Consider the following 57,671-nt stretch of genomic DNA (forward strand, 5'->3'; position numbering starts at 1 on the left):
ATATCGATTTATTGCAATTGACGCCACGTGAGCGACGTAAGCTGGTCGGCCATAACGTATCGATGATTTTCCAGGAGCCGCAATCCTGTCTCGACCCTTCCGAAAACATTGGCCGTCAATTGGCTCAGGCCATTCCGGGTTGGACCTACAAAGGCCGTTGGTGGCAACGTTTTAACTGGCGAAAACGCCGTGCCATCGAGCTGTTACACCGCGTTGGAATTAAAGATCACGTCGATATCATGGGCAGTTTTCCGTATGAGTTAACCGACGGTGAATGCCAGAAAGTGATGATTGCCATCGCACTCGCTAATCAGCCACGTTTGTTGATCGCCGATGAGCCGACTAACGCTATGGAGCCGACAACACAAGCGCAGATTTTCCGTCTGCTTTCGCGGCTAAACCAGAACAACAACACCACTATCTTGTTGATCAGCCACGATTTGCAGATGATGAGCAAATGGGCCGATCGGGTGAACGTGCTGTATTGTGGCCAGACGGTGGAAAGCGCGCAGTGTGAAGACCTGCTGACGACGCCGCACCACCCTTATACCCAAGCGTTGATCCGCTCAATGCCTGATTTTGGCCGGTCGTTACCACACAAGAGCCGTCTCAATACCTTGCCGGGCGCGATCCCTTCATTGGAACACTTGCCGATCGGCTGCCGGTTGGGACCACGTTGCCCGTATGCCCAACGCGAATGTATCGAAACCCCACGCCTGCGTCCGGTGAAAAACCACCTGTTCGCCTGCCACTTCCCGTTGAATATGGAGGAGCAATAACATGGAAACGTTGTTGGAAGTGCGCAACCTCACCAAAACTTATCGCTATCGCACTGGCCTGTTCCGTCGTCAACATGTGGAAGCGGTTAAATCGGTGAGCTTCACCCTGCGTGAAGGCCAAACGCTGGCCGTGATTGGCGAAAACGGTTCAGGCAAATCGACGCTGGCGAAAATGCTGTCCGGTATGGTTGAACCTTCTTCGGGTGAATTACTGATCGACGATCATCCACTGGAGTTTGGTGATTATCGCTACCGTAGCCAGCGTATTCGTATGATTTTCCAAGATCCCAGTACCTCGCTGAATCCGCGCCAACGTATCGGTCAACTCCTCGACGCGCCACTGCGTTTGAACACTGATTTGGAAGCACCAGAACGCGAAATGCGTATTTACCAGACGCTACGTCAGGTTGGGATGCTACCGGATCACGCCAATTACTATCCACATATGCTGGCCTCTGGGCAGAAACAGCGCGTGGCGCTGGCTCGCGCCTTGATTCTGCAACCGAAAGTGATTGTCGCCGATGAAGCCCTAGCTTCGCTAGATATGTCGATGCGTTCGCAAATCATCAACTTGATGCTTGAATTGCAAGAAAAACATGGCATTGCTTATATCTACGTCACCCAACATTTGGGCATGATGAAGCATATTAGCGATCAAGTGATGGTGATGCATGAAGGTGAAATCGTTGAGCGCGGCAGTACCGCCGAGGTGTTGGCCTCCCCGCTGCACGAATTGACCAAACGTTTGATTACCAGTCACTTTGGTGAAGCACTCACCGCCGATGCCTGGCGGCGTGATGGGGGCAAATTCTAAAGCAATTCCCCGTGGTCGGTTACGGTCGCGGGTTTTCCCTTTCCTCAGCCGCGTTATCCAATCCGCGCAAATACAAATTACATTTTTGTATTATCTAATTATATTTTATGCCGTTTGGTTATTAATTAGTACGTAACATTATTTTGTTCCGTTGATGCCATCGGTGAGTATATCCACATAGTTAAAATCCGTTAAACCACAGGATTTATCTCTGTATGGAATTACGTCGACATCATGCTCAGTGGTATCACGAAACTCAAGGCAGCGGGCGTAGTACAGCACCATTGATGCCTAAACTTGCCAGCGTTGGCGATAGTTTTTTATTTGGCCTAGACAACGTTACCGATCACGCCTTGAAGCAGGCCATCAATGCTCGCAGTCCGGTTTTTAGCGCTTCACGAAACAGTTATCACCAGCTATTTCCTGAGCGGCTAACACTTTCGCGATTTGTGACATTGTCACTCTACGAGCGTCTCAGTACCGCACTCACCGTGGCGCAAGTGACGGGCGTACAATCACTTTGTAGCCACTACGCCGCCCGCCTCGCCCCGCTAGACGGCCCTGAAGCCTCCCGCGAAAGCAATATCCGCCTGACCCAAATCACCCAGTACGCCAGACAACTCGCCAGTCAACCGACGCTCATTTGCAGCAAAGCCTTGCAACAATTGGCCGACGTTGGCCTTAGCCCAGCGGATATTATCGCGTTTTCACAGGTGATTGGTTTTGTCAGCTATCAAGCTCGAGTGAACGCTGGGATTTCTGCGCTAGCGGGTCGCCCCTCGGTGGTTTTACCAGGCTTCCCGACGCAAACAGATGCGGATAACATCGTCTTTAATGAACAGGAATTATCATGGCAGCCCCGGTTGGCGGATACCCATGTCATATTGCACGAACGCAACGCGGTATTTACCCACATTAACGCTGAAGGTTACGGCCTGTCGCCTCGATTGAAAGCGTTGGTGCGATTAGCGGTTTCACGAATCAATGGCAGCCGCTATTGCGCCGCTGTCGCCGCCAATCAGGTGCAAAATAGCGAACTCAGTCGCGCCCTGTTCGATAGCATCGCTGCCGGATTGACCATCAGCCAACAGCCAGTGGCGCAAGCGGTGATCCGTACCGCCAGCGAACTGACTCGAGCCCCGGAGAAATTCTCGCCGCAAAGTGTACAACCGCTGTTTAATTTGGGGTTAAACCCAGCGCAGACATTAGACGTGGTGCTCACCACTGCACTTTACGCTTGGGAAAATCGCCTGCGTTCTAGTTTGGGCGATGTTGATTAGCGCAGCAGCCAGCCTTGTGCTGCATCAAAAAAATGTTGCGCCAACGGTGTCGCGCGTCCAGGCTCGGCGATCACCAACGCTGCATGACGCGACATCGGGGCAATGGCGAGTGATCGCCGCCGTAGCTCTGGTGTCATTTCAGGGAGTAAATTGCCTTGAGGGAATAGTCCACAGCCCAATCCGACGGTAATCGCCTGTAATAGCTGGAAAATCGAGGTGGTTTCCATCCGTGCATGTAATGTCAGTTCCTCCTCACGGAACTGCTGATCCAGATAGCGACGAAAATAGCGCGTCGGCTCAGCTAAACAGAGCGGTAAAGCCGCCACCTCAGTTAAGGTTAACGGTTCATCACCGAGCAACTGTGGGAAATGTTCTGGGTGAAACACCAATTCAACACCACTATCTTCCAACGCCTGAGACTGAAAATGTAATTCTTTCAGTGTGGTCAGCTCAAAGAAACCGATGCCGATATCCACCGTATGTGCCGTTAAGGCTTCCAACAATTGATCGGCACTCAGTACTGACACGCGATAATCTAACTGCGGATATTTTTCGCTGACCGCTTTCAACATCTGCGCCAACGAAATGCTGCATTGCGGCACCGCGCCAATACGCAACGTCCCATTCAATCCATGTTTTAGTGATTCAACTTCCAGCTTCAATCCCTGATAAACCGAAACAATCTCCCGCGCCCACGCCAATACCCGTTCGCCTTCGGCGGTAAAACCTTCGAAGTTATTGCCTCGGTTAATCAATGAAACACCGAGCTCTTTCTCCAAGTTTTTCAATCGCATGGAAAGCGTAGGTTGGCTAACGAAACTGGCTTCCGCCGCCCGGCCAAAATGGCGCTCGCGTTCAAGATTGCACAGGTAGATCAGCTGTTTAATGTCCATTCATAGGCTCGGGTGATGATTTTTGGTGGGAGTTTACACCAACCCCATCAAACCTTCAGCCGCACATAATCTACCAAGCGAGAGAACATGCTGCCTGCGTTGACCGGTTGCAACGCCACCAACGGCAAAGTTTTTAGCACCTTGCCCTCTTCACTGATGCGTACCTCTCCCACGGTTTGATCTTTTTGCAGCGGCGCATCGAGTCGTTTGGTATTTAACACATATTGCGCCTTCAGTTTATCGGCCTGATTTCTGGGCAAACTGAGGTATTCATTTTGCAGCACGCCTACCGATACGTCGTGTTTATCGCCGTACCAGACTTTCTCCTGCCCCAATGTTTCACCGGCTTTGAACATGTGTACGGTGGCGAAATCACGCAATCCCCAAGTCAGTAATTTACGCGCCTGATCTTCGCGTCCTTTGGAGCTTTTCCCGCCCATCACGACCGCGATTAAACGACGATCACCTTCGGTAGCTGTGGCGATAATGCTAAAACCCGCGGCGTCGGTATGACCGGTTTTCATGCCGTCGACATGCAGGGTTTTATCCCACAACAGGCCGTTACGGTTTTGCTGAGTGATGCCGTTCCAAGTCAGTGATTTCTCACTGTACATATGATATTCCGCCGGTTCGCTCATAATAATGGCGCGTGAAATCTGCGCCAGATCCGCAGCCGTAGTGAATTGCCCCGGCGCATCCAACCCGTGCACGGTTTCAAAATGAGTATTTTGCAGACCCAACTGCGCCGCTTTTTGGTTCATCAGATTGACGAAGGCGGCTTGGCTACCTGCCACATAATCTGCCATCGCGACACAAGCATCGTTGCCAGAGTCAATGATAATGCCCCGGCTAAGATCGCGAACAGTGACCCTGTCACCTGGTTTTAAGAACATCAATGAAGAACCTTTAAACACCGGATTCCCAGCGCCCCACGCGTCTTTACCGACGGTCACCACATCGTCCAAACCAATCTTGTGCTGATCGAGCGCATGGTCAATCACTAATCCAGTCATCAATTTGGTTAGGCTCGCTGGGTTACGACGCTCATCGCCGTTATTTTGCGCTAACACTTGGCCGGTGGTGTAATCCATTAATACGTAAGAGGCCGCGTCTATCGTTGGCGGTGTCATGGTGGGAAAACTGAGCGGCGCATCCGCCGCTTGAGTGGACAAAGGCAGTAAAACTCCACAAATAACCGCTAATACTGAACGCTTCACGCAAAAATCCTCAAATAAAAGGCTCATATAATCCGCTAGATAGACTGCACCAAAGCCATGCTGTGCGGAACTCCGACTCTTTTGCAGTGGATGTTAGAGTGCAAGCAGTTGTTTTTTCCGTAACATAGAGTGATAGACCTGCTCTATGCCGCCATTATCCCATTCGATTAGACGCCCTCGTTACATACTCCTAAACTTGTGACATAAATACTCAAAACGCTTAAAAAGGCGTTTACCTTTTAGCTACAAACACCTGCGAAACATAAAATGAAATTCAAAACATCAATCAAGCCGTATACCGGTGCTGCGGGCGGCTGGGGCTCATTGGAAGCCACCACGCGTTATGTCCGTGACAGCAAGCAAACCCTGAAAAACCTGCGTAACCTGATGCGAGTGAACAAAGCACGTGGCTTCGACTGCCCCGGCTGTGCCTGGGGTGATGACAACCACAGCACCTTCAGCTTTTGTGAGAATGGCGCTAAAGCGGTGAGTTGGGAAGCCACACGCAGTAGGGTCACACCGGAGTTCTTCGCCGCCCATAGTGTGAGTACCCTAGCGCAACAAAGTGATTACTTTCTCGAATACCAAGGGCGACTCACCCACCCAATGCGTTACGACGCCAAAAGCGATCATTACCAACCGATCGCCTGGTCAGAGGCGCTGACACTGATCGCTCAACATATCAAGCAGATGGATAACCCGAATCAGATCGAGTTATACACTTCTGGCCGCGCTAGCAATGAGTCCTCTTACCTGTATCAATTGTTTGGCCGCATGTTAGGAACCAGCAACTTCCCAGATTGCTCCAACATGTGCCACGAAGCCAGCGGCAGCGGGCTGAAACAGAGTATCGGCGTGGGCAAAGGCACCATCCGCATGGAAGATTTTGAATATGCGGATGCTATTTTCGTCTTTGGTCAGAATCCCGGCACTAACCACCCACGCATGTTACACAGTTTGAAAAATGCAGCGGCACGTGGTGCGCGGATCGTCAGTTTTAATACGCTGCGTGAACGAGGCTTGGAGCGCTTTGCCGATCCACAAAGCCCGATTCAAATGCTGACGCCAAAATCCTCGCCTATCAGCTCTGCTTATTATCAGCCCAATTTGGGCGGTGATATGGCAGCAGTGCGCGGCATGGTGAAAGCGTTATTAGAAAGTCATCGTCAGCAATTGGCAGCCGGTCAATCTGGTGTGTTTGATCTGGCGTTTATCGAACAGCATAGCGTGGGCGTCGAAGCCTATTTGGCGCAGGTCGATGCTACCGGCTGGCAACAGATCATCCAACAATCTGGTTTGAGCGAAGAACAAATTCGTCAGGCCGCCAGCATTTATCAGGGTGCACCGCGAGTGATCTGCACTTGGGCGATGGGCGTAACGCAACATAAACACTCGATCGCCACGGTGCGGGAAATCACCAATCTGCAATTACTGTTCGGCCAGTTGGGTAAACCGGGGGCGGGCTTGTGTCCAGTGCGTGGTCACAGTAATGTGCAAGGCAATCGCACCATGGGGATTGACGAGAAGGCACCGAAAGCCCTGCTCGACAGTCTGGAACAGCACTTTGATTTCACGCCGCGTAGAGAACCTGGTCACAACACCGTCGAAGCCATCGAAGCGATGCTGCGTGGCGAAGTCAAAGTGTTAATCGCTCTGGGTGGTAACTTGGCGGCGGCAGCACCGGATAGCGAACGTACTGCACAAGCGCTGCGTCACTGTGATTTGACGGTGCATATCAGCACCAAGCTCAACCGCAGCCATTTGGTAACCGGTAAAGATGCGTTAATCTTACCGACGTTGGGGCGTACCGAGTTAGATATGCAAGCCAGCGGCCCGCAATTTATCACCGTAGAAGATTCATTCAGCATGGTGCACGCCTCGGAAGGCATCAACAAACCGTTAGCGGACAGCCAATGGTCGGAAACGGCGATCGTCTGCGCCATCGCCGACGCAGTTTTAGGTAGCCAGCAACTAGATTGGCTGGAGTTGGCCGATGACTATTCATTAATCCGCAATCATATCGCCGCGACAATTCCCGGATTTAAAGATTTCAATCCGCGCTGCGAACAACCCGGCGGCTTTTATTTAGGTAATGCCGCGGCCGAGTTCCGTTTCGCCACGCCAAGCGGTAAGGCCGAATTTAGCGCTGCCACACTACCAAGCACCCTGTTCCCACAATTGGGCGACGAAAAAGCGCCGTTTACATTGCAAACCTTACGTTCGCACGATCAATACAACACCACCATTTATGGTTTGGATGACCGCTACCGTGGCGTCTATGGGCAACGTGAAGTGTTGTTCATCAACCCAGAGGATTTAGCGGAGCTGGGGATGCAAGATGGTGAGTTGATAGAGATCGAAACCCTATGGAATGATGGTATCACCCGTAAGGTCAGCGGTTTCAAACTGGTGAGCTACGCCATTCCACGTGGCAACTTGGCCGCTTACTATCCAGAAACTAACCCATTGGTACCTTTAGCGAGTTTTGGTGACGGCACCGGCACACCGACTTCTAAGTCGATTCCGGTGGTCATTCGCCCTTGGAAAACACAAGGTGAAATACCTCTTCTTCAGCTTAAGAGCTAATCAGGAAACTTTATTCCCCCCGTTCATGATGTATGCATAGCGATTTAATAAACACCTATTAACTCTGCGTTTAAGGTGCTTAAAAATTATAATTTATAGGATATAAAAATTTGGTATGACATATGCTATATAACATATGTCATATTACACCTTCTATTACTAGGACATTAGACAGGAAAACCAAGACGTTCTAAAAAATCTTAATTTTTCTTTATGTTTTTTTCTTGCATAAGTCTGACATGTGACTACCTTTATTCAAGGTTTGTCGTATTCAGGAAAGAAACGTCATGATTTTATCTATTGTGGTACCTGTATTTAATGAAGAGTCTGCAATTCCGGTATTTTTTCAGACAATTCGCAATGTCCACCCTCTTAATGAGGATTATATTGTAGAAATTGTGTTCGTAAATGATGGTAGCACTGACAATACAAAATCAGTTATTTGTTCACTTCAGCAACTTGATAGTCACATCGTACTAATCAATTTCAGCCGGAATTTTGGCAAAGAAGCGGCTCTTTTTGCCGGGTTGAAACATGCGTCAGGGGATGCCGTTATCCCGATGGATGTTGATATGCAAGATCCTGTTAGTCTGTTACCTGAGCTGGTCTCTCAATGGAAGTTGGGGGCAGATGTCGTCCTGGCCAAACGTATTAATCGCAGTACGGATAGTTTCCTTAAACGCATTAGTGCTTCAGGTTATTATTTCATTCATAACATGCTCAGCAAGGAGCGCATTGAGCATAATGTCGGTGATTTTCGGCTGATGTCTCGTGAATTAGTCGATAAGATTATTAACTTGCCAGAAAGAACGCTATTTATGAAAGGTCTGATGGCTTGGGTGGGAGGAAAAACGGCAATTGTTGAATACCAACGTACAGAAAGAGTTACCGGAAAAACTAAGTTCAGCGGATGGAAATTGTGGAATCTCGCACTCGATGGCATAACATCCTTCTCAACCCTTCCCCTTCGAGTCTGGACTTATATTGGGTTAATTATAGCATTAGGTTCTATTTTTTATGGTTGTTGGGTGATCATTTCAAAGTTGATATGGGGAAATGCTGTACCTGGCTACGCATCTTTGATGACTGTATTACTTTTCTCCGGTGGGATACAACTTATCGGTATTGGTGTTCTCGGTGAATATATAAGTCGCATTTTTGTAGAAGCAAAAAACAGACCGAGATATATCATTGACAGTATTACACCCGATAAGGTTAATATAAATAAGGATGATGATGGAAAATAAAACAAGAGACCTGGCGTATTCTAATACACCAGAAGAGATAGGTTTTTCCCAGACGGAACGTTCTCGCCTAATAACGATTTTTTTTATCACACTGGCATTTGCTCTTCTTGTTAGCGCTCCTCTCTGGAGTAATAAGGTCTATTACGGCGATGACTTTTTACGTCTTTACACCGGAGATGCTAGCACTTGGACTTCAAATGGCCGCCCGTTAACTACCGCGTTGCAGTTCCTCCTGACATTCAGTACCACTATAAATGATATATCTCCTATTCCATTGTTTGTAGGGATTACATTTCTGAGTTTTGCTTCCGCACTGTTCGTTTCCAGTTTGCAAACGAAGTTATCACTAGTACAGATGATACTTCTATCGTTGGGTATAGTAGTTAACCCCTTCTTTGCACAACCAATGCTTTATATTTGGGATTCTGTCAGTATCCTCAGTGCATTTTCGCTGGCTATGTTAGCTGCTATTTATCATTCCTCTAGTCAACTCAAGAGTCTAGCAATAACCACTGCGCTACTTTTATGCATGTTGATGTTGTATCAAATTAGTACTAACCTTTATCTGTCTTGTGTAATTATTAGCGTCTACTGTTTTATTTGTCGGCAACAGCCTATTCTACGCTTTATACTGACTAAGGCTTGTGCCATCGTTATTGCAGTATTGATATACAAAACCTTTATTGCCTCTGCATTAATAGCCGATGACTACAGCATAGAGCAAAGCCAACTGGTTACTTTCGATACCAACTTTTTTGCGCTCCTATCAACCAATTTATTAAATTTTTTCACTCTCATGCAACTTGCTTTCCCTGGATGGAGAGTAATTTTAATCCTGTTACCCACCCTTCTTATGTTCGTGTGCACAATAATCAAAGTCATAGAGTTAAACCGGAATAAAACGCGCCCTTATCGTATTCCCGTCATCATCATTTCCTTGCTTTCTCCATTACTCATAATATTGATGATTCCAGGGGTCTCGTTGTTCCTGAATGTTCCGGTAGTGGCGCCCAGAGCTATGCCTGCTTATAGTGCCTTTACGCTCTTTTGTATGCTAGTTACGTTCTCCATTATCCCTCGGTGGTTGTGCGGCCCAGTCATTGTCGCCTTTATTATCAGCATCATGTACGCATCTGTAACAATGGTGGCAATTTTCAATACGATGATAAAAGAACAAAGTTATCTGTCATCCGTCATGTGGATGATTAAAGCCGATGTAGCACGTACGCAAACGGCAAAAAATATCACTTTCATTAATACCATTAAAACATTCCCCGATGCCGAACTCACCCGTAATGTATTTCCACTGATTAAAACAGTTGACCCCGCGGTTTCACGATATACTTATCAGTATTTTTTCATGAATAGAAACGTAGGGCTGCCTATCATTAAAACCACAGGAGAAATGCTCCATTTCAAGCCAGAAAGCTACATATCTAAAAGCTGTGATTACCGTTTGTTTATATTAAAAGAAACAGCTGTAGTGGATTTTAATACCTATTGTGATGCTAAAAATGAACGTTAGCCGTGCCGTAACACGGTAAAAGCATGAGGTTAAGCTTGCCCACAGCAGGTGATTCGCGTAAAACTGTCAGCCGCAAATCTTGCCACTCACAAACCCATTTACTGGACGATATGTTTCAAGATAACCCGCTGCTGGCGCAGCTTAAACAGCAACTTCACTCTCAGACTCCACGCGTTGAAGGCGTCGTAAAAGGTACTGAGAAAGGCTTTGGCTTTCTTGAGGCTGACGGTCAAAAAAGCTATTTCATTCCACCACCGCAGATGAAGAAAGTAATGCATGGCGATCGCATCACTGCGACCCTGCATACCGAAAAGGAACGCGAGATCGCTGAGCCTGAAGAGCTGATCGAGCCCTTCCTGTCACGCTTTGTTGGTCGCGTGCAAAAGAAAGACGATCGCCTATCCATCGTTCCCGATCATCCGTTGCTAAAAGATGCGATCCAATGCCGTCCTGCGCGCGATCTGAAGCATGATTTCCAAGCCGGTGATTGGGCAGTCGCAGAAATGCGCCGCCATCCGCTGAAAGGCGATCGCGGGTTCTATGCTGATCTCACCCACTTTATTACCGATGCAGAAGACCATTTCGCACCTTGGTGGGTCACATTGGCACGCCATAATCTGGAAAAAGAAGCCCCAGAGATGGTGGCCATCAGCGAGCCAAAGGCCACATTGCCGCGTGAAGATCTGACCGCGTTGGAGTTTGTCACTATCGACAGCGCCAGCACCGAAGATATGGACGATGCACTATACGTGCAGGACAACGGTGACGGTTCACTGCAACTGACCATCGCGATTGCCGACCCTACCGCATATGTAGAACAAGGTAGTCAGTTGGATGAAATCGCCCGCGTACGTGCTTTCACCAACTATCTGCCGGGCTTCAATATCCCAATGTTGCCGCGCGATCTGTCCGACAACCTATGCTCATTGCGTCCTAACGAACGCCGTCCAGTACTGGCTTGCCGCGTGACCATCGCCGCCGATGGCGCATTGGGTAACGATATTCAGTTCTTCACCGCCGAGATCGAATCTAAATCTAAACTGGTTTATGACGAAGTTTCCGATTGGCTGGACGGCATTACCGGTTGGCAGCCACCGAGTGAAGCTATCGCTCAACAAATCACACTGCTGAAACGCGTTTGTGATGCCCGTAACAGTTGGCGTCATCAACATGCGTTGGTGTTCAAAGACCGTCCTGATTATCGCTTCGTATTGGGTGAGAAAGGCGACGTGCTGGAAATCATCACCGAGCAACGCCGTTCCGCCAACCGCATCGTTGAAGAGTGCATGATTGCAGCTAACGTTTGTGCCGCCATCGTGCTGCGCGATCGTTTGGGCTTTGGTATCTACAACGTGCACAACGGTTTCGATCCTGCGCTCATTGAGCAAGCGGTGACCGTCTTGCAAGCCAACGGTGTAAAAGCTGAGGCAGAAAAACTGCTGACGCTGGAAGGTTTCTGCGAGCTACGTCGTCATTTGGATTCACAACCGACGCAATTCCTCGATAGCCGCATCCGTCGTTTCCAAACTTTTGCTGAGATCAGCACCACGCCGGGGCCTCATTTTGGTCTGGGGCTGGAGGCTTATGCCACTTGGACTTCGCCAATTCGTAAATACGGCGATATGGTTAACCATCGCCTGCTGAAAGCCATTATTGCTGACCAAGCCGCAGAGAAACCGCAGGACGAAATTACAGCACAATTGACAGAGCGTCGCCGTTTTAACCGCATGGCAGAGCGTGATGTCGGTGACTGGCTGTATGCCCGTTACTTGAAAGACAAGGCCGGTACCGATGAGCGTTTCAATGCAGAAATCATCGATGTGACTCGCGGTGGTCTGCGCGTGCGTTTGGTAGACAACGGTGCCGTTGCCTTCATTCCTGCGCCATTCATCCATGCGATACGTGATGAGATGGTCTGTAGCCAAGAAACTGGCACTGTGCAGGTGAAAGGTGAAGTGGTTTACCGTCAGAGCGACAGCTTGCAGGTCAACATCGCCGAAGTGCGGATGGAAACCCGTAACGTGATTGCCAAGCCGGTGGTGTAACCTTTAGCGCTAGAACGATTGAGGGGCGATAACCAAACGGTATCGCCCCTTTTCTTTGGTTTATTGCAACGAAATCCTACCGGTTTCTTGCAGCAACGGTACAACAACCAATGACACGATAGTTGCCAAAACCAGGTACCCCGCAGGAGCCAGCAGTGATCCGGTCAGTTCGATCGACTGAGTAGCAAAATATTGGGCAAAACCACCGAAGATAGCGACGCCCAAGCTATAGACCAAGGCGAACCCCACTGCTCGAATATTTTTCGGGAACAGTTCAGAAATCACCAACATCGTCGGTACTGAGCCGATAGTGGTCAGCGTGATCAATACCAAGACCACCAGCAGCAATACGACGGGATGCGGTATTGCGACCAATAACCAAAACGCAGGGAATGCGATAATCAACAGCGCCACGCGTGACCACAGGATCAATGGCAAACGCCCGATGCGATCGCACCAAGTACCGACTAATAAACTGCCGCCAAACGTGATCAATCCGGCGAGCAACATCGCGGCATAAGCATACGGCTGCGCCATACCTAGATATTTCACTGCATAAGTCCCGAGATAATACATAGAAATATAAGTGGCAACTGTCGCACCAATAGTCAACATCACACCAATAACAACCACTCGCGTATGTTGCCGCAGCGTGTGTCCGAGCGATGGCGTTTCCTCACTCTTGCCCTGAACAACCTCTGGGCGATCGTTTTCCAGATTGATACGTAACCAGCAACCCAGTGGAGCCAGTAAAATGCCAATAAAGAACGGCACTCGCCAACCCCAACTGGCCATAACCTCTGGATCGCCTGTGATCGCCGGTAGCGCGGCACTCAATGCCAATGCCGTGAGACCGCCAAAAATAGTGGCGATCCCTTGCGTTGCTAACTGCCAACTGGAATAGAAGCCACGTCGGTTAGGCGGGGCCGACTCCACCAACATCGACATCGACGCCCCCACTTCTCCTCCCGCCGCAATACCTTGAATCAAACGCGCCGCCACTAGCGTTACCGTGCCCCAATAACCGGCACTGACGTAGGTCGGTGCGAAACCGATCATCGCCGTACCCAAGGTCATGAGCGAAATAGTCAAAATCATCGCGGATTTACGACCGCAACGGTCGGCATAAGCACCAATCAGAATGCCGCCTAATGGGCGCATGAAGAAACTGACACCAAAGGTAGCAAACGCCAGCAATAACCCTAGATTCGGATCGCTAGAGGGTGGGAAAAATAACACGCTAATATAAATAACGAAGAAGTTATAAATACCAAAATCGAAAAACTCTAATGCATTACCAAAAGAGGCGGCGAAAATAACTTTCTTGCCACCAGTCACTTTCTTTTCAGCTAAATCATCTACCGATGAAAGCGTATTATCTGACATATTTCCTCCGTGAAACCATCGTCCTATTTTAAATAGGCTTCCACCAACGCTCCCCAATAATGGCTTCCCGCGACCAAACACTGATCGTTAAAGTCATAACCTGGGTTATGCACCATGCAACTTCCCTCACCATCACCGTTGCCGATGATCAGATAACAGCCTTGCGGATGTGCATCGAGCATAAAGGCAAAGTCCTCACTGCCCATCAATGGTTTGGTGCCATAGTGGCTTTTACTTTCGCCAAACTGCGTGACCGCCACATCGTGGGCAAAACGGGTCATGACCTCGTCGTTAACCAGTACTGGCGTGCCATTGACGTGTTCAACTGTCGCCGTGGCACCAAAGCTTTCCGCTTGAGCCTTCGCCAGTTCAGGAATACGTTTCAACAAAATTTCACGCGCCGCACGGCTCAGAGAGCGCACGCTGAGTTTCATTTCGGCACTATCTGGGATCACATTGGGTGCTTGCCCTGCTTGGATGCTGCCGACGGTAATCACCGCAGAATCCAGCGCATCAATATTTCGGGAAATAATACTTTGCAATGCGACGGTAATGTGGGAAGACACCAGCACCGGATCGATCGCCAAGTGTGGCATAGCACCGTGACCACCACGCCCATGCACGGTAATCGTGAACTGATCCATTGACGCCATAAATGCGCCATGTTGGAAGAAGAACTCCCCAACCGGCATCCCCGGCATATTGTGCATGGCGAAAATCGCATCACAGGGGAATTGCTCGAACAGCCCCTGTTCAACCATCACCGCACCACCGTTCAACATTTCTTCAGCCGGTTGGAAAATCAGGTTTAGTGTACCGTTGAAATTACGTGTTTGCGCTAGGTAGCGTGCGGCTCCCAATAACATGGTGGTATGACCGTCGTGACCACAAGCATGCATCTGGTTTTCGATAGTGCTAGACCAAGGTTTACCATTATTTTCTTTGATAGGTAACGCATCCATATCGGCACGAATACCGATGCGTTTATTACCATCACCGACCTTCAAGGTTCCTATTACCCCAGTTCCCGCCAACCCCCGATGAACTTCATAACCCCAAGACTTGAGATAATCGGCAACTAAATCACTGGTACGGAATTCTTTAAAACCTAACTCCGGATGCTGGTGAATATCATGTCGGATAGCAGTAAGTTGCGACGAGAAACCATTAATAATTTCATTTATCATAATTTCATCCATTTTATTAATTAACCATTCCCTTCGTGAATGTGTGGATATCTCACGAATTGAAAGATATATCACAGATAATTTTATTTAGGCAGTAGTTACAAGATGACAATAAGTATCTCGAATGAAAATTTCGCTATATACCCGTCATACTTGAAGCTGCATCTGTGTTGGCTACGTTCACGCACCCGAATCACTTACTGGCGTAAGCTCATCGGGATTTGCTCACTTGCCGCCTTGATGCAACTCCAATTATTTTGGGTATAAATGCGAGTTATCACTCAGAAAAAAGTAATCAGCGTGAAATCGAGCCTTGTTCGACGAACGTTTTCCTTGCACTTTTCCTGATTCATCATGTTGTTTTTCTTCAAAACTCTACCAGCATCACATTTCTCATCCGATCAGCTTCTCTTCGCGGCCAAAACTCCTATTTTTAACCAGTAGTTACAACTTAATAACAACATAGTTCCCTACCTCTGCACTCCAAGGAGTTTCTGATCATGAAAAACGTCAAGTCCGGGGTTATCTGGCTGGCGGTCGCAGTAGTCGGTGCATTTGCTTTTGCCATGCTGGCACTCAGCCGTGGCGAACATGTCAATGCAGTCTGGCTCGTTGTGGCTTCCGTCGCCTGCTATAGCATCGCCTATCGTTTCTACAGCCTATTTATTGCTAAAAATATTTTTGAATTGGACGATCGCCGCCTGACACCGGCAGAACGTCGCAATGATGGGCTGGACTATGTGCCCACCAATAAATGGGTGCTATTTGGTCACCACTTTGCTGCCATCGCTGGTGCGGGGCCGTTAGTCGGCCCTATTTTGGCGGCACAAATGGGCTTCCTGCCGGGCACTATCTGGATCTTGGTCGGTGTGATGATGGCCGGTGCGGTGCAGGACTTCCTGATCCTGTTCATCTCTACCCGTCGCGACGGACGTTCGCTGGGCGAGATGGCTAAGCAGGAGTTGGGCGCTTTCGCCGGGGTGATCACCATGCTTGGCGCGCTGGGGGTGATGATTATCATTCTGTCAGCCTTGGCGTTAGTGGTGGTGAAAGCCTTGGCAGACAGTCCGTGGGGGCTATTCACCATTGCGGCCACCATTCCCATCGCTCTGCTGATGGGCGTTTATATGCGCTTTATCCGCCCCGGTAAAATCGCTGAAGTTTCCGTGATCGGTTTCGTGCTGATGATGTTGGCGATTATCTATGGCGGTAACGTCGCACAACACCCGTATTGGGGTCCGTTCTTTACCTTGCACGGCACCACCCTGACCTGGGTGCTGGTTGTCTACGGTTTCATCGCTTCGGTGCTGCCGGTTTGGTTACTGCTGGCTCCACGTGACTATCTCTCTACCTTCCTAAAAATCGGCGTTATCGTCGGGCTGGCGATTGGTATCGTCTTCGCTATGCCAGAAATGAAGATGCCTGCGGTATCTCGCTTTATTGATGGTAGTGGTCCGGTATTCTCCGGGGCGATGTTCCCGTTCCTGTTTATCACCATTGCCTGTGGCGCGATCTCCGGCTTCCACGCATTGGTTTCCAGCGGTACGACGCCAAAACTGATTGAGCGTGAAAGCCATATTCGCTTTATCGGCTACGGTGCAATGTTGATGGAATCGTTCGTTGCCATCATGGCGCTGATTTGTGCTTCGGTGTTAGATCCGGGCGTGTACTTCGCCATGAACTCACCCAAAGCGTTAATTGGTGAAACAGTACAAAGTGCCGCGCAGGTCATCAATACCTGGGGCTTTATCGTGACGCCGGAAACGCTGGCGATGATCGCTAAAGACGTCGGCGAGAACTCGATTCTGTCCCGTGCGGGTGGTGCACCGACCTTCGCCGTCGGGATGGCACATATCATTACTGAGGTGTTTAACAGCCGTGCAATGATGGCGTTCTGGTATCACTTCGCCATTCTGTTTGAAGCCCTGTTCATCCTGACCGCCGTCGATGCCGGTACCCGCGCCTGCCGCTTTATGGTGCAGGATCTGGTCGGCGTGGTGATCCCTCGTTTGGCAAACAACCGCTCTTGGTTTGGTAATCTGGCAGGGACCACTGTGGCGGTCGCGGGTTGGGGCTTCTTCGTTTACCAAGGGGTGGTCGACCCACTCGGTGGGATCAACACCCTATGGCCGCTGTTCGGTATCGGTAACCAGATGCTGGCGTCAATGGCACTAATCCTCGGTACCGTGGTGTTGTTCAAAATGAAGAAACAGCGCTACGCTTGGGTGACGATCCTGCCGACCGTTTGGCTGTTTATTACGTCGATGACCGCCGGTTGGCAGAAGATCTTCCATGAGAAACCGAGTATCGGCTTCTTGGCTCAGGCGAAAAAATTCTCAACCGGTATCGAACAAGGCATCCTTATCGCTCCAGCCAAATCGCTGAAAGATATGGAAACCATCGTATTCAGCAACCAAATTAACGCCGCGCTCTGTGCGTTCTTTATGCTGGTCGCTATCACTATGTTGATTTCGGCGTTCTTCGTTATTCGTCGTGCATTGAATTCGAATAAGCCAACGACGAATGAAACTGAAATTGTTCTGCGTGAGGAAACTAGCCGTGTCTAAACTGGTTTATCAACACCAACCGCAAGGCTCACCGCGTATTTTGCGCTGCCTGCCGTTGCAACAGCGGGAAGCCAAGCCACGAACCCGCTGGCAATGGGTGAGGCTGATTGCTCGACGTTGTGCGCAAAGTTTCCGATTGATGGTCGGGGTGCATGACTACGGTAATTATGTGAACCATATGCGTTTGCATCATCCGGATAAAACGCCGATGACCGAACGTGAATTCCATCGCTACTGTTTGGAAGCCCGCTTCCCCAGTGAGGGAGGAAAAGTGGGCAAGTGTCCATGCTAAAAACACCGCGGGCGCATTAGCGCCCGCATTGTTTCAAGAACTAAGAACAAACGTGTCTCCTGTCGCCGGGGCTATCACTTCCGGTAACCACAACCGCCCCCATGCTCCGGTGCAATGGCAGCCCATTATTTTCTCTGGTTTTTGTTGGTTCAAGAACTGCCTCACCTGCCATAGCACTCTCGGTGAAGCACTGCGCAAATGGAAGCCCCCGATCAGGGCATGGATTTTGTTGATCCCAGTGATTCTTTGACAGTGGCGCACGATATTAATTAATCCGCTATGCCCACAACCGGTAATAATCACCAGCCCGCGGTCAGATTTATAAATCAACACGCCCTCGTCGATAACATAATCCAAAGTTTCTGTTTTACCGCTAATAACGCCATATGCCTTCGGTTTAGCCACGGAGATTTCCCCCGACCAGATAAAACGCTCGCTGATGTCCACTGGCACACGGCTGTATTCCATTTTGTGGCGTGAGTAGTCGATGTTTAGGGACAGTTTTTTTACTTTCTTGCTATAGCCAAGCAGCGTGACTGCCGAGTGACGTTCATCAGCGATTTGTGGATGGCAGATAATGCGGCTGTTGTCCGGTAACCAAGGTACGCCACCGCAGTGGTCATAGTGACCATGCGAGAGGACTGTCGCGGTTATCTGGGATAGGTCGATGCCCATCAATTGCGCATTATGCAGGAAACTGCCGTCAGGGCCGGCATCGAACAAAATCGAGGTCGTTTCATCCTGAACTAACAAACTTAATCCAGCCTTTGCCAGTAGCGATTTCTCTGCACTGGCAGCACGATGATTTTCTAGTAACACCTTGATGGTTAATGCCATATTTTCTCTTTACTGAGGATCGTCCATTATCGCTCAGTATACCGAGATTATTCTGAATAGAAATCCAGCAAACAACCGTTAATTGATAACTGGAAACGCAGCAATGTCTTGTGTCATATCATCCAACGCACTTTTCACTTCTGCTGCGGTGATAGGTTTATAACTGTTACTGACATCCTGACCTTTGCCTTTGCGCACCACTTCCAATACCGTTTTCCCGCTCTTCTTATCAATTAACTGCCCTTCCACATACAGTTGGGTATGCTGAGTGCGATGTCCTGCCAACGCGAATGAACCCGCCACCACCGCAGCAAACGGAACCACTTCGTAGAACTGCACATCTTTGTCTTGCGCATTCACCGCCGTAATCGCTGCTTTGAATATCAGTGGGTTCGGACAAGCACCTTGTTCGACCAAATGCACCCGTTTACCCAGAGCTGCTTTTATCCGCGAATCGGCATAAAGACGAATTTTATCCAATGCAGCCTGACTGACTCGCGCATTAGGCTTGGCTTCAGGGAAATAAATAATCGGGGTATAAATTACGCCACAGTAATGACCCAATTTGAAATTAGGATCGACCCAACGTAGGGTTTTATGCCCACTGGCAGAGGTGGTTTCGGTTAATTCGCTGTATTGCGGCAGAAAACCGGAATACTGATCGGGCTCCACGACTTTTGATGCGCATCCCGCTAATAGTAGGCTCATCGACATTGCGCCAAACAGGCTATAGGACCTTGCCTTCATTACATCTCTCACATAACAAAAAATGACACATAGATTGGGCGCATTTTGTATAGCGCACTCCCATGTCACAATGAAAAATGAGTCTCATTTCGGACTTCCAATTTCACCGAATTTTGTTTACGACGAGTATCGTAATGAACACATCAACCGACTGAATGAATAATCGATTGATGTGAGTTTCAGCTGTGTCTGCGCTTGTTTATACCACGGGTGATTTGATGCGTAACATCAACGCATCGTCGTGTTGGATCTGTTTTTGCGAAAGCAACAAATGATCAAAATCGTCATACACCGTCAAGTAACGACCGCTCAGTGCATTCAATTCGCCACTGACCAACCGTTCCAATGATTTAGCGCTCTGTTCTGCACTCACGGTGTTCCCCTTTTGGTGCTCCTCCGCCACCCACTTCATCAGCCCATCTATCGGTGTGCCCGGTTCGTGAGTCTGACGTCCGGTATCCACCGCTAACCCGACTGAATGTACTAGGCCAGGATGCCAGGCAAAGTGGGCAACCCCTTTCTTGCGTGTTTCCATCGCCAGATTTTCGGTCAGTTTAATAATTGCCGCTTTGGCCACCGAATAAGATGAACAGCACGGCCAACGGAACACGCCAGCATTGCTGGACACATTGATCACAATCCCTTGCTTACGCTCGACCATTTTCGGTAATACGGCATGAGTACAGTGCACCGTACCTTTTAGATGGATATCCAATGCGGTTAACCATTCATCAGGTTGTCCCTTATGGAAATAGTCAACCGGCCCTAATACTCCCGCATTATTGATCAGCACATCAACTGCACCGATTTCATGGAAAGCCTGCCTGACAGCAATATGGTTGGTAACATCGAAGCTATACGCCTCTACTTCACCGCCAAGTTCGCTACGGGCCTGCTCAAGCATTGCCGCATCACGTCCCGTCAATATCAGTTGATGACCTTGCTGCAACAGGTGTTGCGCAAATACTTTACCCAATCCTCGACTGCCACCGGTAATGACTATACGCTTATTTGACGACATGTGACTTCCCCCAACATACAGTGATGATGATCACAAATTAGCGTAGACCACAGTTCATTTTTTAACCACATTTATCCAGTATAATAAAAAAGGCGACCAGAGGCCGCCTTGGGGAAATGGTTAAACAGTGGTTATCAATTCAACACATTAGTGCCGAAAGCTCCCTGCCAATCTTGCTCAAATTTTTCTACCGCCGCTTGCACTGCTGGCGTGGTTAGCATCTGTTCAGCCACATCAACCGGCAGCGTCACCGACTGACAACCAGCCAGCAAACATTCCAATACTTGGCGTGGGGTTTTGAAACTAGCGGCCAACACTTTGGCATGGGGTGCGTGTAGCGTCAGCAGTTGTTGCAGTTCGTGCACCATTTCAATGCCATCACCGCCCTGGGCATCGACCCGGTTGATATAAGGCGCGACATATTCCGCTCCAGACAACGCCGCTAACAACCCTTGAGTCGCCCCATATACCGCAGTGCCCAAGGTTGGGATCGACATCTGTTTTAGCTTTTTCATCGCCGCCAAACCCTCGGCGGTGGTTGGAACCTTCACAATTAACCCTGGCACGCGTTGGTGCAGCATCACGGCCTCTGCCACCATGCGCTCGGCATCGTTAGCCATCACCTGAGCGAACAACTTACCCGTGCCACCCAAAGCATCACGCAGCGCTGGCAGAACTTCCCAAATAGGCTTGCCTTCTTTCGCCACAATGCTGGGGTTGGTGGTCACGCCATGCAATGGCAGCACGCGCGCCAGACGTTTTACAGCGATGACATCAGCGGTATCGAGATAAAGCTCCATGATGAACTCCTGAATCTGTTAGATGTGGACTGAATCAAACTCTGAACATAATACGAGATCAAACTGCATCATTCTTGACCAACATCAAATTAACTTTCATTCGAAAGTCATTTAATTTACGAAAGAAAGTTAACGCGACGAGTATGTATGATTTTTAACCTGCAGCGCTATTCCACTCATGACGGCCCCGGCATCCGCAGCGTAGTCTTTTTGAAAGGCTGCTCTCTCGGCTGCCGCTGGTGTCAGAACCCGGAAAGCCGCGCGCGCCAACAGGATCTGTTGTTCGATTCGCGTTTGTGTTTGGCGGGTTGTGAGCTGTGTAGCAACCGCTGCCCGCAGGCTCTCCAACACGTCGATGAAACGTTAATCATCCAACGTCAATTACTCACTGCCAACGATTATGACGCATTAACCGACTGTTGCCCAACCGGAGCACTGAGCGTGTGCGGTAGCGCAGTTGATCTCGACGCGATTATGGCCGAAGTGATGCGCGATCAACCTTTCTATCAACGTACTGGTGGGGGTTTAACGCTTTCGGGTGGCGAACCGTTTATGCAGCCAGAAACTGCGGCAGCCCTGTTGCAGCGCGGTAAACAAGCGGGGATTCATACCGCTGTTGAGTCCTGCCTGCATACACCTTGGTCTTATATCGAACCTTCATTGCCGTGGTTGGATCTGATGCTGGCAGATTTAAAACATGTTGATGAAGTCCGCTTCAAACAGTGGACCGACGGTTCAGCCAAACGGGTGATGGATAACTTCCGTCGCTTAGCCACCTACGGTACCGAGGTAACCATTCGTGTGCCGCTGATCCCTGAGTTCAACGCCGATCGCGATTCGATCCGCGCCATTACCGATTTCGCCGCCGATGAAGTTGGCGTGAAAGAAATTCACTTTTTGCCTTACCACACGCTGGGTATCAACAAATATCAGTTGCTCGGCGCACCCTATTTCGCTGCACAACACCCATTAGATGACCCAGAATTGCTGGCCTATGCCGAAGATTACGCCAGCGCTAAAGGTCTGACCGCCATTTTGCGAGGATAACATCATGACAACGCTGGATCTGACTACCCTGACCGAACGCACCAAAGCGCATAAAAACGCGCTGATCCATATCGTCAAACCACCCGTCTGTACCGAACGTGCTCAGCATTACACCGAGGTTTATCAGCAACATCAGGACAAACCACTGCCGGTACGTCGCGCTTTAGCGTTGGCTAATCATCTGGCGAAACGCACGGTGTGGATCAAAAACGATGAACTGATTATTGGCAACCAAGCCAGCGAACTGCGTGCGGCGCCTATTTTCCCAGAATATACCGTCGGTTGGATTGAAAGTGAGATCGACGAACTGGCTGATCGCCCCGGTGCGGGCTTCTCCGTCAGCGAAGAGAATAAAGCTATTCTGCATAGCATCTGCCCTTGGTGGCGCGGCCAAACAGTACAAGATCGCTGCTACGGTATGTTCACCGACGAGCAAAAAGCCCTGCTAGCAACCGGTATCATCAAAGCGGAAGGCAATATGACCTCCGGCGATGCGCATTTGGCGGTTAACTTCCCGCTGTTATTGGAGTTAGGGCTGGATGGCCTACGCAGCAAAGTCGATGAACGCCGTTGCCGTCTGCAACTCACCGATTGGGAAGAGTTGCACAAAGAGCAGTTCCTGAAAGCGATTGATATCTCGCTGGCGGCGTTAAGCGAGCACATTTTACGTTTCGCCCAGTTAGCACGTGAAATGGCACAGAGCGAAACCCGTGCTTGGCGTCGTGAAGAGTTGCAGACCATGGCCGTCAACTGCGAATTGATCGCCCACCAGCCACCACAAACCTTCTGGCAAGCGTTGCAACTCTGCTATTTCATTCAACTGATGTTGCAGATCGAATCCAACGGCCACTCGGTGTCCTTCGGTCGCCTCGACCAATATCTGTATCCTTGGTATCGCCGCGATGTAGAGCTAGAACAAAGTCTGCCACGTGAAAAAGCCATCGAAATGCTGCATAGCTGCTGGCTGAAGCTGCTGGAAGTGAACAAGATCCGCTCCGGCTCACACTCCAAAGCTTCAGCAGGGAGCCCGCTGTACCAGAACGTCACCATCGGCGGGCAAAAACTGGTCGACGGAAAACCCTGCGATGCAGAGAATCCCCTGTCCTACGTGATTCTCGAATCCTGCGGCCGCCTGCGTTCAACCCAACCGAACCTCAGCGTGCGTTATCACGCTGGTATCAGTAACGATTTCCTCGATGCTTGCGTACAAGTCATCCGTTGCGGCTTCGGTATGCCCGCATTTAACAACGATGAGATAGTGATTCCAGAATTTATCAAACTCGGCGTGGAACCGCAGGATGCCTACGATTACGCCGCTATCGGCTGTATTGAAACCGCCGTGGGGGGAAAATGGGGTTATCGTTGCACCGGCATGAGTTTTATCAACTTCGCCCGTGTGATGTTGGCGGCGCTAGAACAAGGCCGTGATGCAACTTCCGGTAAAGTGTTCTTACCGCAAGAGCTGGCGTTATCGCAGGGTAATTTCAGTCACTTTGATCAGGTGATGGGATCCTGGGACAGCCAAATCCGTTACTACACACGTAAATCGATCGAGATCGAATGCGTTGTCGATACGGTATTGGAAGAAAATGCCCACGATATCGTCTGTTCTGCACTGGTGGATGATTGCATCGAGCGCGGCAAAAGCATCAAGCAAGGCGGTGCAAAATACGATTGGGTTTCCGGTTTACAAGTGGGGATCGCCAACCTCGGTAATAGCTTGGCAGCGGTACGCAAACTGGTGTTTGAACAAGGTCTTATCGGTCAGCAACAACTGGCAGCAGCACTGGCTGATGACTTTGATGGCCTGAGTGGCGAACAACTGCGCCAGCGTTTGATCAACTCCGCACCGAAATACGGTAACGACGTCGATGAAGTTGACCAACTGTTGGTTCGCGCCTATCAAACTTACATTGATGAATTGAAGCAATATCACAATACCCGCTTCGGTCGTGGCCCCATTGGTGGGACTTATTACGCAGGCACCTCTTCTATCTCCGCCAACGTGCCGTTTGGTGCAGCGACGATGGCAACGCCTGATGGTCGTAAAGCGCATACCCCATTGGCAGAAGGTGCTAGCCCGGCTTCCGGTACTGATCATTTAGGGCCAACGGCGGTGTTTAATTCACTCAGCAAACTGCCCACCGAATCGATCCTCGGCGGTGTGCTACTCAATCAGAAGCTGAATCCTTCGACGTTGGAAAACCCACGCGATCGGGAAAAATTGATGCTGATGCTGCGCACCTTCTTCGAGGCGTATCACGGCTGGCACGTGCAATACAACATTGTTTCCCGTGAAACGCTATTGGCCGCGAAACAACATCCTGACCAATACCGTGATTTAGTGGTGCGTGTGGCTGGATATTCTGCTTTCTTTACCGCATTATCCCCAGACGCTCAGGATGATATTATTGCGCGAACAGAACATACTATTTAACCAATGAATAATTGCAGCTCCGCGTTTCGGGGCTGCTCATCAGGCCGATATGAATCCAAGACAACAAACCATATTGCAGTTAGTGAATGATCGTCGACGCATCAGCGTCAGCGAGCTGGCTCGCGCTTCTGGCGTTTCAGAAGTCACCATCCGGCAAGATCTCAATCTGCTGGAGAAACGCAGTTACCTCAAGCGGATACATGGCTCAGCGGTAGCGATGGAAAGTGACGACGTTGATGCTCGCATGATGTCTAACTTCACGCTCAAGCAAAAATTAGCGCAGTACGCCGCTTCGCTGGTTAACGACGGTGACACCATTTTCATCGAAAGTGGCAGTGCCAACGCCCTGCTGGCGCGTTACTTGGCTGAACGCAAACGCATCACGTTAATCACGGTTAGTCATTACATCGCTAATCTGCTGAAAGAAACCGACTGCGATGTAATTGTACTTGGCGGCATGTACCAGAAGAAAAGTGAAACCGTAGTCGGCCCATTGACGCGGATGTGCATCCAACAAGTGCATTTCAGCAAAGCCTTCATCGGGGTAGATGGTTTCCATGCGGAAACTGGCTTCACCGGCCGCGATATGATGCGCGCTGATGTGGTCAACGCGGTGCTATCAAAAGGGGTGGAAAACATCATCCTCACCGACTCTTCCAAGTTTGGACAAATCCAACCCAACCCACTGGAACCTCTCAGCCAAATCAAGCGAGTGATCACCGACTCACGTATTTCGCTGGAATATCAACACCAGCTGAAACGTCAGGGCATCCAGTTAGACTTAGTTAACGAGTAAGCCGCCTTATGAAACGGGCATAACAGAAGCGTTATGCCGTCTTCACCACGACGCAAGGATGACTGCCGTCTTAGAGGTTCAGTGATAAGTTCAGGTAGGGGTAATCAGTATAGAATTTATCCGTCCCCCCAAAGAAACCTTCTCGATGCGCATCATTCATGGGTGCATTAGTCTGAAGACGCTCCACAAAATCCGGGTTCGCCAGCACCATGGCGCCGTATGCCTCAAGATCAGCCAATCCTGATACTACATCAGCACCAATCTGTTCACGCGGGCGACTCGGGCGGTTCAGTATCAGTGTCCCTTGCCAAAGTTGGCGAATGTCCGCCAGTAAGGCTTCATCCCCTTGATGCATAATATGCAGATAGGCCAACCCCAGCTTATTAAGCTCGGAAACTAGGTAACGATACAGTTCCGCACTTTCTGGGCCTTCATCAATCCCCCACAGATTCATGCCAGGAGATAAACGCAATCCGGTGCGATCGGCGCCAATCTCTTCGGCAATCGCTTGAGCGACTGCAATAGCGAAGCGTGCACGATTTTGGATCGAGCCTCCGAATTCATCCGTACGTGTATTGGCACTCGCCGCAATAAACTGGTGAATTAAGTAGGCATTCGCGCCGTGTATCTCGACGCCATCGGCCCCCGCTTCAATCGCACGGCGAGCAGCGTAGCGAAAATCGTCTATGGTCTGATAAACCTCTTCGGTTGTTAGAGCTCGCGGTACGGGAATATCCTGCATTCCTGTCGCAGTAAACATTTGTGAACCCGGTGCAATAGCCGAAGGGGCAACGCCTAAGCGATGATGTGGTGTGTTGTCGGGGTGAGACATTCGCCCCGCATGCATGAGTTGAATAAAGAAACGGCTTCCTTTTTCATGGACGGCGGCGGTCACGGATTTCCAACCAGCAACATGCGCGTCAGTATAAATACCGGGGGTGCTCAAATAGCCTTGTCCGTCATCTGAAGGTTGGGTTCCTTCGGCGATAATCAGACCCATGCTGGCGCGTTGTGAATAATATAGAGCAGCAAGCTCACCGGGAGTACCGTCAATGTTGGCACGTGAGCGAGTCATCGGTGCCATCACCAGTCGGTTTGATAGGGTATAGCGACCTAATGTCAGCGGTTCAAACAGTTTGTTCATTCTGAATTCCTCATAATAAGTGTGAAAAGGAAACCTGATGATTCCTCTCGCCTATCTTCAGCAAATTATCATCTGTTTCAATAAAGGGATAAAGTGGGTAATATGGATTTCATTGTTCCATTATTGGCACAAATAACATGAAAAATTATCTCAACGATATGGCGTTATTCGTTGAAGTGGTGAAAGCCAAAGGGTTTCGCCGGGCGGCGGAAATAACCGGGGTTCCGAGCTCTACGTTGTCACGACGCATCAGTGAATTGGAAGGATCGATAAAGCTACGGCTACTCCATCGCACCACACGTAAAATCGAACTGACCGAAGCTGGTAGACTTTATTTCGAGCGCTGTAGCCGTATCGTGGATGAAGCCCATCTTGCCCATGAGCAATTGGGCGAGATTCTTGCTCAGCCAAGTGGTGTTTTGCGCGCGTCGTTTCCAGTAGATTTCGCCATAATTTATCTGGCGCCCTTAATTGCTGAATTTGCCGATCTCTACCCCGGTATTACTTTCGAGTTCGATTTATCACCGCGCCGGGTAGATCTTGTCAGTGATCTGACCGATGTCGCGGTTCGCATGGGAGAGTCAAAAGACTCACAACTGATAGCGCGTAAATTGGCTGAACTGACACCTCGCCTTTATGCATCGCCTGACTATCTTGAACGCTCAGGTCAGCCTATCGTTCCCTCAGATTTGGAACACCATCAATGCCTTGGTATCCAGAAAACCAATACCTGGACATTGTATAATGAGAAAAATAGTCAAACTGTTGCGGTTGGTGGACGATACACGCTCAACAGTGTGGGAATGCTCAAGCGATTGGCGGCGCTGGGCCAAGGCATTGTGCTGACACCAGAAGAGATCGTTGCCGATGAATTGGCTGACGGTAAACTACTACAGGTTCTTCCTGCGTGGCGAGGTCCCCCACAGCCCGTCTATGCCCTGACAGAAACACGGCTGCTACCCGCTAAAACGCAAAAATTCATCGAGTTTTTAAGTGAGCGACTGTCTTCATGACAGCAAATAAAATGTTTTAAGCCTGTTTCGGCCTCATAAAGCAAGCCAAGCAGGACACAGCCCCAATTTAAGATTATTTACCTACCCCAAAATTTCTAAATATATATACTCACTCCCAGCGAACAAACTCGCTGGGATTTTTAATTTTTTGGTTGTTAGCGTTTTTTATTTTAATACCGTGTGGGAGTCAACCCATAGCTAGCACCTATACTTATAGGTACTTCCATATGGCTAATGTTGAGGAGAAAATATCATGATGATTATCAATAAACGTTTCGCGACGGCTGCGTTGGCTATTACTCTGGTTGTGTCGCTGAGCGCCTGTTCTAACATGTCCAAACGTGACCGTAACACCGCCATTGGCGCGGGTGTCGGTGCGGTGGGTGGTGCAGTACTGACCGACGGTGGTACCTTGGGTACGCTGGGTGGTGCCGCTATTGGCGGGATTATCGGGAATCAGGTTGGTAAATAATTTCTGATATATAACAACGATAAAAAATAAAATTTCAGGTCGATGTTAATTTAGTCTGTAGTTTTTGCTTTATCCGTTTTACCCAGTGACAAACTAATCAGCCATGCCGCATATACCGCGGCATGGCAATCTGCTCAACCGCCCGCTAATTTCACCTTCATCCCTTTAGCTTCTAACAATTGTTTTAACAGTTCGCGTTTATCACCTTGAATTTCAATTACGCCATCTTTAACTGCACCACCACAACCACATTTTTTCTTTAATTCTGCGGCTAATTTATCCAATGCGGCGTCATCCAGATCGACTCCGGTGATCAAGCAAACACCCTTGCCTTTGCGGCCACTGGTTTGGCGTTGGATGCGGACAATACCATCACCTTTGGCGCGTTCAGGTTTGATCTCTTCCTGTTTGATGCGCCCACTGTCGGTGGAATAAACTAAACGGCTGTTATCATCTTGCATATCAAACCCCTGCTAGCAGTGAAGCACGGATCGCACGCAGCGTGGCAGCCGGATCGGCAGATTGGGTGATCGGACGCCCAATCACCATATAATCCACACCGGCAGTTTGCGCCTGTACTGGCGTCATGATGCGACGTTGATCGCCTGCGGCGCTGCCTTCTGGACGAATCCCTGGCGTCACCAGTTGGAACCGCTGCCCACAGGCCGCTTTCAAACGTTCGGCCTCATGGGCAGAACACACCACTCCATCTAATCCACAATCGCGGGTCAATCGCGCCAAACGCTCGGCATGTTCAGCCGGGCTGATGTCGATACCAATAGCGCGTAAATCTTCGGCCTCCATACTGGTCAACACCGTGACGGCAATCAATAACGGCGCATCGGCACCGTAAGGCTGCAAGGCCTCTTTGGCTGCGGTCATCATACGCGCCCCGCCGCTGGCATGGACGTTAACCATCCACACGCCCAATTCTGCTGCTGCAGCCACCGCATGAGCGGTGGTGTTCGGAATATCGTGGAATTTCAGATCCAAAAACACCTCAAAGCCCCGGTTGTGCAGATCGCGCACTAACTGTGGCCCAAACAAGGTGAACATTTCTTTGCCCACTTTTAAGCGGCAATCTTGCGGATCGATACGGTCGGTGAATGCCAACGCCGCATTTTTATCGGCGTAATCCAGCGCAACGATGATTGGAGATGATTTTAAGTCATTGTTATTAATTTTATTTTCAGACTTCATTTCTTCTACCTTCTATAAAATGGACGTGAATAAAAAACTGACCGCCGCATTCTACATGCCAACCAACGGAAATCCCAGTCACAGACAAGCGGATAGCGCTCCCCCTTGAGGTAAGAACATTTTTGTTACATTTATATTAAATTTTCATTACACACTAGACAGTTTAACCTTGCTGGCTTAGCTTGAAGTCACACTCCCGCAGAAAGGCAGCAAAATGAGCGAGATATCGACCCTAACTATTAAAATTCCTCTGGAACTCAAAGAACAGATCAAGGCCATTGCCGAAGAAAACCAACAATCGATGAGTGCAGAAGTTTGCCAACGTTTGGTAGCCAGCTTTGAAGCTCCCGTCAGTAAGGGGAAAACCGCGAAAAAACCGGTGCCACTTCACAGCGAAATCGATAATCAGAGCACAGAAGAAACTACCGAAGAACCACTTAGCCAAAAAGAATTGAAAAAGTTGCGTCAGCTGTTAAAAACTGGCGGAAGAACCGGTAAGAAAAAATAACGTTTCCGCTAATATTATTTCACCTAGTTATTGCTAGGTGAAATAAATCCCAAGGTATAACAATACCTATAAAGTGGTATTTATTCATTTTTCCTATTTACTCATTTCTAATTTTAATTCCTTTATAACCCGATATTTTTGCGTACTGTTTCGCAAAAATAACGCTTGCCCTGCGTCATTCGTACAGCCTTTGATCAAAAACAATATTTATTGTGTGGCTTTTGTTATTTATCGCCCAATAACAACGGGATGAGTGTTCATCACTTAATTCTGCAAATTAAAAGATGTTGTCTATTTGGGCAAAATAACCTCGGGTACAGTCTTATGACTAGGTCAAACACATTAATTTTAGCAATGATGTCGTTAGTTTTTTCCTGTTTATCCGCACTGTCAGGAAACGCTCTGGCAGAACCTACTCCGCAAGTGGTCAATACGCATAACCAACGTTTTGCCAAACAATATCCCGATCAATATGCCTCATGGCTCGCCACCCGCGATCAAGCCGAACGAACAGACGCACTGGCGGAAGATCCTCGTTTAGTGATTCTGTGGGCAGGCTATCCATTCGCCAAGGACTACAACAAGCCTCGCGGACATTACTACGCGCTGACTGACGTGCGCGAAACCTTACGCACTGGCGCACCGAAAGATGCGCAGGATGGGCCGCTTCCGATGGCCTGTTGGAGCTGTAAAAGCCCAGACGTCGCACGCATGATCGTGCAACAAGGTGAAGATGGCTATTTCGCCGGTAAATGGGCCAAAGGTGGCCCGGAAATCGTCAACCCACTGGGATGCGCCGATTGCCACAACACCGCTTCCGATGACTTCGCCAAAGGTAAACCGGCGTTAGCACTGTCCCGCCCTTATGCCGCTCGAGCGATGAGCGCGATCGACAAGCCTTTCGATCACGCAGGACGTTTCGACCAGCAATCGATGGTCTGCGGCCAATGTCACGTTGAATACTACTTTGATGGCAAAAACAAAGCGGTGAAATTCCCTTGGGATAAGGGCACCAGCGTCGATGCAATGGAAGAGTATTACGACAATATTGGCTTCTCCGATTGGACCAACAGCATTTCCAAAACACCGATGCTGAAAGCCCAACACCCAGAATATGAAACTTGGCGCGAAGGTATTCACGGCAAAAACAACGTGACCTGTATCGATTGCCATATGCCGAAAGTGCAAAACGCCGAAGGTAAACTCTATACCAACCATAAAATCGGCAATCCTTTCGATAACTTTGCTCAGACCTGCACCACCTGCCACACCCAAGATAAAGCGGCGTTGCAAGCCGTGGTCGCTAAACGCAAAACTGACATCAACGAGTTGAAACTGAAAGTGGAAGACCAACTGGTTCACGCCCACTTTGAAGCTAAAGCCGCTTGGGATGCTGGCGCGACCGCTGAACAGATGCAACCTATCCTGCAAGACATCCGTCATGCGCAATGGCGCTGGGATTACGCCATCGCGTCGCACGGTATTCACATGCACGCACCAGACGTCGGTTTACGTGTGCTGGGTACTGCGCTGAATAAAGCCGCCGATGCCAGAACCAAGCTGATCCGCCTGCTGGCGACCAAAGGTATTACCAACGAAATCGCTATCCCGGATATCTCCAGCAAGGCTAAGGCTCAGTTGGCGACTGGACTGGATATGGGCAAGCTCACCGCAGAAAAACAAGATTTCCTAAAAACCATGGTTCCTGAATGGGACGATCAAGCTCGCAAAGTCGGTCTACTGGATAAATAACCCCAACACCCCTGCGGGGGCATACATGGAGTGACTATGAGCGTATTACGTTCGCTTTTCATGGCTGGGATATTTGCCTGTTGTGCGGTAATAGGTAGTGCAGCGGCCAGCACCTCTGCCACCCAACCGCAAAACCCGGTCAGCCAGCAGCGCAGCCCAGACAGCGCTTGTATTGATTGCCACAAACCACAGCAACAGGGCATGAATGGCAAACATCATGGGGCCATTAACCCAAACACCCAGTTGCCGTTAACCTGCACCAACTGCCACGGCACACCATCCTATAACCACCGTGAAGGGGTAAAGGATGTGATGCGCTTTAACCAACCGATGTTCAGCGTTGAACAACAGAACGGTGTTTGCCTTTCCTGCCATCTGCCGGAAAAACTGCAACAGGCGTTTTGGCCGCACGATGTTCATATCGCCAAGGTGAGCTGCGCCAGTTGTCATCAACTCCATCCAGCCACCAACACCATGAAGGCGCTGAATGATAAAGGGCGAATAAAACTGTGCGTCGATTGTCATCGCCAACAGCAGGACAACCCGGCGTTTAACCCTGCCGCCGTCAAGTTGGGTAAGGAGTTACCATGAGTTGCTCCCGTCGCCTGTTTATTACTGGCATTGGCGCGCTGATCGCGGTTTCTGGTACTACGGGGAGAACCCTCGCTCGCACCATGCAGATTAATGGTGTACGGCTGGGGATGATCCACGATGAATCGCGCTGCATCGGCTGTACCGCCTGTATGGACGCTTGCCGTGAAGTTAACAAGGTGCCTGAAGGCGTTTCACGGTTAACCATTCTGCGCAGCGAACCGATGGGTGAATTCCCCGATGTGCATTACCGTTTTTATCGCCATTCGTGCCAGCATTGTGATAAGGCACCTTGCGTCGATGTGTGCCCAACGGGGGCGTCGTTCCACGATGCGGCTAATGGCATCGTCGACGTCAATCCCGATCTCTGCGTTGGCTGCCAATACTGCATCGCCGCTTGCCCGTATCAGGTGCGATTTATCCATCCCGTCAGCAAAACGGCGGATAAATGCGATTTCTGCCGCAAAACCAACCTGAAGCAAGGTAAGCAACCGGCCTGCGTGGAGTCCTGCCCGACCAAGGCATTGGTATTCGGTGATTTGGACGATCCAAACAGTGACGTCGCACGCATGTTGCAACAGAAACCCACTTATCGTGCCAAGGTGGCCTTGGGCACTCGTCCGAAGGTTTATCGAATTCCATCTCAATATGGGGAGATTGCGAAATGACCACCTCGCCCTTCCATTTCCCTACGCTGGTTTGGGATTGGCCGATCGCCATTTATCTGTTCCTGATTGGCATTTCTGCAGGTTTGGTTACGTTGAGCATTTTGCTACGGCGTTTCCATCCAACTACCGCGCTAACAGAAAGTACCACCCTACGCACCACATTATGGGTGGCTCCGCTGGCCGTGGCATTCGGTCTGCTGATCCTGATCCTCCATTTGGCTCGTCCGTGGACATTCTGGAAGTTGATGTTCCACTACAATTTCTCCTCCGTGATGTCGATGGGGGTGATGTTGTTCCAGGTCTACATGACGGTGTTGATCCTGTGGTTGGCGCTGCTGTTCCAAACCGATCTGCTGCGATTACAGCAACGTTGGTTGCCAGGCGTCAGTAGTTGGTTCCCACGTTTAATGGCCGTTTTACAACGCGTCTATGGCGTATTGGAATGGCTGATGCTGATTCTGGCCATTTTGCTCGGCGCTTATACCGGTTTCCTGCTTTCAGCATTGCAATCATATCCGCTGCTGAATAACCCGATTTTACCGGCACTGTTCCTGTTCTCCGGTTTGTCCTCGGCGGCAGCGTTAATCACTTTGGTGCAACTATGGTACGCGTCTTCCACTCATCACCATGAATCGCACTTCATCCATCGCTTGGAATCATTGGTGATGGGTTCTGAAATCTTCCTGTTAGCCGCATTCTTTATCGGTATGTGGTTGGGGGATGATGGTAAACAACGCGCTTTAGTGGCTGCACTAGGTGGCGGTTTTTGGACTCAATGGTTCTGGCTCGGCGTGATAGGTCTGGGATTTGTCATTCCGTTGTTGACTCGCAGTCTGGGTTGGCAACGCCGTAGAATGCTGTTGTTCTCCGCTGGATGTAGCCTGCTAGGTGTATTGTTCTTGCGCTTTTTCATCCTGTACGCGGGGCAATTAACCGTTGCCTAATAATTACAACGGTTTGGAGGACACTCGGTGCTAGCACTACTTTGGCCTGAATTAGGATATAGCGCCTTAGTGCTGGCACTCTGTGTCGCCGTAATATTGGCTGTCTTAGCTTGGCAAGGTTGTCGCTCCCGACAACCTTCTCTGTTATCCCATGGTCGCTATTGGAGCCTCGCGCTTAGCGGGCTGGTATTACTCGCTTTTTTGACATTAGTCGCCTGTTTCATTGGCGATGACTTTACCGTGCTGTATGTGGCCCAACACTCTTACCGCCAATTACCGATTGGATTAAAAATTGCTGCGGTTTGGGGCGGGCATGAAGGTTCTTTCCTTCTCTGGCTATTGGCATTAGTACTCTACGCGGGTGGGTTCGCACTACGCAGTCAACAACGCCACGCTCGGCAGACATTAGCTGCTTTGGGCATCATGGCTGTGATCAGCGCCACCTTGTTAGCGTTCATCATCTTCTATTCCAATCCATTTATTCGTTTGTTCCCGGCAGCGATTGAAGGTCGCGATCTCAACCCAATGCTGCAACACCTCGGGCTGATTTTTCATCCGCCGTTGCTGTATTTAGGTTACGCCGGATTATCAGTGACAATGTCACTCATGTTAGCCGCATTACTGACCCAGACCTTCGACCCACAAACCGCTATACGCTGCCGCAATTGGGCGGTTCCAGCTTGGGGGTGGCTAACTGCAGGAATTATTCTAGGATCGTGGTGGGCTTATCAAGAACTTGGCTGGGGCGGATGGTGGTTCTGGGACCCGGTAGAAAATGCGTCGTTGCTCCCTTGGTTAACCAGCTGCGCCCTATTGCACAGTCTACGGGCAAGCGCGGCACAAAGTAGTTTTCGTCATTGGTCGCTGCTGTTAGCGATCTCCAGTTTTATTCTGAGTTTGCTGGGTACGCTACTGGTACGTTCAGGATTGATTCTCTCGGTACATGCTTTTGCACTTGATGAGTTGCGTGCGGTTCCCCTGCTCAGTCTGTTTTGTCTTCTCAGCCTGTTGGCGTTGTTAGTTTACGCTCTACGTGGCAATCAAATTAGCAGTAACACCGGCAACCGTTGGGTTCTGGTTACTCTGTTCCTGTTTAGCGCCGTCACGTTGGTGGTGGTGTTGGGAACACTTTACCCAATGCTGTATCAATTGCTGGGTTGGGGACGTCTTTCCGTCGGTGCACCTTACTTCAACACCGTTTTACTGCCATTCGGCATTTTGATGTTGATCGTGGTGTTCTGCGTATTTTGGTTCAGTCGCAGCAAACCGTTAAAACAAACCTTCCCGATGCATTTGGCACATATTGGCGTTTTACTCAGCGCCTTGGGGATTGTTTTTTCTGCGACTCAACGCAGTGAAATCAGCCTGAATTTAAGCCAAGGTGAACAAGTCACCTTAGCCGGTTATCAGTTTCAATTTACGCAATTGACGCTATTCGCCAAAGACAACTACAGCGCGGAGCAAGCCACGATTGATGTATCGCGCCACGGCCAGCTCATAACGCAGCTCTATCCCGAACGTCGTATCTATACAGCTCGTAATCAATTAATGAGTGAGCCCGGCATTCATTGGGACTGGAGCCACGATTGGTACGTGGTGATGGGTGAAAAAAATGGTCAGCAGCGTTACGCCATGCGCTTTACCGTTCAGACTGGATTACGCTGGATTTGGATGGGCGGTGTACTGATGATCACCGGAGCGTTATTCAGTTGCCGTCGCTGGGGGCAACGACATGTTTAAATTCGCCTATTTGTGCCTTTGGTTATTGGTTTCCCCTTGGGCAAATGCCCAGATCGTTGATACTTGGACGTTTGCTAATACTGAACAACAAGAATTAGCACTCAACGTTGCCGGACAATTACGCTGCCCACAATGCCAAAACCAAAATCTATTGGAATCCAACGCCCCGGTCGCCGTCACCATGCGTCAACAGGTCTTTTCGCTGGTCGAACAAGGCAAGAGCCAACAAGAAATCATCAACGCCATGACGCAACGCTATGGCGATTTCGTGCGTTACGATCCGCCCTTTAACTGGCGCACCGTTCTGCTATGGAGCGCGCCATTGTTGGTTGTCGTGATGTTGGGATTCGTTATTTTTTCTCAACGGCAAACGCCCCAACCAACAACAGTTCATCAGCACCACATTGAACCACCGCCAACAAAATTTAATTATCAGGCGGTTGGGTTGATTTTCGTTCTGTTAGCCACGGTGATCATTTACGCCAGTAGTGGGCGCTGGCAAGCGGTACAGCAAGAATGGCAACGACAAAACTCCCCTGCAATCAGCGAAGGGAACTCGCAGTTACTGAGCCTGCAACAACGCTTGCGATCGTCACCGCAAAATGGGCAACTGTGGGCGGAATTAGGCGAATACTATCTGTATCAAGATGCCTATGCCGAAGCCTTTGTCGCCTATCAGCAGGCGATAAAATACAACGGCGAGAGTGCGGAATTACTGGCAGCACAGGCTACGGTGCTCTATTACCAAGCCGGTCAGCAGATGACGCCGAAAGTGCAAGAACTGCTCGATAACGCCTTGGTGCGGGATAAAAATGAAGTCGCAGCATTAATGATTTTAGCCAGTGATGCCTTTAGCCAACGGGATTACGCCAGAGCTATCGCTCTTTGGCAGCAGATATTGGATCTCAATTCACCCCGCAGCAATCGGGCGGCGTTGATTGAAAGCATCAACACCGCTCGTCAGCTACAGCGATAGGAATATTATTGACCGTCCAGGTTATTGACCATCTAAACTATTGACCGTCTAAGCCACGAATCGGTTTAACCGAGGCCCAAGCGCGGCACGATGGACAATGCCAATAGAGGGAATGTGCGGTAAAACCGCATTTGTGGCAGCGATAGCGCGGTTTAGTACGGATTTGTTCACCGACCATGTCGCGTAACAACACTAAACTTTCTTTAGCTCGACCATCTTCCGCTTCGGCCAAATGGTAATCCATTAACCGGTAGAACACGCGCATGGTTGGGTGACGTTGCAGTTGGCGATTAATGTAGATCTGCGCAACATCACGCCCTTCCTGCTCTTCGATAACTTCCGCCAACATCAGCTCAGCGGTCGCACCGGTATTTTCTTCAACACAGCGTTTGAGGAAATCCGCCCACTCACCCAATTGATTTGGCAAATGTTGATAGCATTCATGCAGCATCGGCAGTGTTTCACTGACTAACTCTTTATCTTGCACCAACACCGGTTTCAGCACGTCAATGGCTTTACCAAACTCTCCCTGCGCCATGTAGATACGGCCAAACATGATCGATACACGTGCGCACTGCTTATCTGCCGAAGCCGCGCGTTTCAACAGGCTAGTCGCCTTATCAAGATCGTCACTCCCCATCGCCTGCAACGCTAATTCGCAATAAAAATGGGCAATCTCAATACGCTGTTTGTCTTTGCCTAACTTGACCAGTTTCTCCGCCACTTCGATGGCTTTTTGCCAGTCACTGGTCGCTTGGTGGATCACCAGTAATTGCTGCAACGCCGGGAGGCGGAAATCTGCCTCCGCGGTCAGTTGGCTAAACATGTCTTCCGCACGGTCATATAACCCAGCGGCCATGTAGTCACGGCCTAATTGCTGGATCGCTAACAAGCGCTGCTCAAAGGTCAACGCGGAGCTTTCCATCAATGATTGGTGAATGCGGATAGCGCGATCGACTTCGCCACGCGAGCGGAACAGGTTACCGAGCGTGAGGTGGGCTTCAACGGTGTTACTGTCCTCTTTCAACATATCGAGGAACAGATCGACCGCTTTATCCTGTTGGTTAGACAGCAAGAAGTTAACCCCCGCCACGTATTCACGCGACAGGCGGTTCGCATCCTGCTGTTTATCCTGCTGAGCACTTCTGCGCCCCATGTACCAACCATATGCGGCAGCAACGGGCAGCAACAGAAACAGCAGCTCTAACATAGAAGATTATTCCTTGCTGACGACGGACGGAACCGTTGGCTCTGCGGGTGACTCAAGCTGCAACTCCAGTCGTTTGACTTTGCGTTCAGCGCGCCCCAACGCAATGCGGGTACGCAGGTAAAATAGACCACAGACGATCCAGCCCAAAACAAAACCAGTGCCAAACAAGGCTGCCAATAACGTCGAAATGCGATAATCACCTTGAGCAACTAAGTAATTAAAAGTCACAACCTGATCGTTATGCGAGCCCAACGTGACGGAAATCACGAAGATCACTAGAACCAGCAAAAAAATAAGCAAATATTTCACATTCTTTCCCGTGATGCCGAGTTAATCGGATGAACCAAGCCTAAACGTGGTGTCCCTACTCTCTAAGTTAGCATTTCACAGCATAGCAGGGAAACCCTCGAGCATGATAAAACCACACGTCTGATGGACTATTCGGCAGTAAAACGGCGCTTTCAGAACGATTAATGAGAAGACTTCTCAAAATCCCATGTTTATACCAATATGGGGCTGAAATACCGAATTACAAGAACCTAGGATCGGTGACTGTGGGCTCAGTGTAGAAATTAACAAGTGACATTGTCACGAAAATATTATTCACGCTCAGTAATTTCCTGCTGCTCTTGCGGTTGTTGAATACCGAGTGGCCCGAACCAGCGCTGCGCTAGCCAGCAAACAATTGTCACTAACAACCCACTAATAAGCGTCGCCACTATCAAATCGCGCGGCCAGTGCATTCCCAATAACAAACGACTGCCCATCACGCCTGCCGCCCAAACCATCAATACCGCCACAGTTTTATAATGACGACGGGGCCATAACAATCCAACGCCCAATAATGCCCAAGTGGCGGCAAACACCGTATGACCGGAAGGAAACGCAAAGCCCGTCTCAACTTGCCAGTGTTTTCGCAACCAATGTGGAATCAAGGGTTGATCTTGTAACTGTTCTTTCACTAGCGCACTGCGCTGTTTACGTTTTAGCGAGTAGAAATATTTCTCGTCAACGTTATGCGCTTTTTCCAACCACAAGACGAAAGGACGAGGTTCCTGCACGCGGTCCTTGATATAGGATTTCATCCCTTGCCCAATCACTAACACAGCAACCAACATCACTAACAAACCGATAGCCGGCTTTAATCGAAAGCGCAGGCACCATAGGAACCAGCCAGCAAGAATCACACTAGTAATCACGCCCCAAGGCGCAGTCACGGTCTCAGTCAGCCAATAAAACCCTTTCAGCACGGTATCGTTACCGCCCGGTTGCCATTGCCAACCGGAGATCCACACCGCTAACGGCATTAATAACAATACTAATGCTCCGCCCGCCGTGCGTTTTGCTATCTTTAACATGTCAATATCCTTTCATGTGCCCAACCGGCAGTGTAACAATCTTGTCATGGCAAGAATATGTAGAAAATGAAACAGATACCTAAAGCTATGGTAACAATAGGCAAAGTAAATCACCGGTTGCTGGTTTGCTGAGCACCTACAGACAAGAAGTTGTGGCAAAATAGACAATAATAAACAAAACGCCAACCGCCGCAGTTTCGCGTGTGAGTGGGTTAAGAAGTCTTGGTGGAGAGTAACATGCAGCTTAAACGGGTGGCAGAAGCCAAACTGCCAACACCTTGGGGCGATTTCCTGATGGTAGGATTCGAGGAACTGGCGACCGGGCACGACCATCTGGCGTTGGTTTTCGGAGATATTTCTGGTGATTTGCCGGTACTCTCACGCGTACATTCTGAGTGTCTGACCGGTGATGCGCTGTTCAGCCTGCGCTGTGATTGTGGTTTCCAGCTTGAAGCCGCGTTGGAACATATCGCCGAAGAAGGTCGCGGTATTTTGCTCTATCACCGTCAAGAAGGCCGTAACATCGGTCTGCTAAATAAAATTCGCGCCTATGCGTTACAAGACAAAGGGGCCGATACGGTAGAAGCCAACCACCAGTTGGGTTTTGCTGCTGACGAACGTGATTTCACCCTGTGCGCCGACATGTTCAAATTATTGGGCGTTAATGCGGTGCGTTTGCTGACCAATAACCCGAAGAAGGTTGAGATCCTGAGCGAAGCCGGTATCAACATCACCGAACGCGTGCCATTGATCGTCGGGCGTAATCCGAAAAATGAACACTATCTGGCGACCAAGGCCGCCAAGATGGGGCATTTGCTGGATCAGAAGTAATCTATGATAGGGCACCGAAAAGGTGCCCTATCAGTTTTACCGTATTTACCTGATCACAACATTTTCCTGATCACATAATGCAAAATACCGTCGTTTTGGTAGTAAGTCAGCTCATTGCCGGTATCAATTCGGCATCGAGTATCAACCACTTGTTTACGCCCATCGGCATAGACAATCCCCACTGGCACAGTTTGCCCCGGTTTCAGGCTTTGTAACCCGCTGACGCTGATCTGTTCTTCTCCGGTTAACCCCAAGGTCTTACGGTTAACGCCTTGCGGGAATTCCAGTGGCAAAATGCCCATCCCAATCAAGTTAGAACGGTGGATACGCTCGAAAGATTCGGCAATCACCACTCGCACACCGAGCAAACGTGGCCCCTTCGCCGCCCAGTCACGGCTGGAACCTGAACCGTACTCTTTCCCTGCGATCACCGCTAACGGCACTTTTTCCTGCTGATACTGCATCGCCGCGTCGTAAATCGGCATCTGCTGTTGCGACGGAATATGGCGCGTCATTCCGCCCTCCACACCCGGCACCATTTCGTTGCGGATGCGGATATTGGCAAAAGTACCGCGCATCATTACTTCATGGTTACCACGACGCGAACCGTAGGAGTTAAAGTCCTGCCGCTCGACGCCATGCTGCTGTAGATATTTGCCCGCTGGGCTGTCGAATTTGATGCTACCCGCCGGGGAAATATGGTCAGTTGTGACGGAATCGGCCAAAATAGCCAAGATACGGGCAGATTTGATGTCCTGCACCGGATCAGGTTTCCCCTGCATGGTGCTAAAGAACGGTGGATGACGGATATAGGTAGAATCTTCCTGCCATTGATAGGTTTCTGATTCTGCGACCTTAATCGACTGCCAATCCTCATCACCATCAAACACCGCAGCATATTCCTTGTGGAACATCTCGGTGCGCACTTCATCCACCGCTTGTGCGATCTCTTGGCTGGTCGGCCAAATGTCTTTCAGATACACCGGTTTACCGTCATCACCCTCACCCAATGGCTCTTTGGTCAAGTCAATCTTCATGTTTCCGGCCAGCGCATAAGCGACTACCAACGGCGGTGAAGCTAGCCAGTTAGTTTTTACCAAGGGATGAATACGGCCTTCGAAGTTGCGGTTACCGGAAAGCACCGCGCCAACAGTAAGATCGCCCGCTTTGATCGCATTCTCAATCGGCTCTGGCAAAGGACCAGAGTTACCGATACAGGTGGTGCAGCCGTAGCCCACCAGATTAAAGCCTAACTCATCTAAATAGGCCGTCAATTTGGCTTGTTCGAAATAGTCGGTGACTACTTTAGAACCCGGCGCTAGTGAGGTTTTCACCCACGGCTTGGTGCGTAAGCCTTTCTTCACCGCCTTCTTGGCCAACAATCCCGCTGCCATCATCACGCTAGGGTTCGAGGTGTTGGTACAAGAGGTGATTGCCGCAATGACCACTGCACCGTTATGCAGTTCTTGCGCGGTGCCATCGAGCGTTACCGGCACAGACTGCGTTTTCGGTTTCTGACCGCTAATGTCCAACTCGGTCGTCGCATTGAACGCCTGTGGCACATTGGGTAAAGCAACCCGGTCTTGTGGGCGTTTCGGCCCAGCCAAGCTGGCTTCAACCGTTGACATATCCAAAGCCAACGTGCTGGTAAATACCGGTTCATCACCCGGATTGCGCCACATGCCCTGTGCTTTAGCATAGGCTTCGACCAAGGCGATTTGCTGTTCGGTGCGGCCGCTGAGTTTCATGTAACCTAACGTCACTTCATCCACCGGGAAGAAGCCACAGGTCGCACCAAACTCTGGCGACATATTGGCGATAGTCGCGCGATCCGCCAGCGGCAAATCGGCCAGCCCATCACCATAAAACTCGACAAACTTACCGACTACACCATGTTTACGCAGCATTTGAGTCACGGTCAGCACCAAATCGGTAGCGGTAATCCCTTCACTCAGTTTGCCAGTCAGTTTAAAGCCTACTACGTCTGGGATCAGCATAGAGACTGGCTGACCGAGCATCGCTGCTTCAGCTTCAATCCCGCCGACACCCCAGCCGAGAATACCCAAACCGTTGATCATGGTGGTATGAGAATCGGTGCCCACCAGCGTGTCTGGGTAAGCGATAGTTTTACCGTTTTCTTGTTGTTGCCAAACAGTTTGGCCGAGATATTCCAGGTTCACTTGGTGGCAAATGCCGGTGCCGGGCGGCACCACGCGGAAACGGTTAAAGGCTTTTTGTCCCCAACGCAGGAAGGTATAACGTTCGTGATTACGCTGCATTTCAATCCGCACGTTCTCGCCAAACGCGTCTTTATCGCCAAAATCATCGACGGTGACCGAGTGGTCAATCACCAGATCGACGGGCGACAGCGGGTTAACTTGCGCCACCTTGCCGCCCAAGCGCAGTACCGCTTCACGCATCGCCGCCAGATCCACCACGGCGGGCACGCCGGTGAAATCTTGCATCAGCACGCGCGCCGGACGATAAGCGATTTCGCGATCCGCATGGCCGGTTTTCAGCCAATCCGCGATCGCTTGTAAGTCTTCAACTTGCACCGTGTCGCCATCCACATGACGCAGCAGGTTTTCCAATAGCACCTTCATTGATTTCGGTAGCCGGTCAATATTACCCAGCTGTTTTGCCGCCAGCGGCAGGCTGAAATAGTGATATTCGCTATTCAGTGCAACCAGCTTATCCATACTTGTTTCACGAAGATCGGACGACATAGCTCCTCCATTTCTTATTATTTCAAAACAGGGTCATTATTAAGGTCTTGTTTAAAGATAACACATGGCCGGCATAACATTTTGATAACAACACGAATTGATCACAGTGATAGGCAAAAGCGTTTAAGAGAATATCGGCGGTAGTCAGGGGATTGATGATTGAAGGGATCAACACAGCGGGAAATGCCCCTCTTTAAGACCTAAAAGAGGGGGCAAACAACTCACTTCTCTGGCAGTTTAATGTCCTTAAACAACGCCTCGATATCTTCGTTCGAACGCAGAGCCACCGCACTATCGACTAGGTCGCGAGTCAAATGCGGGGCGAAACGTTGGATAAAATCGTACATGTAACTACGCAAGAAGGTACTGCGGCGGAAGCCGATTTTTGTGGTGCTATGGGTGAAGATATCTCGCGCATCAACGGTCACTAGATCGGGATCTTGCACCGGATCAACCGCCATGCTGGCAATCACCCCAACACCTAGCCCCAAGCGCACGTAGGTTTTGATCACATCGGCATCAGTGGCGGTAAACACGATACGCGGCGTCAAACCTGCGCGGTTAAATGCCGTATCTAATTCCGAGCGCCCGGTAAAACCGAAGGTGTAAGTGACGATCGGGTATTCCGCCAACTCCTCAATGGAGACTTGGCTCTTACCGGCTAATGGATGATCGGGCTTCACGACCACCGCACGATTCCAGTGATAGCACGGCAACATAATCAGATCGTCGTACAAGTGAAGCGCTTCGGTTGCAATAGCGAAATCGGCATTGCCTTTGGAAACCGCTTCAGCAATTTGCGTCGGTGAGCCTTGATGCATATGCAGCGAAACGCGTGGATAACGTTCGATAAAGCCTTTAATCACGTTTGGCAGCGCGTAACGAGCCTGAGTGTGCGTGGTGGCGACGTATAAAGAACCTTTGTCCGGATAGGTATGCTCACCGGCAACGGCTTTGATAGCATCGACCTTTGACAGCACTTCGCGCGCAATGCGGATGATTTCCTGACCGGCGGGGGTAACTTGCGTCAGGTGTTTGCCGCTACGAGCAAAAATCTGGATGCCAAGCTCATCTTCCAGCATCCGCACCTGTTTACTGATACCGGGTTGCGAGGTGTAAAGCCCTTCCGCGGTCGAGGAGACATTCAGGTTGTGATTAACCACTTCCACAATGTAACGAAGTTGCTGCAATTTCATATCTGACACCATCCAAGGTTAAACACTGCGGATGATCCGCAGACAGAGATAGCTCGGCATTGCCCGGCATGTTGAAAAAAGCATCACTACTAATACGCTTTAATCATAAAAACTCTTTTTATATAACCACTATATCATGCTGTATCGACAAGTGTAGAGCTACATCACAAGCTGGTAACGATAATTAAATAATCAACACCAAGAAAAGGATGAGGAAAGGAGCAAAGAATAGATCTGTTCAATGTCTTTCGACAACAAAAAACCAGCCACGAGAGCTGGTTTTTCATTTTTGGTTTTAACAAAAAACTTATTTTTTGCCTTCAACCCATTTGCCGTCCACATAGAATGCGGACCAGCCAGTAGCTTTGCCGTCTTTCTCTGAGGAGACATATTGCTGCTTAGTCTTACGACTGAAACGCACCATCGACTTGTTGCCATCGGCATCAGCCACTGGCGCATCGGCCAAGTAACTCAATTTCTCTGGCAGACGATCCTTAAAGCGGACTAATTCTTCCACCAACGGCGCACGAGTTTCACGCGATTTAGGGAAGGTATTTGCCGCCAAGAACACGCCAGCAGCGCCATCACGCAGTACGAAGTAAGCGTCTGACTTCTCGCACGGCAACTCTGGCAACGGCACCGGATCTTCCTTCGGTGGCGCGACATCGCCATTACGTAGGATCTTACGGGTGTTTTTGCAGTTCTCGTTAGTACAACCCATGTACTTGCCGAAACGCCCCATTTTCAGGTGCATTTCAGAACCACATTTGTCGCACTCGACCACCGGGCCTTCATAACCTTTCAGGCGGAATTCGCCCTCTTCTATCTCATAACCATCACAGGCCGGGTTATTACCACACACATGCAATTTACGTTGGTTATCGATCAGGTAACTGTCCATCGCCGTGCCACACTTCCCACAACGACGACGAGCACGTAAAGCGTTAGTTTCTGCGTCATCCCCTTCGAGGATGTTCAGCACTTCCGCTTCTGGCACCAAGTTGATGGTGGTTTTGCAGCGCTCTTTTGGTGACAGCGCATAGCCTTCACAACCGAGGAACACACCGGTACTGGCAGTACGAATCCCCATTTTGCGACCGCAAGTTGGGCAATCAATGCTGGTCATCACCATCGCATTCGGGCGCATGCCGCCTTCTTGCGGGTCTTTCTCTGCCTTTTCCAGCTGCTCGCTGAATTCGGCAAAGAACTCATCCAACACCGCTTTCCATTCAGCGTGATTGTTAGCGACCTGATCCAGACCATTTTCCATGCGCGCCGTGAAATCGTAATTCATCAGTTCGCGGAAGTTTTCTTCCAGACGATCAGTGACGATTTCACCCATTTTTTCTGCGTAGAAGCGACGGCTTTCAACCCGGACATAACCACGATCCTGAATGGTCGAAATGATCGAGGCATAGGTTGAAGGACGACCGATGCCGCGTTTTTCCAATTCTTTAACCAACGAAGCTTCACTGTAACGTGCAGGCGGTTTGGTGAAGTGTTGGCTTGGCAACAGTTGTTGCAGACTCAGATCGCTACCGACTTCAACAAACGGCAAGGTGCGATCTTCATCGCCTTTGCGCAATGCAGGCATCACTTTCGTCCAACCGTCGAAACGCAACGTGCGGCCTTTAGCACGCAGTTGGTAATCACCGGCCTTCACCGACAGCGTGGTGGAATCGTACTGCGCTGGTGTCATCTGACAGGCGACGAACTGACGCCAAATCAATTGATACAGTTTCTGCGCGTCAGTTTCCATATCTTTCAGCTGTTCGGCCAACACATTAACATCCGATGGACGGATAGCTTCGTGCGCCTCTTGCGAATTCTCTTTGCTGCTGTAGTGGTTGGCGCTCTTCGGCAAGTATTTATCACCGAAATTATCACCGATATAACCGCGCACCATGTTGAGCGCATCTTGGCTCAAGTTGGTGGAGTCGGTACGCATATAGGTGATATGACCAGCTTCATACAGGCGCTGTGCCATCATCATGGTTTTCTTCACACCAAAACTCAGGCGGGTACTGGCAGCCTGTTGCAATGTGGAGGTGATGAACGGTGCGCCCGGCTTGCTGCTGGTCGGTTTATCTTCACGATCTAGTACTTGGTAGCGCGCTTTTTCCAGTAATTTGACCGCTGCGTGGGTCTGCTCACGATTAACCGGTTTGAACGGTTTGTCGTGCGCATGAGTCACTTCCATTTGCAGCGCGGTGTCATCTTTCGCCAGCAGGTCAGCGTGCAACTGCCAGTATTCTTCCGGTACGAAGGCTTTGATATCACGCTCACGCTCTACCACCAACCGTACCGCAACCGACTGCACTCGCCCCGCGGACAGACCACGAGCGATTTTTTTCCACAGCAGTGGAGAAACCATGTAACCCACCACGCGGTCCATAAAGCGACGCGCCTGTTGAGCATTCACACGATCAATATTCAGTTCACCCGGTTGGTTAAACGCCTGTTGAATCGCGTTTTTGGTGATTTCGTTAAACACTACCCGGCTGAAACGTTTGTCATCACCTCCGATCACTTCCCGCAGGTGCCAAGCAATGGCTTCCCCTTCGCGGTCAAGGTCGGTTGCGAGATAAATGTGGTCGGCATTTTCTGCTAACGTTTTTAACTCGGCGACAACCTTTTCTTTACCTGGCAGAATTTCGTAATGCGCTTTCCAGCCATGATAAGGATCGACGCCCATACGATTTACCAGCGCCGTTTTCTCGTCTTTTTTAACTTTTTTCTTGGCTTTGTCTTCGGTTGAGTCAGCGCTCTTTTTACTGGCTGAGCCACTGGTCGGCAAATCACGAATATGACCGACGCTGGATTTCACCACGTAGTCATTGCCTAAATATTTATTAATAGTTTTGGCTTTTGCCGGGGACTCAACTATTACGAGAGCTTTACCCATATTTAACTTTACCTAATCTTTATCTTCTAAAAAGAAGTCTTTTATCTCGCCGTGCCGCGGCAATTCATATCTCTTTTTTATATTGCGGCAGTCTGGCAGGAGGTCAACTGTTTTTTTCTTTTGGCTGTTTAACTGCTCAACCTGAACACAAGTTGCTGATCCTACCCGCTTTACGACCATTCCCCAGAGGTATGATCGCGCTTGACTTATTCATGGCGTAAACAAAACCTTCCACCTGACGCCGCAAAATCCCACACTCTACCTGATAAAAAGCGTCACGCAACTTAATTAGCACGGAATATCCGTTTTCGCCAATCTCACTTTACCAGCCGTCGAGATGACCGTTCCATTCAGCGTAGTTTGCGAGTAAACCTAAAGCAACGTTAGAATAGTTGCAAGATTACTGTTCGGAGGTCTAATAAATGCGCACGAATCCCCTACCAATTACACGAAAAGCCCTATTGGAAGAAGCAAATAACATCATCCAGCAACATGAAGATTATCTTCAGGGTATGATCGCGACCGCCGTTGAACAAAAAAGCGGCGTTTTAGTTTTCCGAGGTGAGTTTTTTTTAGACTCCGACGGATTACCCACAACGAAAACGACCGCTGTATTTAATATGTTTAAACATTTGGCACATCTTCTTTCAGAGAAATATCATCTGGAAGATTAGGATTAAAGCTATGGGGGTATTTATTTACCCCCCATTGTTTAATGTTACTGTTTAAAGTAACGGCTTTTCGCCCCGTTGCCACCAACGTAATAGTAGACGATCGGCACTTTCGGCAGCACTGCCAGTGAAACGATCGATCATGCGTTTGCGACGGGTATAACGTACTTGAATAACTTCATGATTTTCCATTTCGGCAATCAGTAAATCATCACTGGTGCCAACGGCATCGATTAGCCCTTTCTCTTTGGCCTGAGTACCAAACCAATGTTCGCCAGTCGCTACACTAGCGATGTCCAATGATGGGCGTTGCTGATGGACAAATTGTTTAAATAACTCATGAGTTTCATTTAAATCTTCGCGGAATTTTTCACGACCTTGTTCGGTGTTTTCACCAAACAACGTTAGGGTACGTTTAAATTCTCCCGCCGTGTGCAATTCAACATCAATATTATTCTTTTGCAGCAAACGGTGGAAATTCGGGATCTGCGCAACCACACCGATCGAACCGATAATGGCGAAGGGAGCCGCGACGATGCGATCGGCGACGCAAGCCATCATGTAGCCTCCGCTGGCAGCCACTTTATCTACCGCTGCCGTCATGCGAATTCCCCCTTTACGCAGGCGCTCAAGTTGCGAAGCCGCTAATCCGTAACCATGCACCACGCCACCTGGGCTTTCCAAACGTAACAAAACTTCATCTTTCGTTGTGGCTACCGCCAGCACCGCCGAGATTTCCTCACGCAGCGAGGTCACTTCGTGGGCATCCATACTGCCTTTAAAATCCAGTACATATAGGCAAGGTTTGGTGGCTTCTACCGCCCCCGCTTTGGCACGTTGTTTTTTCAGTTTGTCATCGGCTTTATTCTGCTTTTTAAACTGTTTGCTCCATGTTTTGCGTTCTGCTTCGCCCATGCGTGCCAAACGCATTTCACGTTGCATATCACGGTACTGCTCACCTAAATCGGTGAGTTGTAACTCCCCTTTTTGCGATCCTTTGCGTTGCCCAAGGCTGAACAACAACACAGCCAGTGCACCGATGGCGATCACTACCGTGGCAACTTTAGCCAGGAATAGGCCATAACCAAATATAAACTCCACAGATTCCGCCTTTATAACAAATTGTTAGTGTAATCCTTCCATTCTAGCCAACCTCACGGACGGCTGTCGCGGTCAAATGAAAAATCTTGCGAGACTGATTCCACAATGGGGGCTGTTTTGCGCATAACCAAGTTGGGAATGTTCCGTTTTTGTTACAACAAATTGCCATTTAGGTCAGCTACTCATTGAAAATGCGATCCATTTCAGGCATATAACACGCATTATTCATCGACGTGATGAACCAAATTCGCTGCGGGGTCATCAATATCGCCCCGCCTCACCGCGGCTCTGCGATACTCGCGGGAGCCTGCCACCACGGCGCGAGGAATTACTGTGCATTACCAACCTAAACACGATCTGCTCGAACAACGCATTATTTTAGTTACCGGCGCTGGCGACGGTATTGGCCGCGAAGCGGCGCTGACCTACGCACGTTTCGGCGCGCGGCTAATTCTAGTCGGACGAACCTTAAGTAAGTTACAAGAGGTACAAGCAGAGATCGCCGCGAAGGGCTGGGCTTCGGCGCTGGTGGTTCAGTTGGATTTGCTGCATACCACGCCAGAACAGTGCCGACAGATCGCCACAGATTTAGCCACCAAGATCCCACGTCTCGACGGCGTATTGCATAACGCGGGTTTACTGGGTGATATCGTGCCAATGACCGAACAGTCGTTAGATGTCTGGAACGATGTAATGCAGGTTAACGTCAATGCGACCTTTATGCTGACTCAGGCGCTGCTGCCGTTATTGCTGAAATCCAACAGCAGTTCACTGGTGTTTACCAGCTCCAGCGTAGGTCGCGTCGGGCGCGCCAATTGGGGGGCTTATGCTGTTTCCAAATTCGCGACCGAAGGCATGATGCAAGTTCTGGCCGAAGAGTATAAAAATCGCAATTTACGGGTTAATTGCATCAATCCGGGCGGAACTCGCACCAAAATGCGCGCATCTGCTTTCCCGGATGAAAACAAAGACAAGCTGAAAACGCCGGCGGATATTATGCCGCTGTACCTGTATTTAATGGGCGACGATAGCCGCCGTAAAACCGGTATGAGTTTTGACGCACAACCTAACCGTAAAGCAGGCCCAGCCGAATAAGGAATCATGAATATGGCTGAAGATCGCCACCAGCAACGCCAACAACGGTTGAAAGAACAGGTCGACGCACGTATCGCCGCCGCACAGGAAACTCGTGGTCTATTGCTGGTCTTTACCGGTAATGGCAAAGGCAAAACCACGGCCGCGTTTGGTACCGTCACCCGCGCCGTTGGACACGGTATGAAAGCCGGCGTGATCCAATTCATCAAAGGCGAATGGCCAAACGGTGAGAAAAACCTGCTGCAACAGCACGGGGTAGAATTTCAGGTGATGGCGACCGGTTTTACTTGGGATACGCAGAATAAAGAAAGCGATACCGCCGCCTGTCAAAAGGTATGGCAGCACGGTAAACGGATGCTGGCCGACGACAGCCTAGATCTAGTGTTGTTGGACGAGCTGACGTATATGCTGAGTTACGGCTATTTGGAGTTAGAAGAGTTGCTGACGGCTCTGGCGCAGCGCCCTGCTCACCAAACGGTGATTATCACCGGACGGGGTTGTCATCGTGATTTACTGGAGCTGGCAGATACAGTGACCGAGATGCGGCCGGTGAAACATGCATTTGATGCAGGCATTAAAGCGCAGCAAGGGATCGATTACTAACGAGGCATTTCGTGAGTAGATAAAAGAACCGCAGCCAAATAGCTGCGGTTCTTGTGCGGAATTAAGACGATTGACGCTTACTTGGCTTACCCGGTTTGCTGCCGGTAGCACTACGCCCTGTCGCACCACGGCGTCCACCGGAAGGTGCAGCCACGCTGTGACGTTTCACCGCACGGCGAATTTGGTTGGCTTTCACACGGCGACGATCGCGTTCTACCGGTAACTTGCTGACGGTTTCTGGCTGCAACTCCACCAGTTCACGCAGATAGTTAATCGCTGGCAGATCCAGCTCACTCCAACCACCACGCGGAATACCTTTTGGCAAATCGATATCGCCATAACGCACGCGGATCAAACGGCTAACCTGTACACCGACCGCTTCCCACAGGCGGCGAACTTCGCGGTTGCGCCCTTCGGTCAAGGTCACGTTGTACCACTGGTTAATCCCTTCGCCACCTTGGAATTTGATGGTACGGAATGCCGCAGGGCCATCTTCCAATTGTACGCCACGGCTCAGTTGCTTGAGTTTATCGTCATCAATTTGGCCGAAGACACGTACAGCATATTCACGTTCAACTTCACGACTTGGGTGCATCAGGCGGTTAGCCAATTCACCGTCGGTGGTGAACAGCAGCAGGCCAGAGGTGTTCACGTCCAAACGACCTACCGCGACCCAACGCGCACCGCGCATTTTAGGCAAACGATCGAATACCGTTGGACGACCTTCCGGATCACTACGTGTACAAAGCTCGCCTTCCGGCTTGTAATAAGCCAGTACACGACAAACTTGCTCTTCGGATTCTTTGATCGAAACAACATGACCATCCATACGGATTTTCAGCGCAGCTGTCACTTCAACACGATCGCCCAACTTGGCGATTTTGCCGTCAACACTGACGCGGCCAGCTTCAATCATGCCTTCGATTTCACGACGCGAACCATGGCCGGCGCGCGCTAAAACTTTCTGTAACTTTTCGCTCATTGAGCAAACCTCTAGTGTCGCCTTCACAGGCGTCTGGTATACCTTCAAAAACAAGGCGTTAACTTCAAACTATATTAACACCTTGTTGTGTAAATACTTTTCACGGCAACGGATGTCACAACCACCGCCACACCGACTTACGTGGGCGGACATACTACACCAACTTTAGATTGAATGCTTCTTTGGGTTACATCCACAAAGTCTTGCTGCCCATCGCTGTCAGCGCCCACCACAATCACGTTGACGACTATTGAACAACCCTTAGTGCCACCTCACGCACGCCAACCTAATGCCTCACTATCAATCAATTACAACCACAAAATAACTAACATATTGATTAATATCAAAAAATATAAAAACAACAACACAAAATAAACTATTGAGCCCCAAACTAAAAAGCCATATATTGGACGCGATTTTTACAAGGTAACTATTTTTTAATTTATTAATTCAATCAGGGTGTATTGATTACCCCGGTTGTAGGAGAGATATGATGACGGATAAAGTCCGTTTTGACGCTTTAGTTGCAAATTCACTAAATGAAAATAATGAAACCTATTTGGCAAGACAGGCCGAATTTGAGTCGAATGTTAGGAGTTATCCGCGCAAATTGCCATTGGCCATTGCGAAAGCCCAAGGAGTCTGGATCACGGATGTTGAAAATAATCAATATCTTGATTGTTTGGCTGGGGCGGGAACACTGGCTCTAGGACATAACCACCCTGACGTACTGCAAAGCATCCAAAATGTCATTACTAGCGGCTTGCCGTTACATACCCTTGATCTGACGACCCCGTTAAAAGATCAATTCTCCGAATACTTGCTCTCTTTGTTGCCTAAACAAGGTGAAGAGTATTGCCTGCAGTTCTGCGGCCCTTCAGGTGCCGATGCGGTCGAAGCCGCTCTAAAACTCGCGAAAAAATACACTGGGCGTTCCGGTGTGATTAGCTTCTCTGGCGGTTATCACGGCATGACCCACGGTGCACTCTCGGTCACCGGTAACCTGTCGCCGAAAGAAGCGATCAACGGCATGATGCCTGAAGTGCAATTTATGCCTTATCCGCACCAGTACCGTTGTCCTCTGGGCATTGGCGGTGAAGCGGGCGTCAAAGCATTGACCTATTACTTTGAAAACCTGATCAACGACGTCGAAAGCGGCGTACGCAAACCTGCGGCCGTCATTTTGGAAGCAGTTCAAGGTGAAGGCGGCGTTAACCCGGCACCTGTTGAGTGGTTACAGCGTATTCGTAAAGTGACGCAAGAACACGGCATTCTGCTGATTATCGACGAAGTTCAGGCTGGTTTTGCCCGCACAGGTAAACTGTTTGCTTTCGAACACGCCGGTATTGAACCAGACATCATCGTGATGTCCAAAGCCGTCGGTGGTGGCTTGCCGTTGGCGGTATTAGGCATCAAGAAACAGTTCGATGCTTGGGAACCTGGCCACCACACAGGGACTTTCCGCGGCAACCAGTTGGCGATGGCGACCGGCCTGACTACCCTGCAATATATTAAAGATCATCATATTGCCGACAAAGTGGCGAGTCAGGGTGAATGGTTGAAGGGCAAACTGACTGAACTACAAAAACGTTATCCGGTCATCGGCAACGTACGCGGCCTAGGCTTGATGATCGGCATTGAAATTGTGAAGCCAAACGAAGCAAAAGATCATATGGGCAGTTACCCTGCCGACGGTCAACTATCTGCCTTGCTGCAAAAAGAATGCTTTAACGCTGGTCTGATCTTGGAGCGCGGTGGCCGCAATGGCTGCGTCCTGCGTCTGCTGCCTTCTCTACTGATCACCAACGACGAGCTGGACATTTTCCTTGAAAAATTTGAGCAGGCGCTATTAGCCGCTGGCATCAAACCTGTCTGAATAGGGAACCGTAATGTCTAAATTAAATCCGATTCTGGCGGCCTCGGCGCAAAGCACCGAGGCATACCAGCAAGCGATCGCACAAAGCAGTCAAGCGGTGGTGCAATGGTTGCAACAACCCGAGATGTATCAGGGGAAAACCGTTGCTGAACTGCGCGAACGCATCAAGCTGGATTTTAATCCCGCAGGCCTTGGCAATCAGGCAGCGATCGAGCGTGCGATTGAGTATTTCCTGAAAGATAGTCTGTCTGTGCATCACCCGCAGTGCGTTGCGCATTTGCATTGCCCGAGCTTGGTGGTCAGCCAAGCCGCCGAGGTGTTGATCAACGCCACCAACCAGAGCATGGACTCTTGGGATCAAAGCCCATCGGCCACTCTCATCGAAATGAAGCTGATCGAGTGGTTGCGTGAGCAAGTGGGATATCAAGCAGGTGATGCTGGGGTGTTCACCAGTGGCGGTACTCAGAGCAACCTGATGGGGCTGATGTTGGCGCGTGACGCATTCTTCGCGCGTCAGGGTCACTCAGTTCAGCAAGACGGTTTGGTAGGTAATCTGAAGAAGATTAAAGTTCTGTGTTCTGAAAACGCCCATTTCTCGGTGCAGAAGAACATGGCTTTGCTCGGTTTGGGTTACCAATCCGTCACGCTGGTGAAAACCGATCCCTTCGCACGCATGGATCTGGCCGATCTGGAAGAAAAAGTGGCACAGGCGCAAGCCAACGGTGAGCAAATCTTGGCGATTGTTGCCACTGCTGGCACCACCGACGCCGGGGCTATTGACCCGTTGCGCGCTATTGCAACCTTGGCGGCCAAACATCAGATTTGGCTACATGTGGATGCGGCATGGGGCGGTGCGTTGTTGCTGTCTGAAAAATATCGTCACTATCTCGACGGTATTGAGTTAGTGGATTCCATTACGCTGGATTTCCACAAGCAATTCTTCCAGACCATCAGTTGCGGGGCATTCTTACTGAAAGAAGCCCGCCACTATGAATTGATGCGCTATCAAGCGGCCTACCTGAACTCCGAGTTTGACGAAGCTCAGGGCGTGCCAAACTTGGTCTCCAAATCGCTGCAAACCACCCGCCGCTTTGATGCGTTAAAGCTGTGGATGGGGTTAGAAGCTTTGGGGCAGAAGCAATACGCCGAGATAATCGATCATGGCGTCACTCTAGCGCAACAGGTGGCACATTATATCTCTGACCAAGTGTCACTTGAGTTAGTGATGCAACCACAGTTAGCCAGTGTGTTGTTCCGCTATCGTCCGCAGCAGTTATCAACGCATGACGAGATGGCGATAGCATTGCTGAACCAACGCATCGGTGACGCCTTACTGGAGTCTGGACGTGCCAACGTCGGGGTTACCGAATTTGATGGTGTCACTTGCTTGAAGATGACGTTGCTGAACCCAACGGTCACCTTGGAAGACATTAAAGTACTGCTGGCCTTGGTCGAAAGTACCGCAGAGCAATTGCTGACAGTTTAACTCACCAGAACTGCCCTGCGTTATCGCAAAGCCGGTCATCCTTATGGGTTATCGGCTTTTTTGTATATAGAAAAGCCCGTCGAATGAAACAAACGACGGGCTTGGTCAGTAAGATTTGATCTCTTCAGAATAATTACAGGTTAGTCTGAACATCCTGTTGGATCAGCACTTCAACATCATGACCGCTGTTCTGGTAAACGTTATACACGGTGCCGTCATGCGTCACTTGCCCTTGAGCATTCCACTGCTCTTGAGTCTGCTCACCGAGCTTGGCTTCCAAATTCACCACATCGCCAGCATCGCCATTGATAATCAGTTGTTTATTGCCATCCTGCAGGAACACGTCTTCGCCACCCAGCGCCAATACATCATCAATGCTGACGTTTAAGGTGTTATTGCCGTGCCCTTCAAGGGAGATGGCGTGAATGTCTTGTGCCTGTTCTTGGTGCTGTTGCGCCAAGTCAGACAAATTCAACACCGCTTCGTCATCGATCAGGTGATATTCGCTGCCCGTTAGTTCGAAATGATGGCTGTCATCACTTTGTTCACTAAAGACAGATGGTGTGGCAGCCTCAGGTCCTGCTTCTCGCATTGAGAAATTATCTAAGGTTAAAACGTTATTATTGCTAGTATCTCCACTCATAAATGCAATACGAACAATTCCCGTTTCTTCCGCAATCCAGGTTCCCATTGGCGAACCGTTGCCTGCAACAGACTGAATAGGTATCACATAAACACCATCGACCATAAATCCAATATTTGGCCAGTTAGCATCTGGGCCACGAGCAGTGTCAGCATAACTAAAGGTATATGAATGCCCCGCTTTCACTTCAATTTCACGGAACATTATCTCGCCTCTCATATCAACGCCAGCCTGATAACGACCATCAAAATTAACCCCAGTGAAAGAGCCGCTTGTTCTCCATGTATCCGAAAGTGTCCACCCCTGACCGGTAGTGTCATTGAAGTCATTAACCGTTGTAGCCACACCAAAACCGACAGAATTAGTAGGTTCACTGATATTCCCAACTGCATCTTGCACCCGCACGTTGAAGTTATAGTGACCGTCAAGCGCAGGGAATCTTGGCTTCCAACTCCAGTTTCCTGAACTGTCTGCCTGTACGCTACCCAAATCAACATTACCAACGCGGATAAACACGATGGCATTCGCTTCCGTTTCACCGGCCAGCGTTGGTTCGTTGTCCACCAGAACTAACGTAGACGTTGGTGCCTCAGTATCCAACTCCACAACAATCGGGGCAGATTTCGCGCTCTCATTACCTGCGGGGTCAGTCAAACTGGCGCTCAGGTTATGCGTGCCATCATCACTTACTGGGGCGGTCACGCTCCAACTGCCATCAGCTTCGACCACAGCTGAACCGATCAAAGTGTTACCGTCGTACAGCTTCACGATCTCGCCTTGCGTTCCACCGTTACCGCGCAACGTCATTTCGCCGTTGTTGGTCAAGCCACCGGCGCTCAAGTCAAGTCCATTGCCATCTTGCAGTTGACCTACCGGTGCATCCGGAGCAGTGGTATCGAGATATACAACTATCGGCGTAGATTTGGCACTCTCGTTACCAGCCGGATCGGTCAGGCTGGCACTCAGGTTATGCGTACCATCACCACTTACCGGGGCAGTCACGCTCCAACTGCCATCAGCTTCAACCACGGCCGAACCGATCAGCGTGTTACCGTCGTACAGTTTCACGATCTCGCCTTGCGTACCACCGTTACCGCGCAACGTCATCTCACCGTTGTTGGTCAGGCCACCGGCGCTCAGATCAAGACCGTTACCGTCTTGCAATTGTCCCACTGGCGCATCTGGTGCCGTGGTGTCCAGTTCGATAACAATTGGGGCAGATTTCGCGCTCTCGTTACCTGCGGGATCAGTCAGGCTGGCACTCAGGTTATGCGTGCCATCCCCACTTACCGGGGCGGTGACACTCCAACTGCCATCGGCTTCGACCACCGCCGAACCGATCAGCGTGTCGCCGTCGTACAGCTTCACCACATCACCTTCGATGCCGCCATTGCCGGACAGGGTCATCTCATCGCTATTGGTCAGGCCACCCGCACTCAGGTCAAGTCCATTGCCATCTTGCAGTTGGCCTACCGGTGCATCCGGAGCAGTGGTATCGAGATCTACTGTAATCGGAGCCGTTCTTGCACTCTCATTGCCCGCTGGATCGGTAAAGCTCGCGCCCAGCTCGTGCGTGCCATCACCGCTCACTGGGCCGGTCACGCTCCAACTACCGTCTTCTTCCACGACTGCCGAACCGATCACCGTGTCGCCGTCGTACAGTTTCACGATCTCGCCTTGCGTACCACCGTTACCGCGCAACGTCATCTCACCGTTGTTGGTCAGGCCACCCGCACTCAGGTCAAGTCCATTGCCATCTTGCAGTTGGCCTACCGGTGCATCTGGAGCGCTGGTGTCGAGATCCACAATGATCGGAGCTGTTCTTGCGCTCTCATTGCCCGCCGGATCGGTAAAGCTCGCGCCCAACTCGTGTGTGCCGTCGCCGCTCACCGGGCCAGAAACACTCCAGCTGCCGTCGTCTTCAACTACCGCCGAACCGATCAGGGTGTCGCCGTCATACAGTTTCACTACATCACCCGGTACACCGTCGTTACCGGACAGGGTCATTTCATCGCTGTTAGTCAGGCCGCCTGCACTCAGGTCAAGTCCATTGCCATCTTGCAGTTGCCCTACCGGTACATCCGGAGCAGTGGTATCGAGATCTACTGTAATCGGAGCCGTTCTTGCACTCTCATTGCCCGCTGGATCGGTAAAGCTCGCGCCCAGCTCGTGCGTGCCATCCCCGCTCACTGGGCCGGTCACGCTCCAACTACCGTCTTCTTCCACGACTGCCGAACCGATCAGCGTGTCGCCGTCGTACAGCTTCACGATCTCGCCTTGCGTCCCACCGTTACCACGCAACGTCATTTCGTCGTTGTTAGTCAGGCCACCGGCGCTCAAGTCAAGTCCATTGCCATCTTGCAGTTGACCTACCGGTGCATCCGGAGCAGTGGTATCGAGATCTACAACTATCGGCGTAGATTTGGCACTCTCGTTACCAGCAGGATCGGTCAGGCTGGCACTCAGGTTATGCGTGC

The 57,671-nt window shown here is 50.0% G+C and carries 45 protein-coding genes and 2 pseudogenes (2 of these 47 cut by a window edge); 27 read left to right on the forward strand and 20 right to left on the reverse strand.

Annotated elements, in window-relative coordinates; translation table 11 throughout:
• The 3 genes from sapD to AC3ISQ_RS11435 all read left to right on the forward strand — a co-directional run.
• Positions 1-779 carry the 3' portion of a putrescine export ABC transporter ATP-binding protein SapD gene (gene sapD / locus AC3ISQ_RS11425; RefSeq protein WP_489353246.1) on the forward strand. It extends 214 nt beyond the left edge of the window, so 779 of the gene's 993 nt are visible here — the last part of the coding sequence; the start codon falls outside the window, past its left edge; it ends in the stop codon at positions 777-779.
• Between the two features lies 1 nt (position 780).
• Positions 781-1,593, forward strand: a complete 813-nt coding sequence (sapF, locus tag AC3ISQ_RS11430) for a putrescine export ABC transporter ATP-binding protein SapF (RefSeq protein ID WP_489346553.1) — start codon at positions 781-783, stop codon at positions 1,591-1,593.
• Between the two features lie 215 nt (positions 1,594-1,808).
• Positions 1,809-2,873: a CMD domain-containing protein gene (locus AC3ISQ_RS11435; RefSeq protein ID WP_489346554.1), complete on the forward strand. Its 1,065-nt coding sequence runs from the start codon at positions 1,809-1,811 to the stop codon at positions 2,871-2,873.
• Here the strand turns inward: AC3ISQ_RS11435 and AC3ISQ_RS11440 are convergent.
• A complete protein-coding gene (locus AC3ISQ_RS11440) occupies positions 2,870-3,766 on the reverse strand; it encodes a LysR family transcriptional regulator (protein WP_489346556.1) in 897 nt (298 codons plus the stop codon). The genes AC3ISQ_RS11435 and AC3ISQ_RS11440 overlap by 4 nt on opposite strands.
• A gap of 47 nt (positions 3,767-3,813) precedes the next feature.
• Entirely contained in the window at positions 3,814-4,983 is a 1,170-nt protein-coding gene (gene dacD, locus AC3ISQ_RS11445; RefSeq protein WP_489346557.1) for a serine-type D-Ala-D-Ala carboxypeptidase DacD, read from the reverse strand.
• 267 nt (positions 4,984-5,250) lie between these two features.
• Between dacD and AC3ISQ_RS11450 the strand changes: the two genes are divergently transcribed.
• The 4 genes from AC3ISQ_RS11450 to AC3ISQ_RS11465 all read left to right on the forward strand — a co-directional run bounded on the left by AC3ISQ_RS11450 (position 5,251) and on the right by AC3ISQ_RS11465 (position 12,386).
• Positions 5,251-7,569 carry an FdhF/YdeP family oxidoreductase gene (locus AC3ISQ_RS11450; protein ID WP_489346559.1) on the forward strand — a complete coding sequence of 773 codons (2,319 nt, stop codon included), beginning with the start codon at positions 5,251-5,253 and terminating at the stop codon, positions 7,567-7,569.
• Between the two features lie 287 nt (positions 7,570-7,856).
• The gene (locus tag AC3ISQ_RS11455) at positions 7,857-8,816 is read left to right on the forward strand and encodes a glycosyltransferase family 2 protein (RefSeq protein ID WP_489346561.1); all 960 of its coding nucleotides are present in this window, start codon (positions 7,857-7,859) and stop codon (positions 8,814-8,816) included.
• Positions 8,800-10,341 carry a glucosyltransferase domain-containing protein gene (locus tag AC3ISQ_RS11460; protein WP_489346563.1) on the forward strand — a complete coding sequence of 514 codons (1,542 nt, stop codon included), beginning with the start codon at positions 8,800-8,802 and terminating at the stop codon, positions 10,339-10,341. The genes AC3ISQ_RS11455 and AC3ISQ_RS11460 overlap by 17 nt, the downstream gene beginning before the upstream one ends.
• Before the next feature lie 110 nt (positions 10,342-10,451).
• Positions 10,452-12,386 (forward strand): exoribonuclease II, encoded by a 1,935-nt coding sequence (locus tag AC3ISQ_RS11465; RefSeq protein WP_489353248.1) that lies wholly within the window; start codon positions 10,452-10,454, stop codon positions 12,384-12,386.
• A 60-nt stretch (positions 12,387-12,446) separates the two neighbouring features.
• Here AC3ISQ_RS11465 and AC3ISQ_RS11470 read toward each other — a convergent pair whose 3' ends face one another.
• Both AC3ISQ_RS11470 and AC3ISQ_RS11475 read right to left on the reverse strand, forming a co-directional pair.
• Positions 12,447-13,772 (reverse strand): MFS transporter, encoded by a 1,326-nt coding sequence (locus AC3ISQ_RS11470; RefSeq protein WP_489346564.1) that lies wholly within the window; start codon positions 13,770-13,772, stop codon positions 12,447-12,449.
• Between the two features lie 23 nt (positions 13,773-13,795).
• On the reverse strand, positions 13,796-14,959 hold the full coding sequence (locus AC3ISQ_RS11475) for a M20 aminoacylase family protein (RefSeq protein ID WP_489346566.1): 1,164 nt from the start codon (positions 14,957-14,959) through the stop codon (positions 13,796-13,798).
• A 500-nt stretch (positions 14,960-15,459) separates the two neighbouring features.
• On the opposite strand from AC3ISQ_RS11475, the gene AC3ISQ_RS11480 reads away from it, so the two are divergent.
• Both AC3ISQ_RS11480 and AC3ISQ_RS11485 read left to right on the forward strand, forming a co-directional pair.
• The gene (locus AC3ISQ_RS11480; protein ID WP_489346568.1) at positions 15,460-17,526 is read left to right on the forward strand and encodes a carbon starvation CstA family protein; all 2,067 of its coding nucleotides are present in this window, start codon (positions 15,460-15,462) and stop codon (positions 17,524-17,526) included.
• Entirely contained in the window at positions 17,519-17,818 is a 300-nt protein-coding gene (locus AC3ISQ_RS11485) for a YbdD/YjiX family protein (RefSeq protein WP_489346570.1), read from the forward strand. Before AC3ISQ_RS11480 ends, AC3ISQ_RS11485 begins: the two co-directional genes overlap by 8 nt.
• A 33-nt stretch (positions 17,819-17,851) precedes the next feature.
• Here AC3ISQ_RS11485 and AC3ISQ_RS11490 read toward each other — a convergent pair whose 3' ends face one another.
• From AC3ISQ_RS11490 to fsa, 4 genes are all read right to left on the reverse strand, one after another.
• Positions 17,852-18,655: an MBL fold metallo-hydrolase gene (locus AC3ISQ_RS11490; protein ID WP_489346572.1), complete on the reverse strand. Its 804-nt coding sequence runs from the start codon at positions 18,653-18,655 to the stop codon at positions 17,852-17,854.
• 78 nt (positions 18,656-18,733) lie between these two features.
• Entirely contained in the window at positions 18,734-19,402 is a 669-nt protein-coding gene (locus tag AC3ISQ_RS11495) for a DUF3313 domain-containing protein (protein WP_489346574.1), read from the reverse strand.
• Positions 19,403-19,601: 199 nt separating this feature from the next.
• Entirely contained in the window at positions 19,602-20,423 is an 822-nt protein-coding gene (locus tag AC3ISQ_RS11500; RefSeq protein ID WP_489346576.1) for an SDR family oxidoreductase, read from the reverse strand.
• A gap of 134 nt (positions 20,424-20,557) precedes the next feature.
• On the reverse strand, positions 20,558-21,223 hold the full coding sequence (fsa, locus tag AC3ISQ_RS11505; RefSeq protein WP_489346578.1) for a fructose-6-phosphate aldolase: 666 nt from the start codon (positions 21,221-21,223) through the stop codon (positions 20,558-20,560).
• A gap of 147 nt (positions 21,224-21,370) precedes the next feature.
• Here fsa and AC3ISQ_RS11510 point away from each other — a divergent pair, with 147 nt between their 5' ends.
• The 3 genes from AC3ISQ_RS11510 to AC3ISQ_RS11520 are packed head-to-tail and all read left to right on the forward strand — an operon-like array spanning position 21,371 to position 25,503.
• Complete coding sequence (locus tag AC3ISQ_RS11510) at positions 21,371-22,270, forward strand: glycyl-radical enzyme activating protein (protein ID WP_489346580.1); 900 nt, start codon at positions 21,371-21,373, stop codon at positions 22,268-22,270.
• A gap of 4 nt (positions 22,271-22,274) precedes the next feature.
• Positions 22,275-24,707, forward strand: a complete 2,433-nt coding sequence (locus AC3ISQ_RS11515) for a formate C-acetyltransferase/glycerol dehydratase family glycyl radical enzyme (RefSeq protein WP_489346582.1) — start codon at positions 22,275-22,277, stop codon at positions 24,705-24,707.
• A 49-nt stretch (positions 24,708-24,756) separates the two neighbouring features.
• Positions 24,757-25,503 (forward strand): DeoR family transcriptional regulator, encoded by a 747-nt coding sequence (locus AC3ISQ_RS11520; RefSeq protein WP_489346584.1) that lies wholly within the window; start codon positions 24,757-24,759, stop codon positions 25,501-25,503.
• Between the two features lie 70 nt (positions 25,504-25,573).
• Here the strand turns inward: AC3ISQ_RS11520 and AC3ISQ_RS11525 are convergent, their stop codons facing one another.
• Complete coding sequence (locus AC3ISQ_RS11525) at positions 25,574-26,647, reverse strand: alkene reductase (RefSeq protein WP_489346586.1); 1,074 nt, start codon at positions 26,645-26,647, stop codon at positions 25,574-25,576.
• Positions 26,648-26,784: 137 nt separating this feature from the next.
• Between AC3ISQ_RS11525 and AC3ISQ_RS11530 the strand changes: the two genes are divergently transcribed.
• Both AC3ISQ_RS11530 and osmB read left to right on the forward strand, forming a co-directional pair.
• Positions 26,785-27,660 (forward strand): LysR family transcriptional regulator, encoded by an 876-nt coding sequence (locus AC3ISQ_RS11530; RefSeq protein ID WP_489346587.1) that lies wholly within the window; start codon positions 26,785-26,787, stop codon positions 27,658-27,660.
• A gap of 253 nt (positions 27,661-27,913) precedes the next feature.
• Positions 27,914-28,132, forward strand: coding sequence for an osmotically-inducible lipoprotein OsmB (gene osmB / locus AC3ISQ_RS11535; RefSeq protein WP_489346589.1), 219 nt, complete (start codon positions 27,914-27,916; stop codon positions 28,130-28,132).
• A 134-nt stretch (positions 28,133-28,266) separates the two neighbouring features.
• Here the strand turns inward: osmB and yciH are convergent, their stop codons facing one another.
• Positions 28,267-28,593, reverse strand: coding sequence for a stress response translation initiation inhibitor YciH (gene yciH / locus AC3ISQ_RS11540; RefSeq protein WP_489346591.1), 327 nt, complete (start codon positions 28,591-28,593; stop codon positions 28,267-28,269).
• A gap of 1 nt (position 28,594) precedes the next feature.
• A complete protein-coding gene (gene pyrF, locus AC3ISQ_RS11545) occupies positions 28,595-29,332 on the reverse strand; it encodes an orotidine-5'-phosphate decarboxylase (RefSeq protein ID WP_489346593.1) in 738 nt (245 codons plus the stop codon).
• 214 nt (positions 29,333-29,546) lie between these two features.
• On the opposite strand from pyrF, the gene AC3ISQ_RS11550 reads away from it, so the two are divergent.
• The 7 genes and pseudogenes from AC3ISQ_RS11550 to AC3ISQ_RS11580 all read left to right on the forward strand — a co-directional run.
• Positions 29,547-29,840 (forward strand): Arc family DNA-binding protein, encoded by a 294-nt coding sequence (locus AC3ISQ_RS11550; RefSeq protein WP_489346595.1) that lies wholly within the window; start codon positions 29,547-29,549, stop codon positions 29,838-29,840.
• A gap of 324 nt (positions 29,841-30,164) precedes the next feature.
• The gene (gene nrfA, locus AC3ISQ_RS11555) at positions 30,165-31,592 is read left to right on the forward strand and encodes an ammonia-forming nitrite reductase cytochrome c552 subunit (RefSeq protein ID WP_489346597.1); all 1,428 of its coding nucleotides are present in this window, start codon (positions 30,165-30,167) and stop codon (positions 31,590-31,592) included.
• A gap of 36 nt (positions 31,593-31,628) precedes the next feature.
• Positions 31,629-32,183, forward strand: coding sequence for a cytochrome c nitrite reductase pentaheme subunit (gene nrfB, locus AC3ISQ_RS11560; protein WP_489346599.1), 555 nt, complete (start codon positions 31,629-31,631; stop codon positions 32,181-32,183).
• On the forward strand, positions 32,180-32,851 hold the full coding sequence (gene nrfC, locus AC3ISQ_RS11565) for a cytochrome c nitrite reductase Fe-S protein (protein WP_489346601.1): 672 nt from the start codon (positions 32,180-32,182) through the stop codon (positions 32,849-32,851). Before nrfB ends, nrfC begins: the two co-directional genes overlap by 4 nt.
• Entirely contained in the window at positions 32,848-33,795 is a 948-nt protein-coding gene (gene nrfD, locus AC3ISQ_RS11570; protein ID WP_489346603.1) for a cytochrome c nitrite reductase subunit NrfD, read from the forward strand. Before nrfC ends, nrfD begins: the two co-directional genes overlap by 4 nt.
• A 27-nt stretch (positions 33,796-33,822) precedes the next feature.
• Positions 33,823-35,932: pseudogene (gene nrfF / locus AC3ISQ_RS11575) on the forward strand (heme lyase NrfEFG subunit NrfF); the annotation flags it as partial.
• A 216-nt stretch (positions 35,933-36,148) separates the two neighbouring features.
• A pseudogene (locus AC3ISQ_RS11580) lies at positions 36,149-36,511 on the forward strand (TPR domain-containing protein); the annotation flags it as partial.
• Between the two features lie 37 nt (positions 36,512-36,548).
• Here AC3ISQ_RS11580 and lapB read toward each other — a convergent pair.
• The 3 genes from lapB to pgpB all read right to left on the reverse strand — a co-directional run bounded on the left by lapB (position 36,549) and on the right by pgpB (position 39,079).
• On the reverse strand, positions 36,549-37,721 hold the full coding sequence (gene lapB / locus AC3ISQ_RS11585; RefSeq protein ID WP_489346604.1) for a lipopolysaccharide assembly protein LapB: 1,173 nt from the start codon (positions 37,719-37,721) through the stop codon (positions 36,549-36,551).
• 6 nt (positions 37,722-37,727) lie between these two features.
• Positions 37,728-38,030 (reverse strand): LapA family protein, encoded by a 303-nt coding sequence (locus tag AC3ISQ_RS11590; protein WP_489346606.1) that lies wholly within the window; start codon positions 38,028-38,030, stop codon positions 37,728-37,730.
• Between the two features lie 290 nt (positions 38,031-38,320).
• Positions 38,321-39,079 carry a phosphatidylglycerophosphatase B gene (pgpB, locus tag AC3ISQ_RS11595; protein WP_489346608.1) on the reverse strand — a complete coding sequence of 253 codons (759 nt, stop codon included), beginning with the start codon at positions 39,077-39,079 and terminating at the stop codon, positions 38,321-38,323.
• Between the two features lie 237 nt (positions 39,080-39,316).
• Between pgpB and ribA the strand changes: the two genes are divergently transcribed.
• Positions 39,317-39,910 (forward strand): GTP cyclohydrolase II, encoded by a 594-nt coding sequence (gene ribA / locus AC3ISQ_RS11600; RefSeq protein ID WP_489346610.1) that lies wholly within the window; start codon positions 39,317-39,319, stop codon positions 39,908-39,910.
• A gap of 53 nt (positions 39,911-39,963) precedes the next feature.
• Here the strand turns inward: ribA and acnA are convergent, their stop codons facing one another.
• From acnA to topA, 3 genes are all read right to left on the reverse strand, one after another.
• Positions 39,964-42,636, reverse strand: a complete 2,673-nt coding sequence (acnA, locus tag AC3ISQ_RS11605) for an aconitate hydratase AcnA (protein ID WP_489346612.1) — start codon at positions 42,634-42,636, stop codon at positions 39,964-39,966.
• A 221-nt stretch (positions 42,637-42,857) separates the two neighbouring features.
• Positions 42,858-43,832 (reverse strand): HTH-type transcriptional regulator CysB, encoded by a 975-nt coding sequence (gene cysB / locus AC3ISQ_RS11610; RefSeq protein ID WP_489346614.1) that lies wholly within the window; start codon positions 43,830-43,832, stop codon positions 42,858-42,860.
• 307 nt (positions 43,833-44,139) lie between these two features.
• Complete coding sequence (gene topA, locus AC3ISQ_RS11615; protein WP_489346616.1) at positions 44,140-46,737, reverse strand: type I DNA topoisomerase; 2,598 nt, start codon at positions 46,735-46,737, stop codon at positions 44,140-44,142.
• Between the two features lie 422 nt (positions 46,738-47,159).
• Here topA and AC3ISQ_RS11620 point away from each other — a divergent pair, with 422 nt between their 5' ends.
• Positions 47,160-47,411, forward strand: a complete 252-nt coding sequence (locus AC3ISQ_RS11620; protein WP_489346618.1) for a YciN family protein — start codon at positions 47,160-47,162, stop codon at positions 47,409-47,411.
• Positions 47,412-47,462: 51 nt separating this feature from the next.
• Here the strand turns inward: AC3ISQ_RS11620 and sohB are convergent, their stop codons facing one another.
• A complete protein-coding gene (gene sohB / locus AC3ISQ_RS11625; protein ID WP_489346620.1) occupies positions 47,463-48,509 on the reverse strand; it encodes a protease SohB in 1,047 nt (348 codons plus the stop codon).
• A gap of 333 nt (positions 48,510-48,842) precedes the next feature.
• Here sohB and AC3ISQ_RS11630 point away from each other — a divergent pair, with 333 nt between their 5' ends.
• Positions 48,843-49,604: a YciK family oxidoreductase gene (locus AC3ISQ_RS11630; protein WP_489346622.1), complete on the forward strand. Its 762-nt coding sequence runs from the start codon at positions 48,843-48,845 to the stop codon at positions 49,602-49,604.
• Between the two features lie 12 nt (positions 49,605-49,616).
• Positions 49,617-50,207, forward strand: a complete 591-nt coding sequence (gene cobO, locus AC3ISQ_RS11635; RefSeq protein ID WP_489346624.1) for a cob(I)yrinic acid a,c-diamide adenosyltransferase — start codon at positions 49,617-49,619, stop codon at positions 50,205-50,207.
• Between the two features lie 61 nt (positions 50,208-50,268).
• Here cobO and rluB read toward each other — a convergent pair whose 3' ends face one another.
• Positions 50,269-51,189, reverse strand: a complete 921-nt coding sequence (rluB, locus tag AC3ISQ_RS11640) for a 23S rRNA pseudouridine(2605) synthase RluB (RefSeq protein WP_489346626.1) — start codon at positions 51,187-51,189, stop codon at positions 50,269-50,271.
• A 493-nt stretch (positions 51,190-51,682) separates the two neighbouring features.
• Between rluB and AC3ISQ_RS11645 the strand changes: the two genes are divergently transcribed.
• The gene (locus AC3ISQ_RS11645) at positions 51,683-53,065 is read left to right on the forward strand and encodes a diaminobutyrate--2-oxoglutarate transaminase (RefSeq protein WP_489353250.1); all 1,383 of its coding nucleotides are present in this window, start codon (positions 51,683-51,685) and stop codon (positions 53,063-53,065) included.
• 13 nt (positions 53,066-53,078) lie between these two features.
• Positions 53,079-54,551: a pyridoxal phosphate-dependent decarboxylase family protein gene (locus AC3ISQ_RS11650; RefSeq protein WP_489346628.1), complete on the forward strand. Its 1,473-nt coding sequence runs from the start codon at positions 53,079-53,081 to the stop codon at positions 54,549-54,551.
• Between the two features lie 133 nt (positions 54,552-54,684).
• Here AC3ISQ_RS11650 and AC3ISQ_RS11655 read toward each other — a convergent pair whose 3' ends face one another.
• On the reverse strand, positions 54,685-57,671 hold the final stretch of the coding sequence (locus tag AC3ISQ_RS11655) for an Ig-like domain-containing protein (RefSeq protein WP_489346630.1). The gene runs 3,466 nt beyond the window's last position; only the last 2,987 of its 6,453 coding nucleotides appear in the window; the start codon falls outside the window, past its right edge — the gene reads right to left on this strand; the stop codon is at positions 54,685-54,687.

The organism is Serratia sp. KH_031 (assembly GCF_057839655.1).

Bases quoted from the DNA above. Each gene is read 5' to 3' on its own strand.
- acnA (WP_489346612.1), bottom strand. From the start codon at position 42,636: ATGTCGTCCGATCTTCGTGAAACAAGTATGGATAAGCTGGTTGCACTG.
- nrfB (WP_489346599.1), top strand. From the start codon at position 31,629: ATGAGCGTATTACGTTCGCTTTTCATGGCTGGGATATTTGCCTGTTGT.
- nrfC (WP_489346601.1), top strand. From the start codon at position 32,180: ATGAGTTGCTCCCGTCGCCTGTTTATTACTGGCATTGGCGCGCTGATC.
- pyrF (WP_489346593.1), bottom strand. From the start codon at position 29,332: ATGAAGTCTGAAAATAAAATTAATAACAATGACTTAAAATCATCTCCA.
- AC3ISQ_RS11510 (WP_489346580.1), top strand. From the start codon at position 21,371: ATGATTTTTAACCTGCAGCGCTATTCCACTCATGACGGCCCCGGCATC.
- AC3ISQ_RS11550 (WP_489346595.1), top strand. From the start codon at position 29,547: ATGAGCGAGATATCGACCCTAACTATTAAAATTCCTCTGGAACTCAAA.
- AC3ISQ_RS11435 (WP_489346554.1), top strand. From the start codon at position 1,809: ATGGAATTACGTCGACATCATGCTCAGTGGTATCACGAAACTCAAGGC.
- cobO (WP_489346624.1), top strand. From the start codon at position 49,617: ATGGCTGAAGATCGCCACCAGCAACGCCAACAACGGTTGAAAGAACAG.
- AC3ISQ_RS11650 (WP_489346628.1), top strand. From the start codon at position 53,079: ATGTCTAAATTAAATCCGATTCTGGCGGCCTCGGCGCAAAGCACCGAG.
- AC3ISQ_RS11480 (WP_489346568.1), top strand. From the start codon at position 15,460: ATGAAAAACGTCAAGTCCGGGGTTATCTGGCTGGCGGTCGCAGTAGTC.
- cysB (WP_489346614.1), bottom strand. From the start codon at position 43,832: ATGAAATTGCAGCAACTTCGTTACATTGTGGAAGTGGTTAATCACAAC.
- AC3ISQ_RS11500 (WP_489346576.1), bottom strand. From the start codon at position 20,423: ATGTCGTCAAATAAGCGTATAGTCATTACCGGTGGCAGTCGAGGATTG.
- rluB (WP_489346626.1), bottom strand. From the start codon at position 51,189: ATGAGCGAAAAGTTACAGAAAGTTTTAGCGCGCGCCGGCCATGGTTCG.
- AC3ISQ_RS11620 (WP_489346618.1), top strand. From the start codon at position 47,160: ATGCGCACGAATCCCCTACCAATTACACGAAAAGCCCTATTGGAAGAA.
- AC3ISQ_RS11525 (WP_489346586.1), bottom strand. From the start codon at position 26,647: ATGAACAAACTGTTTGAACCGCTGACATTAGGTCGCTATACCCTATCA.
- sapF (WP_489346553.1), top strand. From the start codon at position 781: ATGGAAACGTTGTTGGAAGTGCGCAACCTCACCAAAACTTATCGCTAT.
- AC3ISQ_RS11515 (WP_489346582.1), top strand. From the start codon at position 22,275: ATGACAACGCTGGATCTGACTACCCTGACCGAACGCACCAAAGCGCAT.
- AC3ISQ_RS11440 (WP_489346556.1), bottom strand. From the start codon at position 3,766: ATGGACATTAAACAGCTGATCTACCTGTGCAATCTTGAACGCGAGCGC.
- lapB (WP_489346604.1), bottom strand. From the start codon at position 37,721: ATGTTAGAGCTGCTGTTTCTGTTGCTGCCCGTTGCTGCCGCATATGGT.
- AC3ISQ_RS11475 (WP_489346566.1), bottom strand. From the start codon at position 14,959: ATGATAAATGAAATTATTAATGGTTTCTCGTCGCAACTTACTGCTATC.
- AC3ISQ_RS11470 (WP_489346564.1), bottom strand. From the start codon at position 13,772: ATGTCAGATAATACGCTTTCATCGGTAGATGATTTAGCTGAAAAGAAA.
- AC3ISQ_RS11645 (WP_489353250.1), top strand. From the start codon at position 51,683: ATGACGGATAAAGTCCGTTTTGACGCTTTAGTTGCAAATTCACTAAAT.
- nrfD (WP_489346603.1), top strand. From the start codon at position 32,848: ATGACCACCTCGCCCTTCCATTTCCCTACGCTGGTTTGGGATTGGCCG.
- pgpB (WP_489346608.1), bottom strand. From the start codon at position 39,079: ATGTTAAAGATAGCAAAACGCACGGCGGGCGGAGCATTAGTATTGTTA.
- AC3ISQ_RS11450 (WP_489346559.1), top strand. From the start codon at position 5,251: ATGAAATTCAAAACATCAATCAAGCCGTATACCGGTGCTGCGGGCGGC.
- yciH (WP_489346591.1), bottom strand. From the start codon at position 28,593: ATGCAAGATGATAACAGCCGTTTAGTTTATTCCACCGACAGTGGGCGC.
- AC3ISQ_RS11460 (WP_489346563.1), top strand. From the start codon at position 8,800: ATGATGATGGAAAATAAAACAAGAGACCTGGCGTATTCTAATACACCA.
- ribA (WP_489346610.1), top strand. From the start codon at position 39,317: ATGCAGCTTAAACGGGTGGCAGAAGCCAAACTGCCAACACCTTGGGGC.
- AC3ISQ_RS11495 (WP_489346574.1), bottom strand. From the start codon at position 19,402: ATGAAGGCAAGGTCCTATAGCCTGTTTGGCGCAATGTCGATGAGCCTA.
- AC3ISQ_RS11490 (WP_489346572.1), bottom strand. From the start codon at position 18,655: ATGGCATTAACCATCAAGGTGTTACTAGAAAATCATCGTGCTGCCAGT.
- AC3ISQ_RS11455 (WP_489346561.1), top strand. From the start codon at position 7,857: ATGATTTTATCTATTGTGGTACCTGTATTTAATGAAGAGTCTGCAATT.
- AC3ISQ_RS11520 (WP_489346584.1), top strand. From the start codon at position 24,757: ATGAATCCAAGACAACAAACCATATTGCAGTTAGTGAATGATCGTCGA.
- osmB (WP_489346589.1), top strand. From the start codon at position 27,914: ATGATGATTATCAATAAACGTTTCGCGACGGCTGCGTTGGCTATTACT.
- nrfA (WP_489346597.1), top strand. From the start codon at position 30,165: ATGACTAGGTCAAACACATTAATTTTAGCAATGATGTCGTTAGTTTTT.
- fsa (WP_489346578.1), bottom strand. From the start codon at position 21,223: ATGGAGCTTTATCTCGATACCGCTGATGTCATCGCTGTAAAACGTCTG.
- topA (WP_489346616.1), bottom strand. From the start codon at position 46,737: ATGGGTAAAGCTCTCGTAATAGTTGAGTCCCCGGCAAAAGCCAAAACT.
- AC3ISQ_RS11465 (WP_489353248.1), top strand. From the start codon at position 10,452: ATGTTTCAAGATAACCCGCTGCTGGCGCAGCTTAAACAGCAACTTCAC.
- AC3ISQ_RS11530 (WP_489346587.1), top strand. From the start codon at position 26,785: ATGAAAAATTATCTCAACGATATGGCGTTATTCGTTGAAGTGGTGAAA.